Source organism: Streptomyces sp. WMMC940 (assembly GCF_027460265.1).
Taxonomy (GTDB): domain Bacteria; phylum Actinomycetota; class Actinomycetes; order Streptomycetales; family Streptomycetaceae; genus Streptomyces.
Window position 1 is genome coordinate 6,730,417 of the sequence record NZ_JAPZBC010000001.1, and the last position, 56,112, is coordinate 6,786,528.

Annotated in this window: 52 protein-coding genes and 1 pseudogene (2 of these 53 cut by a window edge); 26 read left to right on the top strand and 27 right to left on the bottom strand. The window is 73.1% G+C overall.

Annotated elements, in window-relative coordinates; all coding sequences use genetic code 11:
* A protein-coding gene (locus tag O7595_RS29740) for an LVIVD repeat-containing protein (RefSeq protein WP_269731655.1) crosses the window boundary here: on the top strand, positions 1-649 show its 3' end. 863 nt of this gene lie to the left of the window's left edge; 649 of the gene's 1,512 nt are visible here — the last part of the coding sequence; its start codon lies off the left edge, out of view; its stop codon occupies positions 647-649.
* 80 nt (positions 650-729) lie between these two features.
* On the opposite strand, the gene O7595_RS29745 is transcribed toward O7595_RS29740, so the two are convergent.
* The 6 genes from O7595_RS29745 to O7595_RS29770 form a co-directional block, all read right to left on the bottom strand.
* Positions 730-1,386, bottom strand: coding sequence for a TetR/AcrR family transcriptional regulator (locus O7595_RS29745; protein ID WP_269731656.1), 657 nt, complete (start codon positions 1,384-1,386; stop codon positions 730-732).
* Positions 1,387-1,638: 252 nt separating this feature from the next.
* A complete protein-coding gene (locus tag O7595_RS29750) occupies positions 1,639-2,337 on the bottom strand; it encodes an HAD family hydrolase (protein ID WP_269731657.1) in 699 nt (232 codons plus the stop codon).
* A gap of 18 nt (positions 2,338-2,355) precedes the next feature.
* Positions 2,356-3,057: a phosphatase PAP2 family protein gene (locus tag O7595_RS29755; RefSeq protein ID WP_269731658.1), complete on the bottom strand. Its 702-nt coding sequence runs from the start codon at positions 3,055-3,057 to the stop codon at positions 2,356-2,358.
* Positions 3,058-3,260: 203 nt separating this feature from the next.
* The gene (locus O7595_RS29760; RefSeq protein ID WP_269731659.1) at positions 3,261-4,196 is read right to left on the bottom strand and encodes a M56 family metallopeptidase; all 936 of its coding nucleotides are present in this window, start codon (positions 4,194-4,196) and stop codon (positions 3,261-3,263) included.
* Positions 4,197-4,279: 83 nt separating this feature from the next.
* Positions 4,280-4,849 (bottom strand): DUF5134 domain-containing protein, encoded by a 570-nt coding sequence (locus O7595_RS29765; protein WP_269731660.1) that lies wholly within the window; start codon positions 4,847-4,849, stop codon positions 4,280-4,282.
* 205 nt (positions 4,850-5,054) lie between these two features.
* Positions 5,055-5,441, bottom strand: coding sequence for a VOC family protein (locus tag O7595_RS29770; RefSeq protein WP_269731661.1), 387 nt, complete (start codon positions 5,439-5,441; stop codon positions 5,055-5,057).
* A 108-nt stretch (positions 5,442-5,549) separates the two neighbouring features.
* Between O7595_RS29770 and O7595_RS29775 the strand changes: the two genes are divergently transcribed.
* The gene (locus O7595_RS29775) at positions 5,550-6,104 is read left to right on the top strand and encodes a GNAT family N-acetyltransferase (RefSeq protein ID WP_269731662.1); all 555 of its coding nucleotides are present in this window, start codon (positions 5,550-5,552) and stop codon (positions 6,102-6,104) included.
* 74 nt (positions 6,105-6,178) lie between these two features.
* Here the strand turns inward: O7595_RS29775 and O7595_RS29780 are convergent, their stop codons facing one another.
* The gene (locus O7595_RS29780; protein ID WP_269731663.1) at positions 6,179-6,862 is read right to left on the bottom strand and encodes a glycerophosphodiester phosphodiesterase; all 684 of its coding nucleotides are present in this window, start codon (positions 6,860-6,862) and stop codon (positions 6,179-6,181) included.
* A 417-nt stretch (positions 6,863-7,279) separates the two neighbouring features.
* Between O7595_RS29780 and O7595_RS29785 the strand changes: the two genes are divergently transcribed.
* The 4 genes from O7595_RS29785 (at position 7,280) to O7595_RS29800 (ending at position 11,493) form a co-directional block, all read left to right on the top strand.
* Positions 7,280-8,674: a DUF6421 family protein gene (locus O7595_RS29785; RefSeq protein WP_269731664.1), complete on the top strand. Its 1,395-nt coding sequence runs from the start codon at positions 7,280-7,282 to the stop codon at positions 8,672-8,674.
* A 26-nt stretch (positions 8,675-8,700) separates the two neighbouring features.
* Positions 8,701-9,456, top strand: coding sequence for an SDR family NAD(P)-dependent oxidoreductase (locus tag O7595_RS29790; RefSeq protein WP_269731665.1), 756 nt, complete (start codon positions 8,701-8,703; stop codon positions 9,454-9,456).
* Positions 9,453-10,523: a threonine aldolase family protein gene (locus O7595_RS29795; RefSeq protein ID WP_443071762.1), complete on the top strand. Its 1,071-nt coding sequence runs from the start codon at positions 9,453-9,455 to the stop codon at positions 10,521-10,523. The genes O7595_RS29790 and O7595_RS29795 overlap by 4 nt, the downstream gene beginning before the upstream one ends.
* 277 nt (positions 10,524-10,800) lie before the next feature.
* Complete coding sequence (locus O7595_RS29800; RefSeq protein WP_269731667.1) at positions 10,801-11,493, top strand: B3/B4 domain-containing protein; 693 nt, start codon at positions 10,801-10,803, stop codon at positions 11,491-11,493.
* 96 nt (positions 11,494-11,589) lie between these two features.
* Here O7595_RS29800 and O7595_RS29805 read toward each other — a convergent pair whose 3' ends face one another.
* Positions 11,590-12,312: a lysophospholipid acyltransferase family protein gene (locus tag O7595_RS29805; protein ID WP_269731668.1), complete on the bottom strand. Its 723-nt coding sequence runs from the start codon at positions 12,310-12,312 to the stop codon at positions 11,590-11,592.
* Positions 12,313-12,683: 371 nt separating this feature from the next.
* Here O7595_RS29805 and O7595_RS29810 point away from each other — a divergent pair.
* The 5 genes and pseudogenes from O7595_RS29810 (at position 12,684) to O7595_RS29830 (ending at position 17,275) form a co-directional block, all read left to right on the top strand.
* Positions 12,684-13,080: pseudogene (locus tag O7595_RS29810) on the top strand (TlpA family protein disulfide reductase).
* A gap of 230 nt (positions 13,081-13,310) precedes the next feature.
* Positions 13,311-13,817 carry a flavin reductase family protein gene (locus O7595_RS29815; RefSeq protein WP_269731669.1) on the top strand — a complete coding sequence of 169 codons (507 nt, stop codon included), beginning with the start codon at positions 13,311-13,313 and terminating at the stop codon, positions 13,815-13,817.
* Between the two features lie 189 nt (positions 13,818-14,006).
* Positions 14,007-14,792, top strand: coding sequence for an electron transfer flavoprotein subunit beta/FixA family protein (locus tag O7595_RS29820; protein WP_269731670.1), 786 nt, complete (start codon positions 14,007-14,009; stop codon positions 14,790-14,792).
* Between the two features lie 58 nt (positions 14,793-14,850).
* Entirely contained in the window at positions 14,851-15,825 is a 975-nt protein-coding gene (locus tag O7595_RS29825) for an electron transfer flavoprotein subunit alpha/FixB family protein (protein ID WP_269731671.1), read from the top strand.
* Between the two features lie 160 nt (positions 15,826-15,985).
* The gene (locus tag O7595_RS29830; RefSeq protein WP_269731672.1) at positions 15,986-17,275 is read left to right on the top strand and encodes a DUF6986 family protein; all 1,290 of its coding nucleotides are present in this window, start codon (positions 15,986-15,988) and stop codon (positions 17,273-17,275) included.
* 116 nt (positions 17,276-17,391) lie between these two features.
* On the opposite strand, the gene O7595_RS29835 is transcribed toward O7595_RS29830, so the two are convergent.
* Positions 17,392-18,375, bottom strand: a complete 984-nt coding sequence (locus O7595_RS29835; RefSeq protein ID WP_269732680.1) for a LacI family DNA-binding transcriptional regulator — start codon at positions 18,373-18,375, stop codon at positions 17,392-17,394.
* 230 nt (positions 18,376-18,605) lie between these two features.
* Here O7595_RS29835 and O7595_RS29840 point away from each other — a divergent pair, with 230 nt between their 5' ends.
* Positions 18,606-19,565, top strand: coding sequence for an ROK family protein (locus tag O7595_RS29840; protein WP_269731673.1), 960 nt, complete (start codon positions 18,606-18,608; stop codon positions 19,563-19,565).
* Between the two features lie 379 nt (positions 19,566-19,944).
* On the opposite strand, the gene O7595_RS29845 is transcribed toward O7595_RS29840, so the two are convergent.
* Positions 19,945-20,826: a DUF4394 domain-containing protein gene (locus tag O7595_RS29845; protein ID WP_269731674.1), complete on the bottom strand. Its 882-nt coding sequence runs from the start codon at positions 20,824-20,826 to the stop codon at positions 19,945-19,947.
* Between the two features lie 552 nt (positions 20,827-21,378).
* Here O7595_RS29845 and O7595_RS29850 point away from each other — a divergent pair.
* Complete coding sequence (locus tag O7595_RS29850; protein WP_269731675.1) at positions 21,379-22,308, top strand: peptidoglycan recognition protein family protein; 930 nt, start codon at positions 21,379-21,381, stop codon at positions 22,306-22,308.
* A gap of 15 nt (positions 22,309-22,323) precedes the next feature.
* Here O7595_RS29850 and O7595_RS29855 read toward each other — a convergent pair whose 3' ends face one another.
* Complete coding sequence (locus tag O7595_RS29855; protein WP_269731676.1) at positions 22,324-22,497, bottom strand: hypothetical protein; 174 nt, start codon at positions 22,495-22,497, stop codon at positions 22,324-22,326.
* A 153-nt stretch (positions 22,498-22,650) separates the two neighbouring features.
* Between O7595_RS29855 and O7595_RS29860 the strand changes: the two genes are divergently transcribed.
* Entirely contained in the window at positions 22,651-23,682 is a 1,032-nt protein-coding gene (locus tag O7595_RS29860; RefSeq protein ID WP_269731677.1) for an NUDIX hydrolase, read from the top strand.
* Between the two features lie 148 nt (positions 23,683-23,830).
* Here the strand turns inward: O7595_RS29860 and O7595_RS29865 are convergent, their stop codons facing one another.
* Complete coding sequence (locus O7595_RS29865) at positions 23,831-24,520, bottom strand: MBL fold metallo-hydrolase (RefSeq protein WP_269731678.1); 690 nt, start codon at positions 24,518-24,520, stop codon at positions 23,831-23,833.
* A 97-nt stretch (positions 24,521-24,617) separates the two neighbouring features.
* Entirely contained in the window at positions 24,618-25,982 is a 1,365-nt protein-coding gene (locus O7595_RS29870; RefSeq protein WP_269731679.1) for a dipeptidase, read from the bottom strand.
* Positions 25,983-26,121: 139 nt separating this feature from the next.
* On the opposite strand from O7595_RS29870, the gene O7595_RS29875 reads away from it, so the two are divergent.
* On the top strand, positions 26,122-27,420 hold the full coding sequence (locus O7595_RS29875) for a geranylgeranyl reductase family protein (RefSeq protein WP_269731681.1): 1,299 nt from the start codon (positions 26,122-26,124) through the stop codon (positions 27,418-27,420).
* 272 nt (positions 27,421-27,692) lie between these two features.
* Here O7595_RS29875 and O7595_RS29885 read toward each other — a convergent pair whose 3' ends face one another.
* From O7595_RS29885 to O7595_RS29900, 4 genes are all read right to left on the bottom strand, one after another.
* On the bottom strand, positions 27,693-28,010 hold the full coding sequence (locus tag O7595_RS29885) for a DUF6332 family protein (protein WP_269731682.1): 318 nt from the start codon (positions 28,008-28,010) through the stop codon (positions 27,693-27,695).
* A 415-nt stretch (positions 28,011-28,425) separates the two neighbouring features.
* Positions 28,426-29,166 carry a maleylpyruvate isomerase family mycothiol-dependent enzyme gene (locus O7595_RS29890; protein ID WP_269731683.1) on the bottom strand — a complete coding sequence of 247 codons (741 nt, stop codon included), beginning with the start codon at positions 29,164-29,166 and terminating at the stop codon, positions 28,426-28,428.
* Between the two features lie 92 nt (positions 29,167-29,258).
* On the bottom strand, positions 29,259-29,396 hold the full coding sequence (locus O7595_RS29895; protein WP_269731684.1) for a hypothetical protein: 138 nt from the start codon (positions 29,394-29,396) through the stop codon (positions 29,259-29,261).
* Complete coding sequence (locus O7595_RS29900) at positions 29,375-30,664, bottom strand: MFS transporter (RefSeq protein ID WP_269731685.1); 1,290 nt, start codon at positions 30,662-30,664, stop codon at positions 29,375-29,377. Before O7595_RS29900 ends, O7595_RS29895 begins: the two co-directional genes overlap by 22 nt.
* 246 nt (positions 30,665-30,910) lie before the next feature.
* On the opposite strand from O7595_RS29900, the gene O7595_RS29905 reads away from it, so the two are divergent.
* On the top strand, positions 30,911-32,137 hold the full coding sequence (locus O7595_RS29905; protein WP_269731686.1) for an ROK family protein: 1,227 nt from the start codon (positions 30,911-30,913) through the stop codon (positions 32,135-32,137).
* 319 nt (positions 32,138-32,456) lie between these two features.
* The gene (locus O7595_RS29910; RefSeq protein ID WP_269731687.1) at positions 32,457-33,275 is read left to right on the top strand and encodes an SAM-dependent methyltransferase; all 819 of its coding nucleotides are present in this window, start codon (positions 32,457-32,459) and stop codon (positions 33,273-33,275) included.
* Positions 33,276-33,545: 270 nt separating this feature from the next.
* Here the strand turns inward: O7595_RS29910 and O7595_RS29915 are convergent, their stop codons facing one another.
* Together O7595_RS29915 and O7595_RS29920 are read right to left on the bottom strand one after the other, a co-directional pair.
* Positions 33,546-34,067 (bottom strand): ATP-binding protein, encoded by a 522-nt coding sequence (locus O7595_RS29915; protein ID WP_269731688.1) that lies wholly within the window; start codon positions 34,065-34,067, stop codon positions 33,546-33,548.
* Positions 34,068-34,267: 200 nt separating this feature from the next.
* Positions 34,268-34,615, bottom strand: coding sequence for a hypothetical protein (locus tag O7595_RS29920; protein WP_269731689.1), 348 nt, complete (start codon positions 34,613-34,615; stop codon positions 34,268-34,270).
* 182 nt (positions 34,616-34,797) lie between these two features.
* Between O7595_RS29920 and O7595_RS29925 the strand changes: the two genes are divergently transcribed.
* The gene (locus tag O7595_RS29925) at positions 34,798-35,913 is read left to right on the top strand and encodes a PLP-dependent cysteine synthase family protein (protein WP_269731690.1); all 1,116 of its coding nucleotides are present in this window, start codon (positions 34,798-34,800) and stop codon (positions 35,911-35,913) included.
* 203 nt (positions 35,914-36,116) lie between these two features.
* Here O7595_RS29925 and O7595_RS29930 read toward each other — a convergent pair whose 3' ends face one another.
* The 3 genes from O7595_RS29930 to O7595_RS29940 all read right to left on the bottom strand — a co-directional run bounded on the left by O7595_RS29930 (position 36,117) and on the right by O7595_RS29940 (position 38,195).
* Entirely contained in the window at positions 36,117-36,596 is a 480-nt protein-coding gene (locus O7595_RS29930) for an SRPBCC family protein (RefSeq protein ID WP_269731691.1), read from the bottom strand.
* A gap of 283 nt (positions 36,597-36,879) precedes the next feature.
* The gene (locus tag O7595_RS29935; RefSeq protein ID WP_269731692.1) at positions 36,880-37,335 is read right to left on the bottom strand and encodes an SRPBCC family protein; all 456 of its coding nucleotides are present in this window, start codon (positions 37,333-37,335) and stop codon (positions 36,880-36,882) included.
* A complete protein-coding gene (locus O7595_RS29940) occupies positions 37,332-38,195 on the bottom strand; it encodes a DeoR/GlpR family DNA-binding transcription regulator (protein WP_269731693.1) in 864 nt (287 codons plus the stop codon). Before O7595_RS29940 ends, O7595_RS29935 begins: the two co-directional genes overlap by 4 nt.
* Before the next feature lie 222 nt (positions 38,196-38,417).
* Between O7595_RS29940 and O7595_RS29945 the strand changes: the two genes are divergently transcribed.
* Positions 38,418-40,919, top strand: coding sequence for a hypothetical protein (locus tag O7595_RS29945; RefSeq protein ID WP_269731694.1), 2,502 nt, complete (start codon positions 38,418-38,420; stop codon positions 40,917-40,919).
* On the opposite strand, the gene O7595_RS29950 is transcribed toward O7595_RS29945, so the two are convergent.
* From O7595_RS29950 to O7595_RS29960, 3 genes are all read right to left on the bottom strand, one after another.
* The gene (locus O7595_RS29950) at positions 40,889-43,309 is read right to left on the bottom strand and encodes a right-handed parallel beta-helix repeat-containing protein (protein WP_269731695.1); all 2,421 of its coding nucleotides are present in this window, start codon (positions 43,307-43,309) and stop codon (positions 40,889-40,891) included. The genes O7595_RS29945 and O7595_RS29950 overlap by 31 nt on opposite strands.
* A gap of 500 nt (positions 43,310-43,809) precedes the next feature.
* Positions 43,810-44,634, bottom strand: coding sequence for an MOSC domain-containing protein (locus tag O7595_RS29955; RefSeq protein WP_269731696.1), 825 nt, complete (start codon positions 44,632-44,634; stop codon positions 43,810-43,812).
* Between the two features lie 57 nt (positions 44,635-44,691).
* Positions 44,692-45,144: a DUF6643 family protein gene (locus O7595_RS29960; protein WP_269731697.1), complete on the bottom strand. Its 453-nt coding sequence runs from the start codon at positions 45,142-45,144 to the stop codon at positions 44,692-44,694.
* A 238-nt stretch (positions 45,145-45,382) separates the two neighbouring features.
* Between O7595_RS29960 and O7595_RS29965 the strand changes: the two genes are divergently transcribed.
* The gene (locus O7595_RS29965; RefSeq protein WP_269731698.1) at positions 45,383-46,645 is read left to right on the top strand and encodes a TerD family protein; all 1,263 of its coding nucleotides are present in this window, start codon (positions 45,383-45,385) and stop codon (positions 46,643-46,645) included.
* 13 nt (positions 46,646-46,658) lie between these two features.
* Here O7595_RS29965 and O7595_RS29970 read toward each other — a convergent pair whose 3' ends face one another.
* Entirely contained in the window at positions 46,659-47,840 is a 1,182-nt protein-coding gene (locus O7595_RS29970) for a glycosyltransferase (RefSeq protein ID WP_269731699.1), read from the bottom strand.
* A gap of 58 nt (positions 47,841-47,898) precedes the next feature.
* Between O7595_RS29970 and O7595_RS29975 the strand changes: the two genes are divergently transcribed.
* The 6 genes from O7595_RS29975 (at position 47,899) to O7595_RS30000 (ending at position 54,683) form a co-directional block, all read left to right on the top strand.
* Positions 47,899-48,702 carry a glutamate racemase gene (locus O7595_RS29975; RefSeq protein ID WP_269731700.1) on the top strand — a complete coding sequence of 268 codons (804 nt, stop codon included), beginning with the start codon at positions 47,899-47,901 and terminating at the stop codon, positions 48,700-48,702.
* 135 nt (positions 48,703-48,837) lie between these two features.
* On the top strand, positions 48,838-49,401 hold the full coding sequence (locus tag O7595_RS29980) for a hypothetical protein (protein WP_269731701.1): 564 nt from the start codon (positions 48,838-48,840) through the stop codon (positions 49,399-49,401).
* Positions 49,402-49,701: 300 nt separating this feature from the next.
* Positions 49,702-51,306 (top strand): apolipoprotein N-acyltransferase, encoded by a 1,605-nt coding sequence (lnt, locus tag O7595_RS29985; RefSeq protein WP_269731702.1) that lies wholly within the window; start codon positions 49,702-49,704, stop codon positions 51,304-51,306.
* 9 nt (positions 51,307-51,315) lie between these two features.
* Positions 51,316-51,798 carry an NUDIX hydrolase gene (locus tag O7595_RS29990; RefSeq protein ID WP_269731703.1) on the top strand — a complete coding sequence of 161 codons (483 nt, stop codon included), beginning with the start codon at positions 51,316-51,318 and terminating at the stop codon, positions 51,796-51,798.
* 55 nt (positions 51,799-51,853) lie between these two features.
* On the top strand, positions 51,854-52,681 hold the full coding sequence (locus O7595_RS29995; protein WP_269731704.1) for a 3-hydroxybutyrate dehydrogenase: 828 nt from the start codon (positions 51,854-51,856) through the stop codon (positions 52,679-52,681).
* A gap of 109 nt (positions 52,682-52,790) precedes the next feature.
* The gene (locus O7595_RS30000) at positions 52,791-54,683 is read left to right on the top strand and encodes a helix-turn-helix domain-containing protein (protein WP_269731705.1); all 1,893 of its coding nucleotides are present in this window, start codon (positions 52,791-52,793) and stop codon (positions 54,681-54,683) included.
* Positions 54,684-55,030: 347 nt separating this feature from the next.
* Here O7595_RS30000 and O7595_RS30005 read toward each other — a convergent pair whose 3' ends face one another.
* Positions 55,031-56,112 carry the 3' portion of an MFS transporter gene (locus O7595_RS30005; RefSeq protein ID WP_269731706.1) on the bottom strand. The gene runs 313 nt beyond the window's last position, so 1,082 of the gene's 1,395 nt are visible here — the last part of the coding sequence; its start codon lies beyond the right edge, outside the window; it ends in the stop codon at positions 55,031-55,033.

Sequence of the window (56,112 nt, forward strand, 5' to 3'; positions counted from 1 at the left end):
CGCGGCCGGCGCCTGCATGGGTGACGGCATCCTGTTCGACATCCGCGACCCCGAGCGCCCGAAGGTCATCGACCGGGTCCAGGACAACGTCAACTTCGCGTTCTGGCACTCGGCGACGTTCAACCAGGACGCCGACAAGGTGGTCTTCACCGACGAGCTCGGCGGCGGCGTGGGCGCGACCTGCAACGCGGAGATCGGCCCGAACCGCGGTGCCGACGGCATCTACGACATCGTCGGCAGGGGCGACAAGCGCAAACTGGTCTTCCGCAGCTACTTCAAGATCGACCGGCACCAGGCCGCCACCGAGAACTGCGTGGCGCACAACGGCTCGCTGATCCCGGTGAAGGGCCGCGACATCATGGTCCAGGCCTGGTACCAGGGCGGCGTGTCGGTGTGGGAGTTCACGAACTCCGCCAAGCCGCGGGAGATCGCCTACTTCGAGCGGGGCCCGCTCTCCACCGACACCGTCACCACGGGCGGCTCCTGGTCGGCGTACTACTACAACGGCCACATCTACTCGAACGACATCGCCAAGGGCTTCGACGTGCTGAAGCTCGAGGACCGTCGTACCGACGCGGCCAAGCGTGTCCGGATGCACGAGCTCAACGTGCAGACCCAGCCGGACTACTTCGACCGCCACGACCACTGATCCGCGCCGTCGCGGTGCCGCCCCGGCGGGCGGCACCGCGCCTCCCCGGTGCGGGCTCGCCGGTCCTCCGGGGCCGGTCCTTACCGGGCCGCCCCGTCGGAGGCCCGGTCCGCACCCTCGCGTGCCGCCCCGGCGGGCGGCTCCCCGCCCGGCGGGAAACCGAGCTCCCAGTCCAGCCCGTACCGCTGGAACAGCTCCGCGCGCAGCCGTGCGCGCGGCATCGGCGCGCCGGGCAGCGCCACCGCGAAGACCGCGCCCATCAGCAGTGCGCGCAGCAGCGGGTAGTCGGCGTCCACGTCCGGGGACCCGTACCGCTCCACCGTGTCGCGCAGCAGCAGGGCCAGGCGCTGCTGTTCGGGGCACTGGACGAACCCGTCGGCCTGCAGGATGCCGGCCATGTGCGCGCGCATCAGCACCGGCCGGTCCACGGCGAGGCCCAGGACCGCGTCGATCGCCCGGGCCAGCCGCTCCCGCCCGTCGGAGGCGCGGGGCTCGCGCTCCAGCGCCTCCTCCAGCGTGAGATGCATCAGCCGGTGCACGGCCGACTGGAACAGCTGGCGCTTGCCGGCGAAGTAGTACGAGACCAGTCCGCGGGCCGAACCGGCCCGGTCGGCGATGTCCCCGAGCGTCGTCGCCTCGTACCCGCGCTCCCCGACGAGGTCCACGGTCGCCTGGAGCAGGCGCTCCCGGGAACGCCGACGGAGCTCTTCATTGACCGATGCGCTCCGCGGGGACATGCTTAACTCCTGCGTTGACTGGCTCTGAGCCAATATACTGAGCGCGAACCGTGGCGAGGCGCTCGTGTGCCTGGTCAGCGGGGGTGACCGGACGGACCGGGCGACGCGGGGGATCGCCCGGTCCGATCCGTTCCGTCGTGGATCCGCGCGGATCCGGGGGAGCCGCTGACTGCGGCTTCTGCCTCTATTGTCCGATCCCGGGGTCTCGATTCCCACGGTCGTCCACCGGTGCTTCGCCGACGGCGTTCCGGTTCACGCGCCCACGAGTCCGAGTACCGGACGCAGGCCCTCGGGCCGCTCCTCGACCGGCAGATGGTCCACGAAGTGCACCGCGCAGCCCAGCCGTGCCGCCCCGCCGTCCGCGCGCCGGTCGTCGCCGACCATCAGGACGTCGCGGGGGTCCTGCCCGAGCGCCTCGCAGCCCGCCCGGAACAGCCGGGCGTCCGGCTTCTGCACCCCGTGGCGGTACGACAGCACGTACGCGTCCACGTAGCCGTCCAGCCCGTGCGCCTGGAACACCGGCCGCGGGTCCCAGCCGATGTTGCTGACCACCGCGACGCCCGTGCCCAGACGTCGCAGCTCGCCGAGCACCTCCTCCGCGTCCGGGTACGGGCGCCACGCGGACGGGGTCTTGTGCCGCTCGTAGAGCGCGTCGTACAGCCGGGGGTCGGGGAGCTCCACGCGGCGGGCGAGGCCCACGTAGGCGTCCCTGTGCCGCTGGGCGTCCCGGTCGCGCGTCCACCACAGGTCGGCCAGCGCCTCGGGGACCAGTTCGGGGGTGGAACCTCCGGGCAGCGCCCCGGCCGCGTCGAGCTCGCGTGCGTACCGTTCGAACGCGTCCTCGCCGACGGAGATCCCCGTCTCGTCGAGGGCGGCCCGCAGCCAGGAGGTGACGGATTCGATCCGGAAGAGCGTTCCTGAGAAATCGAAGAGCACGCCTTTGATCGCCATGGGGTGATCCTCCCGGCGTCAGGGCTCCCGGTTCAAGGCCAGCCGCTCGTACGAGCCGACCGCCACGGCGACCACACAGATCCCGAGCAGCCAGCCGGCCAGGACGTCCGTGAGCCAGTGCACCCCCAGATAGAGCCTGGTGAAGCCCACGCCCAGCACCGAGACCGCCGCGAGCAGGGCCGCCGTCCGCCGCAGCCCCGGCCCGGCCCCCGTCCGCGCCAGCAGCCAGAGGAGCAGCCCGCAGGTGACGGTCGCCGTCATCGCGTGGCCGGACGGGAAGGCGGCGTAGTGGGCGGAGTCCACGGGTTCCGTCCAGACCGGGCGCTGCCGCCCCACCAGGACCTTGAGGATCTGCTGCACCGCCGCGCCCAGCAGGCTCGCCGCCGCGACCCACAGGGCCGGCAGGCGCTCGCCGCGCCACAGCAGGCCGAGGACCACGGCGACCACCAGGGCGCGCATCGTCCACGGGTCCCACACCCAGTCGCTGAGGAGCCGGTTCGCACGGGTGAAGCCCGGCTCCGCCAGCGCGGACTCGTGGAGCTCGACGGCGACCGTACGGTCGGCCGACACCAACGGCTCCCAGCCCACGGCCACCGTCACCAGGAGCAGCACGGTGGTCACGGCGGTCAGCGAGGCGGTGCGTGCCCCGGGGACCGGAGCGCCCGGCTCCGGGGTGGGGGTGCGCGGGAGGGGGGTGGAGGTGGGGGTGGGGGGACGCATGGGAGGAATCCTGCCCCCGATCCGCCCTGCTAGTGCCGCGTCGGGCAAGGTTCACCGGGGCGCGACGCCCGGCACGGCGCTTCGCTGCGTCAACCGCATCACCCGAGTGCGTCCGGTACGAGGGCGACCCTCCGCCGTGCGGCGCACCGCGCCGCACCGGACGCGGCGACCTTCCCGGCGAATCCCTCAGGTGACGTCGCTGGTCATGTCAGAGCGCTCAGACCCGGCACGAATGCCACCAGCAGCGGGACGACGGGCACCAGGACCGCGGCGGCGGTGAGCCGCAGCCGCCTGCCCGCGGTGAGCCGGGGCACCGGGGCCAGCAGGCGGTTCACCCGCTGGTGCAACTGGGTGTCGGGAGCCGGGCAGGGGCCGAAGACTCCGCGGTGTTCGTTCAGTTCGACCAGCGCGAGGGCGATCGTCAGCCGCCCGAATCGTCGCGAGGCCACGTCGTCCGCGGCCAGCTCGACCAGACGGTGCATCTCGTCACGGAACGCGGCGAACACCGGGACCTGGGGAAAGCCGTTGGCGAGTGCCGCCGAGCAGTGCAGCAGCCAGTCGTGGCGCGCCCTGGCGTGCCCCTGCTCGTGAGCCAGCACCGCGTCGAGTTGACGGCCTTTCAGCCGCCGCAGGGCGGCCGTGGTGATGACCAGCTGGGGCGCGGCGCCGGGCAGCCACCACACGTCGGGGCGCTCGCCCTCCAGCACCACCAGCGGATCGTCCCCCGGGTCCTCTCCGGGCAACAGGGGGGCGCGCACGAGGAGTTCGGCCCTGCGCCGCTTGCGTCGCGTGTGCGCCCGGTGGATCTCCCGGGTGAGCATCGCGCCGGTCCACAGACCTCCGCACGCCAGCACGACGGCCAGAACCGCCGACCACGGTCCGCCCGCGCCCAGGGCGTACGCCTCGACGACCGCGCTCGGCGCGGGCGCGAAGACCGGCCCCCGCACCGCCTGCCAGGCGGCGGCCGCGCTGATGGTCATGGAGAGTCCGAAGCTCAGCAGCACCGCCGCGACCACGCACTGCCACACCCACAACGCCACCACCGGCTCGCGCTCCGGCCAGTCGGCCCGCGACATCAGCCGCGGCGCGACGACGGCGGCCAGTGCGCCGAGCGACAGCAGCGCGAGGGAGACCATCATGGGTACCAGACTATGAGCGGCGTGCTACTCACAGGTATGGCTTCACACGGCAAGTGATGTACGCCACGGCCCGCCCCGCGCGCTCAGACGGTGAGGAGCATGGCGACCATGGCGACGCCCATGGAGACCCGGCACGCCAGAGCCAGCTCGGGGCGGGCCCCCCAGGCCGGGGGCGGGCCGCCCGCCGGCGCCGCGACGGGCACCAGCCGGGCGCCCGTGCGCAGGACGAACACCGTGAAGTAGACGAGCAACGCCCCCGTCACCAGCGGCACTCCGCCGGCCCCGGGCGGGCCGCCGTGCTCCCCGTGGCCGCCCGCCGCGAACGGGGACATGGCCACCGCCATGTACACCATGGCCAGCGAGCCGACCAGATGGTGCAGATGGTGCGCGCCGGCGCGGGAGACCCGAGTGGCCCACAGTGCTCGCAGGCCCACCGCCCCGAACAGGGCCGCGAACAGCAGCCAGCGCCACGCCGGTGCCGGCGCCACGGCAGCCGGCACGGCCATCGAGGCCATCCCGAACCCCATCAGCGCCTCGTCCGTCGCCGCGCTGCGCGCCGGGCCCGCACAGCAGCGCATCCGCACGAGGCAGTAGGCGCCGGACACCGCGCACAGTGCCACGAGCAGCCAGCCCGGCATCGCCGGTCCGTGCACCGCACACCTCCCCGCTCGACGTGTCGGGCAGGGCATGCCCCGCCGGGGTCCGGCGCATACGAGCGCACGGGTGCATTGCGGGCGCTCGCGGGGTCCGCGAGGCCGCGCGCACCGCCCGGCGACCCTCCCTCGCACGGCGACCCTCCCTCGCCCGGCGTCCGGGACGGCTCCGCCCCCGCCCCGCGGGCGGAGCCGTCCCGGACGCTCAGGGCCGGTGGCGCAGCGGATGGTCCTCGGGCACCTCGACCACGGCGATCCGCACACCGTCCGGATCGGTCAGCCACATCTCGACGAGCCCCCAGGGCTCCCGCCGCGGCGGCCGTTCGACCTCGGCCCCGTGCGACAGCACATGGCCGTAGGCCGCCTTGGCGTCCGACACCTGGAGCCACAGCGCGAGGCCCGGGCCGGGCGGGGTCGCGGAGCGGCCGGAGATCTCCAGGAACCCGCCCCCGAGGAAGTAGACGGTTCCGCGGTCCGGTCCGCTGCCGAACTCGCGGTAGATCTGCAGGCCCAGCACGTCCTCGTAGAACCGTCGGGACCGCTCGGGGTCGGTCGGCCGCAGCAGGATGCGACTGCTCAGCACGTGCATCATGGTCTCCACGGTAGACCGCCGGTGCGCCGCGCCGAGGTCGGGCGGACGCGCGTCCGCCCGACCTCGGCGCGGCGCACCGGCGGCAAGAGGAGAACGGAGAAGCGCCCCATGGAGACCGCCCCGCCCCAGCACCCTGCGCAGCTGTCCTTCCGCGACGCGACCGATGCCGACGTGCCCGCGCTGGTCGAGCTGATCGAGTCGGCCTACCGCGGGGACTCCAGCCGCGCGGGCTGGACCACCGAGGCGGACATCCTGGACGGACAGCGCACCGACCCGGAAGGCGTGCGCCAGGTGATCGGGGCCTCCGGCAGCAGGCTGCTCGTCGTGCGGCGCGACGACGAACTGGTGGCCTGCTGCCAGCTCGAACACCGCGGCGACGCGGCGTACTTCGGCATGTTCGCCGTGCGCCCGGGACTCCAGGGCGGCGGGCTCGGCCGGCTGGTCATCACCGAGGCCGAGCGTCTCGTGCGCGAGGTGTGGGGCGTCACCGAGATGCACATGACGGTGATCTCGGTGCGCGAGGAGCTCATCGCCTGGTACGAGCGGTGCGGGTACCGCCGTACGGGGCGGATGACCCCGTTCCCGTACGGCGACGAGCGATTCGGCGTTCCGCGCCGCGCCGACCTGCAGTTCGAACTGCTCGTGAAGAGCCTGGACGGCTGAGGCGCCTTCCGCGACACGTCTGCCGGACCGCGGCACCGGACCGGTGCCCGCGGTCCGGTCCGCCGCCGGGGCCGTCAGGCCGTGAAGCGGCCGGTGCGCCGGATCTCCGGGAAGTCGGTGGTCGCGCCGTCGAGTCCGAGGGCGCGCACCAGCCGCAGATGGTCCTGGGTGTTGACGACCCAGCCGATGACCCGCAGTCCCTCGTCGTGGGCGTGCTCCACCGTCTCCAGCGTGAGCCGGCGGATGTTCAGCGCCAGCGTCGGGGCGCCGACGGCCTGTGCGCGCTCCACGATGTCGCTGCCCCACCGGCTGGCGACGAGGGCGGTGCGCACGCCGGGCACCAGCGCGGCGATCTCCCTGACGGCGTCGTCCTGGAACGAGGCGACCTCGATCCGCTCCGCCAGATCGCGCTTGACCATCACGTCGGCGAGTACCCGTGCCGCGGCCGCGTCCTTGATCTCGACCTGGAGCGGCGCGCTCACCGCGTCCAGGACCTCCTCGAGGACCGGGACGCGCTCGCCCTGACCGGCGTCCAGTTCCCGCAGCTCGGCGAGGGTCCTCTCGGCGATCGGCCCCGTGCCGTCGGTCGTCCGGTCCACGTCGGCGTCGTGCATGACGACCAGTGCGCCGTCCTTGCTGAGATGGAGATCCAGTTCGATCGCGTCCATACCCGCGCGTTCCGCCCGGACGAAGGAACGCAGGGTGTTCTCCGGTTCGACACCCATGACCCCGCGATGACCGATGGTGAGGAAACTCAAGATCTTCTCGCTTCCGTCGATGTGTCGGGCTCGGGCCGTTCTTGTGTGTGGCTCCCACGCGGTGGCTCCGCCCCGCGCGGCTCGGCCGCAGCCTAGTGGCCTGCGCCTCAGCCGTACCCGGTCGTGCATGAGGCGCCGGGCTTGGGGGAACGCGCTCTTCCGGCGCCGCGCCCCGTGACGGGCTCACTCGCGCGTGGGCGAGTCCTCCGGGCCTTGACGGCGCGCGGGCCGCAGCCGGTCCGGTGGTGCCTCCTGCCCGACCGTTCCGAAGCCATCGCCCCGAATGGCCTAGGTCACAGAAAAATCTGCGGTGACCATGGGGGTGAGGCAGGATAATTTCCCAGGGTTCCCCTTGTAAGGGAGAACCGGGCATGGATACGGTGTCTTGACGCGAGGTTCTCCCGTGGAGGAAGTGACATGACGGAAATTCTTGTGCAGAACGCTGCGACGGACGCGGCGACGGCCACGGCGGTGGTCGAGCATCCCGCGTGGCAGATGCTCAAGGACGCCGTCGAGGAGATCAGGCCCTGGCAGTCCGAGGACGGTTCCATCGACTTCGCCGCCGAGGACGCCCCGGTGCGCGCCGCCGCCGAGTACGCGATCGAGCGTGTGACCGCCGCCGTGGAGGAGCTCTCCCCGCTGCTTCCGCACGACGCCGCGTACCACCGCGCGCTCGTCGCCGACCTGCGCAAATGGGCCGACAGCGCATTCGGCGTGCCGGACTTCCTGGACTCGCTGCTGGCCTTCCAGCCCGCCGCCGACCGCGTGGACGGACTCCAGCACCTGGTGGTCTTCCCCATGTACACGCAGAACGGCAACCCGGACCGCAACCTCGAGGCCGTCGTCCTGCGGATGGTGTGGCCGGAGTGGCTTGCCGAGCTGGAGGCGACCCGGTACGACAACCCGCTCTTCTGCGGGATCGCCTTCGAGGACTTCACCGCCGGCTACGACACCAACTCGGCCGTGCTGTTCCCCGAGACCATAGCCGTGCGCGAGGCCCCCGAGCGGTTCAGCTGGGGCGGCATCTTCTGCGACCGCGAGGCCGCCCGCTTCCGCCGGGTGACCGAGGCCGCCGTGGAGATCCTCTCCCTCGACCTCCCCGAGGACGTGGCCTCGATGGTCCACGACCAGGAGCGCTGCGAGAAGGCCTTCGTCCTGTGGGACATGATCCACGACCGCACCCACAGCCACGGCGACCTGCCGTTCGACCCCTTCATGATCAAGCAGCGCCAGCCGTTCTGGATGTACGGCCTGGAGGAGCTGCGCTGCGACCTCACCGCCTTCAAGGAGGCGGTGAAGCTGGAGGCCGAGGGCAATGCGCACGGCCGTGACGTCCAGTACGCCGTGCTGTTCGACCGGATGTTCCGCTTCCCCGTCACCGGCGACCGGGTGCGCAACTACGACGGCCTCGGCGGCCAGCTGCTCTTCGCGTACCTCCACAAGCACGACGTCGTGCGCTGGACGGACAACACGCTGAGGATCGACTGGGAGCGGGCCCCGCAGGTCACCAACCAGCTCTGCGCCGAGATCGAGACGCTGTACCGCGAAGGCATCGACCGCCCGAAGCTCGTCCACTGGTTCAAGGCGTACGAGCTGGTGTCCACCTATCTCGCTCCGCACCCGGGCTCCCGTTGGGCGAAGGGCCCCGACGCCCTGGACCTGAGCCAGCCGCCGCGCAAGCTCGTCGACGACGTGCTTCCGGACGAGTTTCCGCTCAGCATGTTCTTTGAGGCGCTCTCCAAGAAGCTGAAGGGCGTGATCGCCTCCACCAAGGGCATCACGGCCCGGTCCGCCGAGCGAGTCGCCGCGTGAGCTCTCGGACGGAGGAGACCAGCACCATGAATGCGAACGGCAACGGGGCCCTCGACGGTGCGGTGATCGCGGTCGCGGGCGCGGCGGGTCCGGCGGGCCGCGCCACCCTGCTCCGCCTCGCCGAGGCGGGCGCGATCGTCGTGGCGTCGGACGCGGACACCGAGCGGCTGGCGCAGGCGGTCGACGAGGCGCGGTACGCGCACGGCGGTGCGACCGTCACCGGCGACACCGTGGACCTGCTCGACCCGACCGCGACCCGGGAATGGGCCGCGCAGACCGAGAAGGAGTTCGGCCGCGTCGACGGCCTCGTCCATCTTGTCGGCGGCTGGCGCGGCAGCGCGACCTTCGGCGAGACCGACCTGAGCGACTGGCAGCTCCTCGAGAAGCTGCTGATCCGTACGGTCCAGAACACCTCGCTCGCGTTCCACGAGGCGCTCAAGCGCAGCGACAAGGGCCGCTTCGTACTGGTCAGCCAGTCCGGTGCGGCGAAGCCCACCGAGGGCAACGCCGCCTACGCCGCCGCCAAGGCCGCGGCGGAGGCCTGGACCCTGGCGCTCGCCGACTCGTTCCGGAAGGCCGGGGGCGAGGAGGGCCCGCGCGCGGCGGCTGCCATCCTGATCATCAAGGCACTCGTGCACGACGCGATGCGCGCCGAGCGCCCGAACGCCAAGTTCGCGGGCTTCACGGACGTCAAGGAACTGGCCGAGGCCGTTGCCGGAGTCTGGGACCGGCCCGCCCCGGAAGTGAATGGACAGCGCCTGTGGCTGACCCCCGAGCCGTGATCCCGACGAGAACCGACGCCCGCCGGCACCACGACCCCGACGTACGGGGATTCGCCAGCGACAACTACGCGGGCGCGCACCCGGAGGTGATGGCCGCCCTCGCCCTGGCCAACGGCGGCCACCAGGTCGCCTACGGCGAGGACGAGTACACCGAACACCTCCAGCGGATCATGCACAGCCACTTCGGCTCCGGCGCCGAGGCGTTCCCCGTCTTCAACGGCACCGGCGCCAACGTCACCGCGCTGCAGGCGCTCACCGACCGGTGGGGCGCCGTCGTGTGCGCCGAGAGCGCCCACATCAACGTGGACGAGGGCGGCGCTCCGGAGCGGATGGGCGGGCTGAAGCTGCTGACCGTGCCGACCCCGGACGGCAAGCTCACCCCCGAGCTCGTCGACCGGCAGGCCTGGGGCTGGGAGGACGAGCACCGCGCCATGCCGCAGGTCGTGTCGATCACCCAGAACACCGAGCTGGGCACCGTCTACACGGTGGACGAGATCCGCGCGATCGTCGACCACGCCCACGGGCTCGGCATGAAGGTCCACCTCGACGGGGCGCGGATAGCCAACGCCGCGGCGTCGCTGGACGTGCCGATGCGCGCGTTCACCAACGCGGTCGGCGTGGACGTCCTCTCGTACGGCGGCACCAAGAACGGCATGCTCTTCGGCGAGGCAGTCGTCGTCCTCAATCCCGACGCCGTCAGCCATATGAAGCATCTGCGCAAGATGTCGATGCAGCTCGCCTCGAAGATGCGGTTCGTGTCCGTGCAGTTGGAGGCCCTGCTCGCCAAGGACCTGTGGCTGCGCAACGCCCGACACTCCAACGCCATGGCGCAGCGGCTCGCCGAGGGCGTCCGGTCCGTGGACGGGGTGGAGATCCTCTACCCGGTGCAGGCGAACGCGGTCTTCGCGCGGCTGCCGCAGGACGTGAGCCGGCGGCTCCAGAAGCGCTTCCGCTTCTACTTCTGGGACGAGGCGGCCGGGGACGTCCGCTGGATGTGCTCGTTCGACACCCGCGAGGACGACGTGGACGCCTTCGTCCTCGCGCTGAAGGAAGAAATGGCGCGCTGACCCCTCGTCGGGGCACTGGCCCCTGACGGTGCATGGGTGTGCGATCGGCTGAGAGTCCATTGATCCTCGGCCGATCGCGTTCCCCGGGTGGCTCGCCTTCACTCCGCCCCCGAGTCCAATGAGATGGACTATCCGGTGCTGTATGCTGCACTGCATCCCAAGGTGCCGAGGGCCCTCCGGTCAGCGCGGGATTGGCGCTCCCTCGCGGAGCGTCTTCCCTCCGCGCTCTGAGGGTCACCCGAAGCACGCGCCGCAGCACTCCCAGGCAAGGACGCCCATGCCTCTCACGCTCACCGTGTCCGACGAGGTCCACGGCCTCGTCCCCGGATTCACCCCGCTTGTCGTCGAGGCCCAGGGCCTGGTCAACGGACCCAGCAGCGAGGCGAGTTCGGCGCTCCTCGACGACGCCGAGCGCCGGGTGGCGGAACGGCTCGGCGGCCGCGCTCCGCACGAGGACCCGCACATGGCGGCCTGGCGTGCCGCCTACAGCGCCTTCGGGGCCAAGCCGTCGCGTACCCGCAACTCCGCCGAGGCGCTGGCCAGACGAGCCCTTACCGGTGCCGGGCTGCCCCGGATCAATCTGCTCGTCGACGCCTACAACGCGCTCAGCGTGGCCCGTCTGATCCCGGTCGGCGGCGAGGACCTGGACCGCGTCCGGGGCGGGATGCGGCTCGTGCGCGCCACCGGTCAGGAGCCCTTCGTGACCGCCGCGGCGGGCGGGGAGACCGTCGAGCACCCCGAGCCGGGCGAGATCGTCTGGTGCGACGACGAAGGCGTCACCTGCCGCCGCTGGAACTGGCGCCAGGGCCCGCGCACCCGGCTCACGGAGGAGTCCGTCAACGCCGTCTTCCTGCTGGAGTCCCTGGCCCCGATGGCCGCCGCGGAACTCGAGGCCGCGGGCGCGGAACTCGCCGAGTCGCTGGAGAAGCTCAGCCCCGGGGCCCGGATCACGGTCCGTCCGGCCGGGTGACGCCCGTGTGCGCCCGTGACCCCTCCGGCGGGGATCCGGGCCGGCTCCCCGCGACCACGGAGAGGCCACCCGGAGGGAGGACCTGAGGGAATCCGCTCAGTGTGCCTCGCGGACCTCGGCCGGCGTCGGGGCCGTGCCTCCGAGGTGCGCGGGTACCCACCAGGTGTCGGAGGCGTCCTTGGGTCGCACCGGATAGGCGCGCTGCGCCGACTCCAGCAGTTCCTGCACCCGCTCCCGCAGCCGGCGGGTGATCGCCCCGGCGTACTGGTCCGTCGGCGCCTCCATGGCCTCGCCGACGCGGATGGTCACCGGGATGTGGCTGCGCCGGAGGTTCTTCGGCCTGCCCTTGGTCCACAGCCGCTGGGTGCCCCACAGGGCCATCGGGACGAGCGGTACGCCGGCTTCCTGGGCGAGCCGTGCCGCGCCGGACTTGAAGCCCTTCAGCGTGAACGACTGCGAGATCGTGGCCTCCGGGAAGACGCCGATCACCTCGCCCGCGCGCAGCGAGTCCAGCGCGTGGGCGTACGCGGCCTCGCCCTGGGTGCGGTCCACCGGGATGTGCTTCATCCCGCGCATCAGCGGACCCGAGGCCCGGTGCCGGAACACCGACTCCTTCGCCATGAAGCGCACCAGGCGCTTCTGCGGCAGCGCGGCCAGGCCGGAGAAGATGAAGTCCAGGTAGCTGATGTGGTTGCTCACCAGCACCGCGCCCCCTGAGCGCGGGATGTTCTCCGACCCCTGGCTGTCGATCTTCAGGTCGAGCGCCTTGAACATCGCGAGTGCGGCGCCGATGACCGGCCGGTAGACGAGCTCTGCCATGTCGGGAGAGGCCCTTCCTTCTGTGTCCCGGGGAGGGTTCTCCCAACGGAAGTTACGCAGCCGTAGGTTTTCGGCATTGGGCAGATCGTGCCCCATGTGCGGCGCTACGGCCAGTCCCCGGCGCGTCGTACGGCGAGATTCTCGTCACGTCGTGTCACCTGCACCGGCCACGCGCCCACGCCGAGGCGCGGTACCCACCGGTCGGGCAGCGCCCAGCCGGAGGGAAATGAGGTGGGGGCGCGTACGGGCGGCGCCGAACCGCCACCCCTGGCGTCGACCTGGTCCATGCCGCCCGGGACCCCTCCGGGGTGCGGGAGCGGGAATCATCGCGGTCGTGTGCATGCTGGACGAATGACGACGACCGACGTGCGGTGTGCGCGGCGGTCCTCGCGGTGGCGGGAGCGTAGGCTGCCGCACCGCCGGACGAACGGGAGGCCGAGGGTGAGCGGGAAGGACGGGGAACGCCGGCTCGGCGCGGCCGAACTGGGCGCGGAGCTGGGGGCGAGGGCGACTCTGGTGCAGTTCTCCAGTGCCTTCTGCCGGCCGTGCGGGGCGACGCGGCGCACGCTCGCGCAGGTCGCGGACATGGTCGACGGTGTCGCCCATGTGGAGATCGACGCGGAGGACCGCCTCTCGCTCGTGCGCGAACTGGACATCCTGCGCACACCCACCGTGCTGGTGCTCGACGCCGGGGGACGGATCGTGCGGAGGGCGTCCGGGCAGCCCCGGAAGGCGGATGTCATCGCGGCCCTCGGCGAGGCCGTCTGACGGCGCGGAACCGGCGACGGCCGGATGACGGCCCGTGACACAGCTCCCATCCGACCGGGCCCACTTGACTCCACGCACCGGCAATCGTCAGTCTGACGATGTGCCAACAGAACTCCTTCCCACCGGCCGGAAGCAGCAACAAAACGCCCCGGCCCACGACGCGAGCGCTCGCTGTCCGGGTGTCTGAGCAGCGACGACCCCGACCGAACCCCTCGCAGAAGGACCTCTCCATGGCGGCCACGCCCGGCCTCGGCACCCCTCGACTCGCCTCTCCCGATCTGCTGCGCTCCGTCTTCCGGCGCCATGCGGCCGGAGTCGCGGTCATCACCGCGCACGGGGACCGTCCCGTCGGATTCACCGCCACCTCGCTCAGCTCCGTGGCGGCCGAGCCCCCGCTGCTCTCGTTCGGCATCGGCACCACCTCCTCCAGCTGGCAGGTCGTCGCCGAGGCGGGGTACGTAGGGGTGCACATACTCTCCGAGGACCAGCGCGAGCTGGCCGCCACCTTCGCCCGCCGGGGCGCCGACAGGTTCGCCGCGCCCACCCGATGGCGTACCGGGCCCGAGGGCGTCCCGCTCCTGGACGGCGTGCTGGCGTGGCTGGTCTGCCGGGTCGTCGCCCGGGTGCCCGCGGGGGACCACCGGGTGGTGATCGCCGAGGCGGTCGCCGGCGACCCGGAGGGAGTCGGCCGTCCGTTGCTGTACCACCAAGGCCGCTTCAACGCGTTGAGGGACTGAGAGATCCCGGTTACGCAGCGTTGGCAAGGTCACAGTTCCAAGCGCTTGCTCACCGGGTACGCAGTGGATGTACTGGTGAGTAATATTTCGTTCGGAGCGCCGGTCGCCCCGACCGGAAACCCCGCCTTCAGGCGCCTATGCTGCCTGCACAAGGCAGCTCAGTAATGACGATGCAGTAGGAGAGCCGGCGTGAGCTTGAGGATCGTTGTCTGTGTGAAGTACGTGCCCGACGCCACCGGCGACCGGCACTTCGCCGATGACCTGACCGTCGACCGCGACGACGTCGACGGTCTGCTGTCGGAGCTCGACGAGTACGCGGTCGAGCAGGCGCTGCAGATCGCCGATGAGGCGGACGACGCCGAGATCACCGTGCTGACCGTCGGTCCGGAGGACGCCAAGGACGCGCTGCGCAAGGCGCTGTCCATGGGCGCCGACAAGGCCGTCCACGTCGAGGACGACGATCTGCACGGCACCGACGTGATGGGCACGTCCCTGGTCCTGGCCAAGGCGATCGAGAAGACCGGTTACGACCTGGTCGTCTGCGGCATGGCCTCCACGGACGGCACCATGGGCGTCCTCCCGGCGGTCCTGGCCGAGCGGCTCGGCGTTCCGCAGGTGACCCTGCTGTCGGAGGTATCCGTCGAGGACGGCACCGTCAAGGGCCGCCGTGACGGCGACACCGCTTCGGAGCAGCTGGAGGCGTCCCTCCCGGCGGTCGTGTCCGTGACGGACCAGTCGGGCGAGGCCCGCTACCCGTCCTTCAAGGGCATCATGGCCGCGAAGAAGAAGCCGGTGCAGTCGCTGGACCTGTCCGACCTCGACATCGAGGCGGAGGAGGTCGGCCTGGAGGGTGCCTGGACCGCGGTGGACTCCGCGGCCGAGCGTCCGGCCCGCACCGCGGGCACGATCGTCAAGGACGAGGGCGAGGGCGGCAAGCAGCTCGCGGAGTTCCTCGCGAGCCAGAAGTTCATCTGAGCTTCGGTCATCACCCCAACCGCCCCGCACACTTCGCAAGCAGGAGAGAAGAAGTCCCATGGCTGAAGTTCTCGTCTACGTCGACCACGTGGACGGCGCCGTCCGCAAGCCCACCCTGGAGCTGCTGACGCTGGCCCGCCGCATCGGCGAGCCCGTCGCCGTCGCGCTCGGCTCCGGTGCCGAGGCCACCGCCCCCGCCCTTGCCGAGCACGGCGCGGTGAAGGTCCTCACCGCCGACGCGCCCGAGTTCGCCGACTACCTGGTCGTGCCGAAGGTGGACGCGCTGCAGGCCGCGTACGAGGCGGTGTCCGCCGGCGGCTCCCTGGCCGCGGTGCTGGTGCCGTCCTCCGCCGAGGGCAAGGAGATCGCGGCCCGTCTCGCGGTCCGCATCGGCTCCGGCATCATCACCGACGCGGTCGACCTGGAGGCCGGCGACGAGGGTCCGGTCGCCACGCAGTCCGCGTTCGCCGCCGCCTTCACCACCAAGTCCCGCGTTTCCAAGGGCACCCCGGTCATCACGGTGAAGCCGAACTCGGCCCCCGTGGAGGCCGCCCCGGCCGCCGGCGCCGTCGAGGGGCTGAACGTCACCTTCGGTGACAAGGCGACCGGCACCAAGGTCGTCTCCCGTACCCCGCGCGAGTCGACCGGTCGCCCCGAGCTGACCGAGGCCGCGATCGTGGTCTCCGGCGGCCGCGGCGTCAACGGCGCCGAGAACTTCTCGGTGATCGAGGCGCTCGCCGACTCGCTCGGCGCGGCCGTCGGCGCCTCGCGCGCCGCCGTGGACGCCGGCTGGTACCCGCACTCCAACCAGGTCGGCCAGACCGGCAAGAGCGTCTCCCCGCAGCTGTACATCGCCTCCGGAATCTCCGGCGCGATCCAGCACCGGGCCGGTATGCAGACCTCGAAGACGATCGTGGCGGTCAACAAGGACCCCGAGGCCCCGATCTTCGACCTGGTCGACTACGGCGTGGTCGGCGACCTGTTCGAGGTCGTCCCCCAGCTGACCGACGAGGTCAAGGCCCGCAAGGGCTGAGTCGGGACAGCACGCCCGTCCGGGGCCGCACGGTGAAGCCACCGCGCGGCCCCGCGGCGTTCCGGGAGACCATTGACGCAGGTCAGTCACCCCGATAGCTTCACCATACGGATTGCTGATTCCGTCAAGCGGAATGACGTGAGTGTGGGAGGGTGCCGAGATGGGCCAGCAGGAGAAGGTGTCGACGAGCCTCGCCGGCGCGGTCGGCGAGGAGATCAGCACCTCCCTCGCGCCGGTGGACGCCGAACTCGCCCGCCGGTACCCGGGAGACCCCGGCACCCGCCAGCCCGTCCACACCGTCTACGTACCCGGCGACGCCTACGACGCCGGGACCATTCGCTCCTGGGGCGACCAGGCGCTCGCCGCGCTGGACGAGCACGCGCCGGACGCCGTGACCCTCGCGCGGGTGCTCGGGCTCCCCGACGACCTCGCGGAGCCCGTGTACAACCGGGTACGGGCGAAGCTGGAGCGCGAGCCCGTGGAGGATCTGCGGGTCGACTTCGAGGACGGCTACCACGGACGCGACGAGGACGCCGACGCCGCCCGCGCCGCCCGGCTGGTCTCCGAGGCGTACGCCCGTGGTGCTTCGGCGCCGTACACGGGCATCCGCATGAAGTGCATGGAGGCCGCCGTACGCGACCGCGGGATCCGCACCACCGACGTGTTCCTGACCGGACTGATGGAGCACGGCGGGCTGCCCGGCGGACTCGTCCTCACCCTCCCGAAGGTGACCTACGCGGAGCAGGTCACGGCCTTCGTCCGGCTCCTCGAGGCCTTCGAGAAGGCCCACGGCCTCGACGCGGGCCGCATCGGGTTCGAGATCCAGATCGAGACCAGTCAGGCCATCCTCGCCGCCGACGGCACCGCGACCGTCGCCCGGATGATCGACGCCGCCGAGGGCCGAGCCACCGGGCTCCACTACGGCACGTTCGACTACAGCGCCTGTCTCGGCGTCAGCGCGGCCCACCAGGCGAGCGACCATCCCGCCGCCGACCACGCCAAGGCGATCATGCAGGTCGCCGCCGCCGGCACCGGCGTCCGGGTCTCGGACGGCTCCACCAACGTGCTGCCGGTCGGCGGCACCGACCACGTGCACGAGGCCTGGCGGCTCCACTACGGGCTGACGCGGCGCGCGCTGGCCCGCGCGTACTACCAGGGGTGGGACATGCACCCCGGCCACCTCCCGACCCGCTACGCCGCCGTGTTCGCGTTCTACCGCGAGGGCCTGGAGGCTGCGGCCGCACGCCTCGCCGCGTACGTCGCCCGGACCGAGGGCGACATCATGGACGAGCCCGCCACCGCCAAGGCGCTCAGCGGCCATCTGCTGCGGGGCCTGGACTGCGGTGCCCTCGACGACGCCGAGGTCGCGCGTCTCACCGGCCTCACCCGGTCCGAGCTCGACGCCTTCGCCCGGCCGCGCCGCGGCGATCTGACGGCCACCGCGCAGTAGCCGCCGCCGGAACGGCCACCGCCGCCCACCAGGACGTTCGGCCGCAGGAGTCCCGCCGCGCCGACCGCGACCGGCTCCCGCAAGGGTCGGCGGGGCCCCGTCGGACGGACGGGCCGTCAGGCGCCGGGCGGTGGCACCTCGCCCGAGCCCCGGGCCAGCAGCCGGGTCGTCAGCTGCACGCGCGCCGGTGCCTCCGAGACCCCGTCCAGCCGGCGGAACAGCCGCTCGGCGGCGGTACGGCCGAGCGCGGCGGCGTCCTGGGCGATCACCGTGATGCCCAGCAGGTCGGCGAGTTCGATGTCGTCGAACCCGACGAGGGCGACCGGGGCCCGGCGGCCCGCCAGCAGCCGCACCGCCGTCACCGTCACCCGGTTGTTGCCCGCGAACAGGGCGGTGACCGGCTCGGGACCGGAGAGCATCTCCTCCGTCGCCGCCGTCACCCGCGAGGGATCCGTCGAGCCGAGGGACACCCAGCGTTCGTCCACCGGCAGCCCGGCGTCCTCCATCGCCGCCCGGTAACCGCGCAGCCGTTCCACCGCGGTGTGGATGCGCGGCTGGTCGCCGATGAACCCGATCCTCCGGTGCCCGTGCGCGATCAGATGCGCGACGCCCTCGCGGGCGCCGCCGAAGCTGTCGGAGAGCACGACGTCCGCGTCGATCCGGCCGGCGGGCCGGTCCACGAACACCGTCGCCACGCCCGCCTTGATCTCGGGCTCCAGGTAGCGGTGGTCGTGGCCCGCGGGGATGACGATCAGTCCGTCCACCCGGCGGGCGCACAGCGCGAGCACCAACTCCTGTTCCCGGTCGGGGTCCTCCGCGCTGGAACCGTTGATCAGCAGGGCCCCGTGCGCCCGGGCCACCTCCTCCACGGCCCGGCTCAGCGGCCCGTAGAAGGGGTCGGCCAGATCCTCCAGCACCAGCCCGATCGAGGCGGTACGGCCCTTGCGCAGCACGCGCGCGCTGTCGTTGCGACGGAATCCCAGTGCCTCGATGGCCTCCTGCACCCGGCGTTCGGTGTCCGGGGTGACGCCCGGCTCGCCGTTCACCACGCGCGAGACCGTCTTCAGCCCGACTCCGGCACGCGCGGCCACGTCCTTCATGGTGGGCCGGTTGCCGTAACGGGTGTCGGTGCGGCGGGCGAACTCGGCCACGATGCGCTGTCCTGTCGTCGTCGGGAGTGCCCGTCCGGGCACCTGGCGGATACCGCGTGCGCCCGGTTCGGGGCTGTGCGAGGGTGTGGCGTCGAGCATAGGCCCTGGACAACGTTGTCAGGGGAATGGAGACTGGTCGGAGAAGCAGCTGGACCGTCCCCGGGGAGAATCGCACACCGATGCATAACGACCTCGTCGCCGCGCTCGACATCGGCGGTACCAAGATCGCCGGCGCACTGGTGGACGGCAGCGGCCGGATCCTCGTACGGGCGCAGCGGCCGACGCCGGCGCGCGAGGACGGCGAGACGGTGATGCGCGCGGTCGCGTCGGTACTCGGCGAGCTCTGTGCCTCGCCGTGCTGGCTGCACGTCACCGCGGTGGGCGTCGGCAGCGCGGGTCCGGTGAACACGTCAGCGGGCACGGTCAGTCCGGTCAACGTCCCCGGCTGGCGAGGGTTTCCACTGGTGGACCGGGTGCGGGCGGCCACCGGTGGGCTGCCGGTGGAACTGGTCGGGGACGGCGTCGCCATGACCGCGGCCGAGCACTGGCAGGGTGCGGCCCGCGGATACGACAACGCCCTGTGCATGGTGGTCTCCACCGGCGTCGGCGGCGGGCTCGTGCTCGGCGGCAGGCTGCACCCGGGGCCGACCGGGAACGCCGGTCACATCGGCCACATCAGCGTGGACCTCGACGGCGACCTCTGTCCGTGCGGGGCGCGCGGCTGTGTGGAGGGAATCGCGAGCGGCCCGAACATCGCCCGCCGGGCCCTTGAGGGCGGCTGGCGCCCCGGCCCTGACGGGGACTCCTCGGCGGCCGCCGTCGCCGTGGCCGCCGCCGCGGGCGATCCGGTCGCGATCGCCTCCTTCGAGCGCGCCGCACAGGCCCTGGCCGCCGGAATCGCCGCCACCGCCACACTCGTCGAGATCGGTATCGCCGTGGTCGGCGGGGGAGTGGCGGGCGCGGGAGAGATCCTCTTCACCCCCCTGCGCCGCGCGCTGCGCGACTACGCCACGCTCTCCTTCGTCCGGGACCTCGTCGTGGCGCCGGCCCTGACGGGCACCGACGCGGGTCTCCTCGGCGCTGCCGCCGCGGTCTCGCCCGGCCCGCGCGGCCAGGCGGCGGCGACGGCGGCGGGCTGAGGACCGGGCCCTGGGCGACGCCGACCCGGCGCGCCGACGGAGGCCGAGCGCCGGCGGGCGGACTCCGTCACGGCGCCGAACCGCGCTCCGCGGCCGGGGGTCGGGCGCCCCGCTCCTGAGGCACCGCGGCCCGGGCCCACCACGTTCCGGCGGCGGCGCACCACCACGGCCGGAAGCCACCACCGCCGGGTACGAACCACCGCCCAGCGACGGCGAGGTGGCGTCGGGAGCCGGTGGGGCCGCGGCGATGCGGCGGGGCGGTGCCCGGTGCCGGGCCTGCGTCATCCGGTGACCCGCCGGTCCGGCGGGCATGCCGCGGTGCTGTGCCGGAGGAACGCTCCGGCACAGCACCTGCGTCATGCGCCCGGGTCGCGCCGGATCAGTTGCCGTTGCCCGGCTTGCCGTTGTCGTCGTTGTCGTTGTCGTTGTCGTTGTCCTGGTTCTGGGTCAGGGGCACCGCGATGTCGACCACCTGCACCGGGAAGGCCTGGCCGACCCTCGTGGCCTCACCGGTCAGCAGGTTGACCCGGTAGAAGCCGGTGGTGCCGCCGTTGGTCTGGAGCGAGGCGAAGCCCTGGTTCGTGGCCTTGGTCGAGGAGTAGATGTCGAATCCGGCCGGAAGGCCGGCGTTCACCCCCAGATCACCGGTGGACTCGAGGACGCCGGTGTTCGGCGGGGACACGACGCCGACCTGGTCGCCGTTCGTGTCGATGACGAACAGTGTGGTGTCGGTGGCCGGAGCCATGTCGTTGTTGGTGTAAGCCGCGCCGGTCACCCCGAGGACCGTGAGGTCGGTGTCCTCCTCGGTGTTGCCGTCCTCGACGTTGTGACGGAGGTTCTGACCGGTGTTGCTGATGATCCGCAGCCGGTTGGCGGCAGCGCTGAAGTCCACGCCGAACTGTTCACCCTCCAGCAAGAACTCGAGCCGGTGGAGCAGGGTGGCCACTGCGGTCTGCGCATTGATGGTGTACACGCCGCCGGCGTTGCCGACGCCGTACAGCCGGCCGTCCTGCACCCGGTAGTCGATGCCGACCAGCGTCGTGTCCTCCTGCAGTCCGGTGACCGCGCCGATCTCCGTGACGTCCTGCGGACGGTTGGCACGGAACTGCACGAGCCTCTGGTCGCTGGTCAGACCGGTAACGGTCAGACTGTTGCCGCCGCCGCCGTTCTCGTTGCCTCCGTCGTCCATGTCGGCGGCGGTCGCCGGCGCGGCCGTGGCGATCGAGGCCGCGAGGGCAAGAGCGATTACTGCTGCACGCATAAGATCTCCGAGCTCTCTTCGGACGCCCCCATCCGATGAGGCGTCAACACGCCGACGATAAGCATGCAAATCACCGGATAGCTCCCTGAATAGACCCATAAGGCGTCGCCTGCTGCTCCGACCGAGGGAACGCGATCATCGGCGTGTCGGGCGCTCGCCGGGCGTGGCGAGGACGGGCATCGCGCAGGCCCGGGAGCGGCGTCCGCCGGCGGAGTGACCCGCCGGCCGGTGTTCGGCCGCCCTCCGGGGGAAGGCCGGTCGGCGGCCGGAGCCGCGCGTCCGCCGACGCCCTGGCCGGCGGAGCGGCGATCACCGTGCCGGCGTCCTTCGGCGTTTCGTGCGGATGTGAAGGTGACGCATCGTGACGTGCCTCCCGCGCTCACGCGTGGGCGTGGACGGGGGACGCACGGTCGCCGCGGTACGTGGTGGAGCAGCGGGCGCCGCCAAAGCGCGGATTCCGCCTCAGCGCCGCGCCGAAATGCCCGCGCGGGAGTTTCCCGGACCCCGACCTGCGGCATCAGGGTCATGGGCACGACAGAAGGGGGTGCGCACATGGCCTGGTACCCAGGTGCCACCAAGTACGAGCTACAGCCCGAGTCGGACGGTCAGCCGGCCATCCGGCCCACCCAGTTCATCCTGCACAGCATCGCCGCGCCGTGGACCGCTCAACGGCTCTACGAGTACTGGAAGTCCACCAACCTCGAGTCCCATTTCGGTCTCGGATACGAGGGTGACCTGGGCCAGTACATCGGCACCGAGACCCGCGCCGACGCCAACGCCGGCGCGAACCGGCGCCCTGACGGAACCGGCGCCGTCAGCATCGAGACCGCGTCGAACACCAAGTCGTCGGACCCGTGGACCGATGCCCAGGTCGAGCAGCTGGTCCGGCTCGGGGTGTGGCTGCACCAGCGGCACGGCATCCCGCTGCGCACCTGCCGCAGCCACGACGACCCCGGTTACGGCTACCACCGTCTGCACTCCGCCTGGGCGGTGTCCGGCACCGCCTGCCCGGGGGACGCCCGGGTGCGCCAGTTCAAGAACGTCGTCTTCCCCGGAATCGTCGCCCGCGCGACCGGACAGAGCCCGCCCCAGGAGGACCCCGACATGCCGTCCATGCTGAATGAGTCCAATGCCGTGGACGTCACGCTCCGTTCCGGTGTCTGGACGGGCCTGGCCTTCACGGACGCGGTCCTGCACGCGGGGCCCCGGCGTCACTCGACCCTGGTCCACCTGCTGTTCGCCGACAACACCCACAAGGAGGCGCGGATAGAGGGCCGTTTCTATCTGACCGACACGGCGGGCCGAAACCCGTCCCCGTACCTCGCCGTCACCGGAAAGGGGCCCGGCGGCCACCAGTTCCAGTGCACCGCGGACGTGCCCAGGGATCGTCATCTGCGGTTCGAGGTCCGGGCGACCACGCCGGACGGATCGTCGGTACGGCTGCTCCACCGTGTCGTCTCGGGGCCGTACTGGGCCCTGTGATCGGGGGCGACGGGCTCAGCGGGACTCGGCCCCCTGCTGCGGGATCACGACGAGGAACGCGTCCGTGTCCAGGTCCATCACCACCTCCGCCGGGACGCCCTCGTCCCGCCGCGCCCGCGCGAACTCCTCTGCAGGCCGGCTCCCTCGCGGGCCACCGGCGGGAAACGTCTCCAGCACCGTTCGGCGCATCCCGCACCCCCTTGCTCGTCCGTGATCCACAACGAAGCTCCGTCCGGATGTGTTACGGCCCGGGCCCGCGCGGCCGGCGCGACGCATCCGAGTGACGTTTCCGTGGCAGGGTGTTGCGGGCAGTCCACAGGGGGCTACGGAGGAGGGGGAACCGTGATCGTCTGGATCAACGGTGCGCTCAGCGCGGGCAAGACGACCACTGCTCGCGAGCTGATCGATCTGATCCCGAACAGCACGTTGTACGACCCCGAGGTGATCGGCGGGGCGATGCGGGCACTGCTGCCGCAGAAACGACTCGCCGAAGTGACGGACCACCAGGACCTGCCCATCTGGCGCCGGCTGGTCGTGGACACCGCGGCCGCGCTGCTCGCCGAGGTCGGCGGGGTGCTGGTGGTTCCGATGACCCTGCTGCGCCAGGAGTACCGCGACGAGATCTTCGGCGGCCTCGCCGCGCGCCGGATCCCGGTCCGGCATGTGCTCCTCTGCCCGGACGAAACGATCCTGCTCTCGCGGATCGCCGACCGCGAGGAGCCGTGCGCCCCGGGGGAACGCCCGGGGGAGGACCACGCGTACGACCACATCGAGCGCTACCGCACCGCCCTCGGCTGGCTGAGCGCCGACGCCCACGCCGTCGACAACTCGCGCCTCACGCCGAGGGAGACCGCGGAGACGGTCGCCGAGGCCGTACGCTCCGGCGCGGCCGGGATCAGCGACATCGTGCAGACGGCGGAACCCACGGCCGAGACCCTCGCCGCCGGAGTCCTGCTCTTCGACGAACAGGACCGGGTGCTCCTCGTCGACCCCACCTACAAACCCGGCTGGGAGTTCCCCGGCGGTGTCGTCGAGGCGGGCGAGGCCCCGGCACGCGCGGGGATCCGGGAGGTCGCCGAGGAGATAGGGATCGAGCTCGGCGCCGTGCCGCGTCTGCTCGTCGTCGACTGGGAGCCGCCCCGGCCACCCGGGTACGGCGGGCTCCGGCTGCTCTTCGACGGAGGGCGGCTCACCGGCGACGACGCGGCCGAGCGGGTGAGCCTGCCCGGGGCCGAACTGAGGGACTGGCGCTTCGCGTCGGAGGAGGAGGCCGCGGGGATGCTGCCCCCGGTCCGCTACGAACGGCTGCGCTGGGCCCTGCGCGCCCGGGAACGCGGGACGGTGCTGAACCTGGAGGCCGGCGTGCCCGTCTGACGAGTACGGGGCGCGAGCGTCCGGTGCCGTCCGGTGCGTCGAGTCGGCCGGGCGGTCACCCGGCGCACGTCCGCCGGGCGGCCCGGCTCGTGACACGCGCGCGGGCTCGCGCCCGGCACCGAGCCGTGCCGGCCGGTACCGTCCCGCGTCACGTCGCGCCCTCGGCCGCGTGGCTCAGGACGGCGGCCGCGTCCTCCGTGAGCGGGTCGCCGTGCCCGAAGCACACCGTGGACGGAGCCAGGGACGCCAGGCGCCGCACCGACTCCACCGCCCGTTCACGGTCCACGTTGAAGACGCCCGGCATGACCCGCCCGACCCCCGCGACCGCGTCCCCGGTGAACAGGACGCCGTGGCGCGGCAGATGGACCGCCACCGAGCCGTCGGTGTGGCCCGGGACGTGCACCACCCGGGCCCCGCCGCCGAAGTCCAGCTCGTCGCCGTCCTCCAGCTCCCGGTCCACCCGCACCGGCGGCGCCACCGGGACCGTGAGGGCGTGCTCGTACAGCGGGCGTTCCCAGTCCAGCAGCACCGGTTCGGGCACCGGCACGGTGCCGCGGATCACCGGAGCGTCCAGCCGATGGGCCAGCACCTCGGCTCCGAACCGGTCGGCGAGTTCCCCCGCGGTGCCGATGTGGTCCCGATGGCAGTGCGTCAGCACGATCCGGCGCAGCTCCACCGGGCCGTCACCGAGCGAGCGCACCGCCCGCTCGACGGCCGGCGCGGCGGTCACGTCCCCGGCGTCGATCAGGGTGAGTTCGTCGCCGTCGCGCCACAGGTAGGCCTGGCCGACGCGGAAGCGGAACATGTGCAGCCGCGGCAGCACCTCGATGACGTCCATGCGGCGAAGGTACGCGGCCGACGCCGTCGGCCGCCCGGGTCCACGCTCTCGGCGAGCTTCGCCGAGAGCGTGGACCGCGGGCCGTTGGTGGTTCGCGTCAAGCCTGCCGGGAGCGCGCGTAGTTCACCAGGAAGTGCGCCTCGGCCACGGACAGGCGCTCCAGCTCCTCCGGTGAGACGCTCTCGTTGACGGCGTGGATCCGGGCGTCCGGCTCGCTCAGCCCGATCAGCAGGATCTCCGCCGCCGGGTAGAGCTCCGCGAGCGTGTTGCACAGCGGGATCGAACCACCCATGCCTGCGGCCTGCATCTCCTGGCCGGGGTAGGCGATCCGCATGGCGTCGGCCATCGCCGTGTACGCCGGGCTGTGCACATCGGCGAGGAACGGCTGGCCCTGGCCGACCTGCTCGATGCTCACCCGAGCGTTCCACGGCGTGTGCTTCTCGATGTGGGCGAACAGCAGCTTCGTCGCCTCGGCGGCGTCCTGGCCGGGCGGCACCCGCAGGCTGATCTGCGCACGGGCGCTCGCCGGTACCGACGGGGTGGCTCCCGCGACGGGGGAGCAGTCGATGCCGATCACCGTGACGGCCGGGCGCGCCCAGATCCGGTCGGCCACCGTGCCGTTGCCGATCAGGTCCACACCGTCGAGGACGTTGGCGTCCGCGCGGAAGTCGGCCTCCGGGTACTGGAGTCCTTCCCAGGCGGTGTCGGCGTCGAGCCCTTCGACCACCGTCGATCCGTCCTCGGCGCGGAGCGAGTCCAGGACGCGGATCAGCGCCGCCAGGGCGTCGGGGGCGGCGCCGCCGAACTGCCCGGAGTGCAGATTGCCCGCCAGGGTGTCGATCGTGACCCGGATCATCGTCATACCGCGCAGCGTCGCGGTGACGGTGGGCAGTCCCACCCGGAAGTTTCCGGCGTCGCCGATGACGATCGTGTCGGCGGCGAGCAGGTCCGGATGCGCCTCGGCGTACCGTTCGAGGCCGCCGGTGCCCTGCTCCTCGGAGCCCTCGACGATCACCTTGACGGAGACGGGCACCCCGCCGTTCGCCTTCAGGGCGCGCAGCGCGAGCAGGTGCATGATGAAGCCGCCCTTGCAGTCGGCGGCGCCGCGTCCGTACCAGCGGCCGTCGCGCTCCGTCAGCTCGAACGGGGGCGACACCCACGCCGACTCGTCGAGCTTCGGCTGCACGTCGTAGTGCGCGTACAGCAGGACGGTGGGAGCGCCCTCGGGGCCGGGCAGGAAGCCGTACACGGACTGCGAGCCGTCGGGGGTGTCGAGCAGCGCCACGTCCTGGAAGCCCTCGGCGCGCAGCGCGTCCGCGACCCAGTTCGCGGCGGCCTCGCACTCGCTCCTGGGGGCCACCGCCGGGTCCGCCACCGATTCGAACGCGACCAGTTCCGCGAGCTCCGCCTTCGCGCGGGCCATCAGGGACGCGACGGTCTCGGCGATCGGATTCGCGGTCATGGGCACGCTCCTTGTGGGTGCGACGTTGTGTGTAGTGCGAAGGTACGGCGATCCTCCCACAGCGGGACGGGCGGGGGCCGCGCCGTAGGATGCCGTGGAGACCTTGGGCCGAGCGTCGGATCGGGAGCAGAAGCACATCGTGAGCAGCGAGAACGCAGATGCCGTCAACGGGCGGGACGAGCCGGTGTGGGACGTCGTCGTGGTCGGCGCGGGTCCCGCGGGAGCTTCGGCGGCCTACGCGGCCGCGGTGGCCGGCAGACGGGTGCTCCTCCTGGAGAAGGCCGAGCTGCCTCGCTACAAGACCTGCGGCGGCGGGATCATCGGTCCCTCGCGGGACGCACTGCCGCCCGGTTTCGAACTTCCCCTGAAGGACCGGGTGCACGCGGTCACGTTCTCGATGAACGGCAGGCTGGCCCGTACCCGGCGTTCGCGGCGGATGCTGTTCGGGCTCATCAACCGCCCGGAGTTCGACGCGGCTCTGGTGCAGCACGCGGAGAAGGCCGGCGCCGTCCTGCGCACCGGTGCGACCGTGTCCCGGGTGGAGCAGCACGGACCGGCCGTGCCCGACCGCCGCACCGTCGCGGTCGTGCTCGCCGACGGGGAGACCGTCCTCGCCCGCGCCGTGGTCGGGGCGGACGGCAGCGCCAGCCGCATAGGAGCCCACGTCGGGGTGAGGACGGACCAGGTGGATCTGGGGCTGGAGGCCGAGATCCCCGTGCCCGCCACGGTCGCGGAGGACTGGGCGGGCCGGGTGCTCATCGACTGGGGCCCGATGCCCGGGAGTTACGGCTGGGTGTTCCCGAAGGGCGACGTGCTGACGGTCGGGGTGATCTCGGCCCGCGGCGAGGGTGCCGCCACCAAGCGCTATCTCGAGGACTTCATCGCCCGGCTGGGCCTGGCCGGGTTCGAGCCGGCCGTCTCCTCCGGTCATCTGACCCGCTGCCGCAGCGACGACTCGCCGCTGTCGCGCGGGCGGGTGCTGGTCTGCGGTGACGCGGCAGGACTGCTGGAGCCGTGGACCCGGGAGGGGATCTCCTTCGCGTTGCGCTCGGGCCGGCTGGCCGGGGAGTGGGCGGTGCGGGTCGCGGAGGCGAACGACGCCGTCGACGCCCGCCGCCAGGCGCTCAACTACGCGTTCGCCATCAAGGCGGGGCTGGGTGTGGAGATGGGCGTCGGCCGGCGGATGCTCGCGGTGTTCGAACGGCGCCCGGGAATCCTGCACGCGGCGATCACGGGTTTCCGTCCGGCCTGGAAGGCGTTCTCGGACATCGCACGAGGGGCCACGACGCTGGCCGGCATCGTGCGGACGCACGGGATCGCCCGGCGTGCCCTGGAGGCCATGGACCGCTCCCGCCCCGTGCCGTCGGCCCCGCGGGACGGGACGACGGACGCCGCGAGTGGGGACGACGGGACGGACGGGGCGCGGGTCACGCCCTGATCACCGGCCGTGCGGTGATCACCGTGCGCCGTGCGACCCGGGCGTGGCGGCCCGTGGCCGGGGGGTCACCGCTCCGTGGGGGGGGCTCGCCCGCACGGGGACGCCGCTCCACGGGGATCAAGGGCCCGTGTGCCTCGTGGTCAGCCCGCTCGTGGTCAGGACGCACGTCAGCCGGACGACGGTGAAGCCGGCGCCCGGGACCGCGCCCCGACTCGTCGTCCTCGCCCATGAGTCGGGGCCGGTCCGGCTGGGCTGATCGCCGCCTGGGCAGCTCAGCGGTCACCGGCCGATTCGGTCCGATCGGACCGAATCGGTCGACCGGGCCGGCCGGTCCGGTCAGGCGAGTCGCGTCGGCCCGCCTCTCGGGAGAACCGCCGCAGAACCGTCACCACCCGCAGCGGGAAGACCAGCGCCGCCGCTGCCACGGCGGCGAGGAGCAGCCCGCGCTCGACTGCGTACGGCATGGCGAAGATCAGCTTCGGTCCCGCGATCGCCCCGAACACCGCCGCCGCCGCGAAGGCCGCGCTGAACAGCGCGTACCCGATCTCGACGGTCATCTCGTCCCGCTGTGCCTGTGTACGTTCCCCCATGCGGGGAGTGTCCCAGGGCGGCGGCGAGTCAGCCAGGGCGCCGTTGTCCCGGCTTAACGGTCGGCTTGATGAGGACGGCCTGGTGCCCCGGGGCATGTGCAGCGAGCACCGGCGCAGGGTGCGGGTGGTGCTCATGGACGAGGGACGCGGGTGCCACGCGCCGGTGCAGCCGCTGGGCGGGCGGAGCTGCCCCGGATGCCGGCGGGCCGGACGGCCCGCCGGCATCCGGGCGTTCGCTCGGCCTCGCCCGCGGAGGGCCCCAGGGGCGCGGTTTCCGCCGGTGCGACGGGCGCGGAAGGTGTCCAGGCAGCCGGGCGCGGGGCCGCTCGGGCGCGCTGTGCCAGGGCGGGCACGCGGGGCGGTGGTCCCCGGTGGCCGGTATCGGCCGGCCCAGGGGCGCGAGCCCAGGCGACGCTCAGGCCCAGGTGATCGCCGAGTTCTCCCGCCACAGCCGGGCGAGCTCCTCGTCGCCGACCAGCGTCACGTCCGTGACCGGAAGCCGGTTCCACAGGACGAGGTGGAGCCGTTCTGCGGGACCGCTCAGCTCGCAGTCCGCGGGCCCTTCCGAGGAGCGGTCGGTGCGCGGTGGTTCGGCCGACAGCCGTACGGTCCACACGTCGCCGGTGTCCGTGGCCCGCACCCGTAGGACTTTCGGTGCGTCGCTCCTCACCCGGCTCCGCCGGCGGCCGTGGAACGCGCACAGCAGTTCGTCGATGCCGTCGGCGGCCAGCCGCTCGGGTACGGGGCCGGGTTCACCGAGCGCGGCCTCGGCGTCCACACGGTGGACGGCCGTCTCATGGGCCTGGCGGCGCGCCCAGAAGGCCAGCGGGGAGGGCGCCGGCAGGAAGGTCCAGCAGTCGAGGTCGGCCGGGGCCCCGGACAGCGCCTCCACGAGCAGACCGTGTCCCTCCCCGAACCACTCCAGCAGCGCGGTCCCGTCCAGATCGGGCTCGCCCGCGTCCGGGCGGTACTCCGCGTACCGCTCGGTCACGAACGCCGTCGCCCAGCGGTGCACCGTGCCGGTGTGCCGCAGCAGGTCCCTGACGTGCCACCCCGGGCAGGTCGGCACCGCCGCGTCCGGCCCCGCTGCCTCGGCGGCTCCGGCCAGCAACCGGCCCTCCGTGCCCAGGTGCTCGATCAGTTCGGCCGTCTCCATGGCGGGCATTCTGCCGGCGGTGCGTCGACAGTGGGACACCGCCCGGGAGTTCGGTCCGGAGCAGGTGGGCCGGGAGACGGCGGGAGTGTCCGTCAGGCACCGTGCGGCCGCGGCGAGAGCGGTCGCTCCGCCCGCAGCAGCCGTACGGACAGGCCGAGCGCGACCGCCTGGACGAGTACCGGGGCCTCCGCGTCGGCGTCCCTCCGCGTCAGGGCGACTCGCTCCGGCACGGCTCCGCTCCGGCGGGCGACGCGGCGGCGAGCGCCCGCCGGTCCCCGGCCCGCTCCTCCGCGGCAGTTCCGGCCGGAACCCGGCGGACGGCGTAACCGATCACCGAGGCCGTGGCGGCGAGCGCGGCCACCGTGGTCAGTGCCACCGGCAGCGAGGACCAGTCGGCGATGAAGCCGATCGCCGGAGGCCCCAGCAGCATGCCGCCGTAGCCCAGGGTGGAGGCGGTGGCCACACCGCCGGGCCCGGCGAGCGTGCCCGCCCGCGCCACCGCGACGGGAAAGATGTTCGCCAGTCCGAGTCCGGTCACGGCGAAGCCCAGCAGGGCCGGCCAGACCGTCGGCGCCAGAGAGCCGAGCAGCATGCCGGCGGCCGCGGTCGCGCCGCCCGCGACCAGTGTCCGGGTCTGGCCGAGCCGCTCCAGCAGCGTCGTGCCGGAGAGCCGTCCCGCCGTCATCGCCAGGGCGAACACCGAGTATCCGGCAGCCGCCACCCCCGGGTGTGCCCCGAGATCCTGCTCCAGGTGGAGCGCTCCCCAGTCGGCCAGCGCTCCTTCGCCGTACGCGGTGCACAGGGCGATGACGCCGAAGACCACGACGAGCCGTCGCGCGCGGCGGGAGGGCCGGACCGGGTCGTCTCCGTGCTCGCCGGGGGACGCGGTCCGGCCGGTGCCCTCGTGGACGGCGGGAGAGGGGTGGCGCAGCAGCACCGGTCCGGCCGCGGCCGTGACGGCGAGCCCGGTGACGGTGAGGAGGAGCAGGTGCGAGGACGCCGAGAGGCCCGCGGCCACCAGTCCGCCGAGGCCGGCGCCGATCATGCCGCCCAGGCTGAAGGCGGCGTGGAAGCCGGGCATGACGGGCCTTCGCAGCGCCGCGACCAGGTCCACCGCGGCGCTGTTCATGGCCACGTTGATCCCGCCGTAGGCGGCGCCGAACACCAGCAGCACCAGGCCCAGGTCGAGCGCGGAGTGCGTCTGTGCGGGCAGCGCGATGCCGAGCGAGAGCAGGACCGCGGCCGCGACGGTCAGTGGATGGCTTCCGAAGCGCCGGCACAGGCGCCCGGTGAGCGTCATCGTCACCACGGCCCCGGCGGACACGCCGAGGAGGGCGAGGCCGAGGTCGCTCGCCGAGGCGCCGGTCTGTTCCTTGATGGCGGGGATGCGGACGACCCAGCCCGCGAAGAGGAAGCCGTCGAGGGCGAAGAAGACGGTGAGCGCGATCCGGAGCCGGGTGAGAGAGCGGGACGAGGAGGGTTTGTTTAGTGGCGGCACAAAATCAGGATAGGGGCCACCGCCGCCCCCGCACGAACGCGCCGACCGACCCGGGCCCGCGCCCGCACGAACGCGCCGACCGACCCGGGCCCGCGCCCGCGGAACCCGCGTACTCCGGGCCGGGCCGCGCGGGGGCCCGGGGGACGGAGGCCGCGTCCGGGACCGCCCGGGGAGCCGCTCTCCGCCTGCACGGTGATGCCCCGACGGAACGTCCCCCGGTCTGCGGGATCATGGGAGACTTCGCCCATGAACGGCAAGGCGACGAGCACCCGGACGCGGCTGGATCGAGGCCGCAGCGCCCTCGGCCCCGCACTGGAACTGGTCCACACGGGCCGCGCGCCCACCCGGGCCGTGCTGACCGCCGAGCTGGGCGTCACCAGGGCCACGGCCGGTGCGGTCGCCGCGGAACTGGAGGCGCTCGGTCTCATCCGGGTGGACTCCCGGCCCGGAGCGGCCGCCGGCTCCCAGGGCCGTCCCTCCCACCGTCTCGCCGTGGACGAGAACGGCCCCGTCGCCCTCGCCGCCCAGGTGCACGCCGACGGGTTCCGGGCCGCGCTGGTCGGACTCGGCGGCACGATCGTCGCGACCGCGCCCGGCTGCGTCACGGTCTCCGCCGATCCCGCGCAGGTGCTCGGCGAGGTCGTCGAGGCGGGCGCGGAACTGCTGGAGGAGACCGGCCGGCGCTGCGTGGGCGCCGGGCTCGCCGTGCCCTCCGCCGTCGCCGAGCCCGAGGGCACCGCCCTCAATCCGCTGCATCTCGCCTGGCCGGCAGGCGCTCCGGTCCGTGACATCTTCGCCGACCGCGTGCAGACGGCCGGCATCACGGGACCCGCCTTCACCGGCAACGACGTCAACCTCGCCGCCCTCGCCGAACACCGGCACGGTGCCGGCCGCGGAGCCCAGCACCTCCTCTGCGTCGCCACCGGGCACCGCGGCGTCGGCGGAGCGCTCGTCCTCGACGGCAGACTGCACACCGGCAGCTCGGGCCTGGCCCTGGAAGTGGGCCACCTCACGGTCAACCCCGAGGGGCGCGCCTGCCACTGCGGCAGCCGAGGCTGCCTCGACGTGGAGGCCGACCCGCTCGCGTTCCTCACGGCGGCCGGCCGCGACCCCGGCCCCGAGGTCTCCCTGCTCCAGCAGGCCAGGGACCTGCTGCGCACGGAGTACGACGATCCGACGGTGCGGGCGGCGGCCGAGGAGATCGTCGACCGGCTGGGCCTCGGGCTCGCGGGGCTCGTCAACATCCTCAACCCCGACCGCATCATCCTCGGCGGCCTGCACCGCGAACTGCTCGACGCCGATCCGGAACGCCTGCGGGCCGTGGTCGCCGACCGCAGTCTGTGGGGCCGGAGCGGCGGTGTGCCCATCCTGCCGTGCACCCTCGACCACAACAGCCTGGTGGGCGCGGCGGAACTGGCCTGGCAGCCGGTGCTCGACGATCCGCTGAGCGCGGCGGCGCAGCGCGTTTCGTGAGCGCCCGCGAACCGTGAGGCCGGTGTGCGGTGCGGCGCCCGGCAACTCCGGGCGTGGCCGGGAGTCGGTTCCGATCGCCTGCCGAGGGTCGCGTCTGCGCCGGGTGTGGCGTCCGGGACGTTCGAGCCGTCGGAGACCGGCCCCAGGAGGGTCCGCGGCCCAGTGGCAATCAACGGTGCCCGGGACCAGGGGTGTCGGGACCTCCGTGCCGACGGCTGTTCCGCTCCGGCACCAGGCCCTCGACACGGGCCGACCGCCGTAGCGCCGCCGCCGGGCGCCCCGGCCAGGGCCGACACGCCTGAGGCCCAAGGGAATTCGGATGCGACCACGGGACGGTCGCCGTACGGTCCACGGCATGGCCGACGAAGATCTTCCGCCCCGCCTGACCCGCCTCACCTTCCACGGACCGCTGTCCGAGGAGCGTGCCGACCGGCTCGTCGCGCGACTCGCCCGCCGGGAGCCGGCCGGCGTGCTCGACATCGGCTGCGGCTGGGGCGAGTTGATGCTGCGGCTTCTGGAGGCGGCGCCCGGAGCCAGGGGCGTGGGGATCGACCTGAACGGGGACGACCTGGCCCGCGGACGCCGCAGCGCCGAGGAGCGCGGGCTCCTCGGGCGGGCCCGGTTCCTCGAGGAGTCCGCCACCAACACCCCGCACGGACCCGCCGACGTCGTGCTGTGCGTGGGCTCCGGCCAGGCGCTGCTCGGTCCGGACGGTGCCGGTGCCTCCGGGGCGCTCCCGGCGACCACCGCCGCGCTCCGCGCGCTGCGTTCACTGGTGGTCCCGGGCGGGCGCGTGCTCTTCGGCGAGGGCTTCTGGCAGCGCGTTCCCGCGCCGGAGGAACTGGCCGCGATGTGGCCGGACGCCCGGGCCGACGACCACCTCCTGCTGGCCGATGTCGCCGAGGCCGCCACCGCGGCCGGATTCCGTGTCGAGGCGATCGAGACAGCGGGCGAATCGGAGTGGGAGGACTTCGAGTCGGGCTATCTGGCCGACGTGGAGGAGTGGCTCGCCCGCAACCAGGGACACCCGCTCGCCTGCAGCACCCGCGAGCGGGTGGACCGTCACCGGGCGAGCTGGCTGCGTGGTTACCGGAACGTGCTGGGCCTCGCCTACCTCACGCTGATCCCGGTCGCTTGACCCCGGCGTACCCGTACTCCCCGGGCCGTACGCACACCGCCGCCGGCCGCCCGACGACCGGAACGTCCCTCCGGCGTGACTCGCGTGACGTACGGGGCGCGCGGGACGAGCGGTTCGTGACGTACGGGCCGCGCGGGACGAGCGGTTCGGGCCGCATGTGAAGGGTGGCCCCGTCTGACGCCCGCGCCCCGACCGGCCGTCCCGGACTCCGGGACGGCCGGTCGGGGCATGGCCTGGTCGTTGCACCGCGGGCCGGCCCGCGGTGTCGGTTCAGGTCGCCACGGCCGCCCGCACCGGGGCACGCTCCCGCGGCTCGGCCTCGACGACGGGGAAGGGGGTGGTGGCAGCACCGAACACCGCGGTGACCGCGTACGGCGCCGGTGCCGACGGGGCCGGGAGTGCCGTGGGGAGCGTGAACCAGACGACTTTGCCCGCGTCGCCCTTGGGCAGCACTCCCCAGCTCTCGCTCACGGCCTCGATCAGCGCGAGTCCACGGCCGGTGGTCTCGAGCGGTCCCGCGGACCCGAGCATCGGTATCCGGGGGTCGTGGTCGTGCACCGATACGGTGAGCCGGTCGAAGAGCAGCTCCATCTCCACGGTGCACAGTTTGTCGGGCTGTGCGTGCCGGTGGACGTTGGTCAGGAGCTCGGTGACGCCGAGAGCCGCCTGGTCGATCAAGCGATCGAGCTGCCAGTAGCGCAATTGCGCCGACACGATTCTGCGGACCTGACCGATCCGCGACGGAAGAGCCTGAAGCTCCACCGTGCAATGCCTGCTTGCCTCGCTGATCACGGCTGCGACTCCCCGAATGAGGTCCGGAAGAAGACGAAGGATCGGATCCAGCAGTTGGCTGCTGTCTGCTGTCTGTGCCGGCGGGACTGGATCGCAGTGTCACCGCCGGTGAACCCTGAGTGATGAATCAAGAGTGAACCCGGCGTGACGCCTCCGCAACTCCGCGCACACGCGGCGCAGGTGGGGGACGGTTCGGCGGCTCAGCCGGGTCCGCTCCCGGCCTTGCGGAGCACCTCCAGGAGGCGGCCGGTCAGCGCCTCGTCGCCGAGTCCCCGCTGGGCGCCGCTCAGCGTCAGCCGGTAGCGGGTGCCGTTGACCGTGGCGACCGCGCTGTCGCCGCTTCCCGCGAACCAGGGCCTGCCCACCCTGACCGCCTGCACGGGCGCGCTGTCGATGACCCGTCCGTAACTCGTCAGCAGGGCGAGTGTGCCGCCCTCGACCAGGACCTGACCGGCCGTCGTGAGCGACCGCGGCCAGCGCTCGATCCGCACACCCGTGGCGCTGAACTCCGGCTCCGACATGGCTGCCGTGAACTCCGCATCCGACATGGCCGCCCCCTTCGCGCCCGTTCCTGCACCTCAGTCTGCACAGGCACCCGGACAGGCACCAGAGCGCCTCCACGCCGCTTCCACAAGCAACCCCTATGGAACCCCAAAGGCAACGTTTGTGCAGGTGAGGGGCTTATCGTGGACAGTGGGAAGCGTCGGTCTGAGAGTGAGGAGCGGGGCGCATGACCACTTACGAGGCAATGGCCACCGTCGATGTGGACCGCAGCGATCCCGAGTACCGGGCCTGGCTCAAAGAAGCCGTACGGAAGGTGCAGGCCGATGCCAACCGCTCGGCCGACACCCATCTGCTGCGCTTCCCGCTGCCCGAGTCGTGGGGCATCGATCTCTACCTCAAGGACGAGTCCACCCACCCGACGGGGAGCCTCAAGCACCGGCTGGCGCGATCGCTCTTCCTGTACGGGCTGTGCAACGGCTGGATCCGGCCGGGCAAGCCGGTCATCGAGGCGTCGAGCGGTTCGACCGCCGTCTCCGAGGCGTACTTCGCCAAGCTGATCGGCGTGCCCTTCATCGCCGTGATGCCTCGCACCACCAGTGCGGAGAAGTGCCGTCTCATCGAATTCCACGGAGGCCGGTGCCACTTCGTGGACGACTCGCGCAAGATGTACGAGGAGTCCGCGACCCTCGCCGCCCGTACCGGCGGGCACTACATGGACCAGTTCACCTACGCCGAGCGGGCGACCGACTGGCGCGGCAACAACAACATCGCCGAATCGATCTACCAGCAGCTGAAGTTGGAGCGCTACCCGGAGCCCGCGTGGATCGTGGCCACCGCCGGTACCGGCGGCACCTCGGCGACCATCGCCCGCTACGTCCACTACATGCAGTACGACACCCGGGTCTGCGTCCCCGACCCGGAGAACTCCTGCTTCTTCGACGGCTGGACCCGGGGCGACGCGCTGGCCACGAGTGACTGCGGATCACGTATCGAGGGCATCGGACGGCCCCGCATGGAGCCGAGCTTCGTGCCCGGAGCCGTCGACCGGATGATGAAGGTGCCCGACGCGGCGACCGTCGCCGCCGTGCGGGCACTGGAGAAGGCCATCGGCCGCAAGGCCGGCGGCTCCACCGGCACGGGACTGTGGAGCGCGCTGAAGATCGTCGCGGAGATGGTGGCGGCGGGTGAGCAGGGGAGTGTCGTGACCCTGATCTGCGACCCCGGCGACCGCTACCTGGACAAGTACTACTCCGACGACTGGCTGGCCGGGCAGGGTCTCGACATCGCCCCGTACACCGCCGCCATCGAGGAGTTCCTGGACTCCGGCGTCTGGCCCGGCTGACCCCTGAGGCGTCTCACCCGGAGGCGGCTGCCCGGGAGACGACCGGCTGCGGCCCGGCTGATGGGGCTCGGCCGAGTGGGGCCCTTCGCCGGACGGCGGTCCGTCAGCTCCGCGGAGCACCGGCGCGGCGGCGCGGACGCCGGCTCCGCGGCCCGGCGGCACGGACGGGCCTCCGCGCCGCGCGGTCTCCCGGCGTCAGCCGGTCACGCCGCGGGCGAGGTGAGCCGCCGGTCCAGGTTGCGCACCGCATCACGGAAGGCGCGGCCCACGGCCGGTTTTGCGAGCCCCGTCAGGAGACGCAGCGGAGCGGTGCCGTCGACCGCCATCGTCCACCGCACCCGGGTTCCGGAGCCGGCGGGAGCGAGCCGCCACTCCTCGAGCATCGCCCGCATGCCCGGGGCGTTGGTCTCGTCGATGCGGTACGCGTAGCGCTCACCGGGCTCCCTGCTCATGATCGTCTCGCGGAAGCGCGTACCGCCGCGCAGCCGGACCTCCCGGCCCCGTCCGCCCTGGGTCGGCCGGGCGGATGTGACGGCCCTGAACCAGCCTGGCCAGCCCTCGACGTCCTCCGCGAGCGCGCGGTACACGGCCTGGGGGTCGGCCCGCACCTCCCCCGTGAAGACCAGCCGGACGGGTGCGGACTCGGCGAAGTCCAGTTCCACGGGCCTGAGTCGGTGAACCATGAACGGTACCTCCGGGGACAGCAGCGCAGGAGTGGTCGAAGGGGACGAGGGCGAGGCGACCGGGCATCCAGGGAGACCGGAAGCGGGCGAACGACGGACGGGAAGAGCGGTGGACGGCAGAGGGGCAAGCGGGCGAACGACGGACGGGAAGAGCGGTGGACGGCAGAGGGGCAAGCGGGCGAACGACGGACGGGAAGAACGGTGGACAGCGGACGGGGGAACGGGGAACGGGGCGGGGCGGCCTGGCGGGCCCGCACACGACGACCGGCGACCCGTCAGACGGTCACCGTTCCGGCGGATCCGGGCCACGGTCCAGCAGACCGCCCACCGCGCGGCCGAAGACCCGCTGCCCCGCCCGGGCCAGTAGCGGGCCCGCCGCAGCCGGCAGGCCCCGTACCCGCAGCTCCTCCGTCCAGGTCACCACCGACCCGGCCGGGGACTCCCGGACCTCGATCTCCGCCCAGCCCAGTACGACCCGGCCGCGCTTCTCCAGCCGGCAGTGCCCGGGCCGTCCGGCCGCCGGCGGCTCCCAGCGCACGATTTCCATCGGATCGTCGAAGTGCGCCCGGCCCACGCCCGTACGGGCCACGAACAGGGTGCCCTCGCCGCTCGGGCCTTCCGTCACCACGGAGATCCGCGTCAGGGGCACCTGCGCGGCATGTGCGGGCCAGTCGGTGAGCCGCCGCCATGCCTCCCCGGCCGGCAGTGGCGTGGCACGCACCACCCGGAAGACCGTCATTCCGGCTGCCCCTGCCGCTCCGGCTGCTTCCACGGCTCGTCGGGTCCACCGGCGACCACCAGTTTCGGCAGGTGCTCGGCGATCTCCTCGCGTGCCCTCTCCGGCAGCCCCGAGTCCGTGACCAGCGTGTCCACCTCGTCCAGCCGGGCGAACGAACTCAGTCCGACCGTGCCCCACTTGGTGTGGTCCGCGACGACCACCACCCGGCGGGCCGAGCGGACCAGCCGACGGTTGGTCTCGGCCTCCGCCAGATTGGGCGTCGACAGCCCGGCCTCCACCGAGATGCCGTGGACCCCCAGGAACAGCACGTCGAAGTGGAGGGAGCGGATCGCCTGATCGGCGACCGGACCCACCAGCGAGTCCGAAGGGGTGCGCACTCCTCCCGTGAGGACCACCGTGGGGGCGCCCGGAGGCGGCCCGGAGGTCCCGCCCGACCGCTGGGCCGTGTGGAACACATCGGCCACCCGCACCGAATTGGTCACGACCGTCAGACGGGCGACGTCGAGGAGGTGGTGGGCCAGCGCGTATGTCGTCGTGCCGCCCGAGAGGGCGACGGCGCTCCCCGGGACGACCATCTCCGCCGCGGCGCGGGCGATGTCCTCCTTGGCTCGGAGCTCCAAGGACGACTTGGCCTCGAAACCGGGTTCGTGCGCGCTCGCCTGGGCGACCGGCACCGCACCCCCGTGCACCTTCTCCAGGACGCCTTGCCGGGCGAGGGCGTCCAGGTCGCGGCGCACGGTCATGTCGGAGACGTTCAGCCGGTGGGTGAGTTCGTTGACCCGCACACCGCCGCGCCGCCGCACCTCGTCGAGGATCACAGCACGACGCTGCTCCGCCAGGAGGTTCTGATTGTCGCTCACCGCCGGGGCCGGTCCTTCCGTTTCACGGTCGGGTTCGCTGCCGAGCCCGCTTTCGCCGGGTCCGCCGTTCACCGAGGATCCTCATCCTCCCACGGTGGCTTCGCCCCGGAGGCGGGAAGAATCGGTGGAGGGCACGCGGCGCTGCTCCGTGTTCCGGGATCCTGGTCGCGCCGCAGATCCTCCCACCGCCGTGATCCCGCCGGCAGAGAGCGAGCCGCAGAAGTGTCCCCTGCCACCCCGGACCCCGCGCCGCAGCCCGGCGGAGCCGCACTGGAACTGCTGGTCCACGGCGTCGGTGGAGCCACCCCGCAGGACATGCTCGGCGATCCCCGCACGGTCCGGGTCACCGGCGACGCCACGGCCGCCGTGTACCGTCGTACCGACGACTCCGACGCCGAGCACCGCCCCGACCGCGATCGCGACGGGCCGATCCCCGAGGCGTACTGCTGGTCCAATCTCACCTCCGGCAACGGGGCCAGGGCCCTGTGGCTGCTCCTCCTGCCGTTCATGGTCGTCAACCTGGCCCACTGGATGCGGCCCGCCACCACGGGCGCGGCCCGGACCTTACGGTTGTACGGGATGCTCGTCCGGCTCGTCGCGCTCAGCCTGACGGTGCTGTTCACCGCGGCGGCCTGCGAGGTCGCCCTCGACCTGACGGCGTGGCAGTGCGCCGGCTCCGCCCGTTGCTCCCGGGACGGTTCCTGGATCGGTTTCCTCTCCGCCTCCAACGACGGCTGGTGGTCCCAGCCCGGCCGCCGGCTCTCCCTCGCCGCCCTGCTGCCGGTCGCCCTGGTGGGCCTGCTGTGGTACCTGTCCAACCGCACCTGGAGCGCCTACGAGGCCCAGCGTCCGCCGAACCCCACCGCCACGCCACTGCCCACCGCTGCCTCCGCTCGCCCACAGGGCGAGGACTCCGGGGCCACGGCGAGCGGTCACGACGCCTCCGGCCCCGAGGCCGGCCGGCTCCGCCCGCGCCCGGAGGCCGGCGGCGGCTCTCCCGGGACCGGGAACGGCGAGGGCCCCGCCCTCACCGCGCGGACCGTCCGGCCCGCGCTCGGCCGGCCGGGGTTCTGGTACGGCCGCCGGCTGGTCGCCCGGCTGCGCGCGGCGCACACCGCCGCCGGGTTCCTGGTCATCGCGGCAGCCGTGACCGGCGCCGCCGCGCGCCACGACCGGAGCGCGGGCGTCCGCGCCCTGGAGGTATCCGGCTCGGTCCTCGAGGCGGTACTGGTCCTCGCCGGCGTCTTCGTCGTCGCCGTCGTCATCCGCCGCGGACGCAGTGAGGAGGTCGTCGACGACCGGATCGACCGCGCCGTCGTCCGCTGGCTGCCCTGCGCCTCCCTCGTCCTGCTCGCCGTCGCGATGGTGTACGGGTCCTGGTCACGCCCCGGCTGGGCGTCCCACGGAACGCTCCCCGGTGAGGTCGCCTTCCGCGTCATCGCCCTCGCCCAGGGGGCGCTCGTCGTCGTACTCGCCGTCGCCGCGCATCTACTGCACCGCCGCGCCCGCCACGGCCGCGCCGCCCTGCGGGGTCTGGGCGGTCCCGCGGTCGCCCTGCTCGCCTGCGCGCTCGGGGGCGTGATGACCGGCGGCGTCGCCCAGCGGGTCGCCGACTGGCTCGACGGGTCGGGCACCCCCGGGGAGGGGGAGGGGGCGATCCCGGGGCCGCCGGTGCTGCTGAGCTGGCAGGCGTCCGTCATCCCCGTCCTGCTGCTCCTGCTGCTGGTGCCGCTCTGCGTCCTCGGCATGCGGACCTGGCGGACGGCGCGGGCCCTCGAGGACCGCGTCGAACAGGACTATCCGGACGAGCGGCCCGACCATGTGCGCACCCGCCGGATCGCGGGCACCCGCGCCCGGGCGGGTCTCACCGACGCCGCGCCCGCCGTCCTCGGCATCGTGTGCGTCGCGACGCTGCTGCTCGGTGCGAGCGCCGTCGCCGGGGCGTGGGTCAGCGCGGAGGTCCCGGGCGAAGCCTTCGACCGGGCCCACCCGGTCGTCGAGGCGGCGGCCGACGTCGCGCAGGCCCTCGGCTCCTGGTTGATCGGACTGCTCTTCATCCTCTTCGTCACCTGGGGCAGGCGTGCCTACCGGGACGCCTCCGCCCGCCGCACCATCGGCATCCTCTGGGACGTCGGCACGTTCTGGCCGCGCGCCGCCCACCCCTTCGCACCGCCCTGCTACGCCGAGCGGGCCGTTCCCGACCTCACCTGGCGCATGGCGTCGTGGACGTCGGCCACCGGGGGACGGCTGGTGATCTCCGGCCATTCGCAGGGCAGCGTGCTGGCCGCCGCCGCGGTCTGGCAGCTCACCCCGGCCACCCGCCGGCGCGTCGCCCTGCTCACCTACGGCTCACCGCTGGAACGGCTCTACGGCCGCTGGTTCCCCGCCTACTTCGGTGCGGTGCAGCTGCGCGGGCTCCACCGGGAACTGCACTGCTGGCGCAACCTGTGGCGGCACACCGACCCGATCGGCGGCCCGGTCCTGCTCCCCGCCGAGGACGGCAAGCCCGAGGTCGACCGGGAGGCACTCAGGGACCCCGTGGTGTACGGGCGCACGGACACCCATCCCCTGCCGGAACCCGTTCTCGGCCACTCCGACTACCAGGCCGACCCGGCGTTCGCCGAGGAACGCCGGGCACTGCTGGAACGGCTGCCGCCCGCGCTGCCCCGTCAGCGCGACGGGGCGGCGCGGGCTCAGGGCAGTTCGGGCAGGTCCTCGGGGTAGAGCAGCGTCAGGTCGTCCGTGCTCGGCTCGGTGAGCTCGGCGACCCGGCCCGCGTGCCGTTCGACCATCGACTCGAAGGTCTGGCGCGCGGTCCGTCCGTTGCCGAACGCCGGGCCCTTCGGCAGTGCCCTGAAGTACTTCCGCAGGGCCTCGGCCGTGCCCTCGGCCAGCCGGTACTCGTGCTCCTCGGCCTGCTGCTCCACGATGCGCAGCAGTTCGACGGGGAGGTAGTCGCTGAAGGTGATGGTCCGTGAGAAGCGGGACGCCACACCGGGGTTGACCGAGAGGAACCGCTCCATCTCGGCGGTGTACCCGGCGACGATCACGACCACGGCGTCCCGGTGGTCCTCCATCAGCTTCACCAGCGTGTCGATGGCCTCCCGGCCGAAGTCCCGGCCGGAGTCCTCCGGGGAGAGGGCATACGCCTCGTCGATGAACAGCACCCCGCCGCGGGCCCGTTCGAAGGCCTCCTGGGTGCGGATGGCGGTGGATCCGATGTGCTCGCCCACCAGGTCGACCCGGGACACCTCGACGAGATGGCCGCGCTCCAGCACCCCGAGGGACGCCAGGATCTCGCCGTACAGCCGCGCCACGGTCGTCTTGCCGGTGCCGGGGGAGCCGGTGAACACCAGATGGCGGCGGACCGACGCGGCCTTGAGGCCCGCCTCCTGGCGGCGCCGGCCCACCTCGATCATGTTCGTGAGCGTCCGTACCTCGCGCTTGACGCTCTCCAGGCCGACCAGGGCGTCCAGTTCCCCCAGCACGGCGTCGGACGACCTGGCCGCCGTCGGGGTCGCGGGCGCGGTCGCCGGGGCGGCGGGCTCGGGTTCGGCGGTCCGCTGGCCGGGGATCACGGGCAGCAGCCCGGGGGTCCGGGCGACGGTGGCCACTGCCGGGGCCGTCACGGGCGGAGCCGAGCGCACACCGCTCTCGTCGCTGGTGCAGTCCTCCACGGCCGTCCCGTCCTCGGGGTACTCGTATCCGCCGCGGGCGCACCGCTCCGTGCGGCAGCGCGTCAGGGTCGTACGGCAGCCGTCCATCACGTGGAAGCCGTAGCCTCCGCTGCCCGAGACCCGGCAGCCGTCGAAGGTGCCGCGACCCTCGGCGGAGACGTAGAACCCGGCCTCGGCCGGCGAGGTGACCGTGCACCGTTCGATCGACGGGTCCGCGCCCTTGGTGACGATGACGCCCGTCTGGGCGCCGTCGATGGTGCAGTTGCTGAGCGTGCCGCCGCTGCCGTGGTCGCGGAACCAGGCCCCGGTGGAGGCCTCCCGGACACGGCAGTCGTCGAGCTGGGCGGTGGCCCCGTCGCTGACGGACACGGCCGTGTTCCGCACCTGCGTCAGATCGCTGTCGACCACGTCGGCACGCGAACCCCGATCCAGGACGAACAGGGCGTCCGGGACGTCGTGCACGCGGCAGGACTCGAGCACCGCGGTCGCGCCGTCGCTGACCCACACCGCCGGGTAGTCGCCCGTGCTGTCGTGGATCTCGCACTGGTTGGCGTCGACGCGGGTCCCCGGGTCCCACACCGAGAGGCCGTTGCGGCCGAACCGCCGCACCGTGGAGCGGGTGAGCGTGAGCACCGAACGCGACCTGAGGTCCACCGCGTTCTCCGGTACGTCATGGATGTCGCAGTCGGCGAGGGTGAGCACCGCGTCGGTGTCGAGCGTGATGCCGTCGGAGGAGGTGCGGTGCACCCGCGAGTCCGTCAGATGGGCCGTCGCCCGCGACGTGACCTGCATGCCCGCGCCCTTGACCTCGTAGACCTCGCAGCCGACCGCCTCCAGCGAGCTGCCCTCGCCGGTGACGCTCAGCCCGGTGCCGGAGGCGTGGTGCACCCGGCAACGCTCCAGCCGCGGGTGCGCGCCGCCACGTACCGACACCCCGGACTGCCCGGCGGCGACGACCTCGCACTCCTCGAACACCCCGCCCGCGCCGTCCAGTACGCCGATCCCGACGCCGGCCGGATTGTCCACCGTGCACCTCCGGACCGTCGGCCGGGCCGCCCCGCGGACCTCGATGCCCGCCGCCGAGCGCGTCACGATCCGCAGATCCGCAAGCTCGGGGGCCCCGTCCTCGACGAGCAGCGCGGGCGCCGTGGCGTCCTGCCCCTCGACGTGCAGGTCCTGTACGGTCGCCGACGCGCGCACCGTCAGCGGCACCCCGTCGGAGGGCGCGATGCGCACCGAGCCCGCCGATCCGTCCGTCCCGCGCAGGGTCACGGCACGCCGCAGTACGAGGTTCTCCCGGTACGTGCCGGGAGAGACGGTGAGGATGTCGCCGTCGGCCGCCGCCTCCAGGGCCGCGGCGAGGGAGGCGTACTCACCCGTGCGGCGCCGCCACCGCGATGTGCCGGTGTGCGTCACCTGGACCGTGCCCTGTGCCATGGTGCTGCTCTGCCCCCACCTCGTGCGTCGGTCGCGCCCGTGCCGCGCGTCGCACCACCGTAGCGTGCGCGGGAACCAGGGGTTGACCGGTCAGCTGCCCGCGCCCGTGCGGCCCGGGTCGGGACCGTCTCTCGCCCACTCGCGGTCGAGCGCCGCCTACCGCCGCTGCACCAGTCGCCGTACGACCGGCCGCGGGGCGGCCTCCACGAGTCCCGCCGCCGCGGTGGCCGCACCGATGCCCGGCCCGCACGGAGCGGTCCCGCGCGGTGTCCGCGTCCGCCGGGCGGGTCACGGGTCGCCCCGCCGGTCCGTCCGAGTCCGGATGGTGTCGCCGGGACCGGTCGTCGGGACGGCTGTGGTCACCCTGCCGCTGCGCCCGGTACCGTCCGGCGCCGTCAACTCGGCGACCACCGGCCCGCGTATGCGGTGGTCCACCGCCGAGTCCGGTTCCGCCGCGGTGCGCCCTGGCGAGGGCGTGTACGCGGGTTCGGCCGGGCGGATCAGGCGAGGACGCGCACCGGGTCGCCTACGTGGACGGTGCCGGTGTGCTCGGGCACCAGGTTCTGGCCGAAGACCAGCCGGTCCCCGAAGCGGCGGTGCCGGGCGAGGGTGCGCAGCGGTTCCTTGCCGCGCTCGGCCGTGGCCTGGTCGGTGGTCGTCACGACACAGCGACCGCACGTCTTGGCCACCCGGAAGGACACTTCGCCGACCGCGATCCGCCGCCAGTGGTCCTCGGCCCACGGGGCCGTGCCGTCCACGACGAGATTGGGACGGAAGCGGTTCACGGGCAACGGGCCCTCGTCCGCGTGGTCGCCCTGGGCGATCAGCGAGTTGAGCGCGTCGAGCGAGGCGACGGAGACGAGGAGCAGCGGGAAGCCGTCGGCGAAGGACACCGTCTCGCCGGGCAGCGCGTAGTCCGGGTCGATCGGGCGGCGGTACGCGGGGTCGTCGAGATGCACCAGCCGGACCGGTGCGCCCAGGTACGAGCTGAACCACCGGTCGGAGGCGGCACCCGCGGGCACCGCCTCCACCTTCTCCCCGAACATCTCCACGGCGGCGGTGCCGGACGGCTCGGGCACCGCCACGGTCAGCGGTGCGGCACCCGGTGCGGTCAGCCGGACGGCGCCGTCCGCGAGGGGCGCGGCGGCGGCCAACGCCAGACGCGGCTGCTGGCGTTGGGTGACCGCCCGGCCCACCGCGTCGACCAGCATCCACCGCCGGTCGCCCGCGAGTCCCCAGGGCTCCACGGCGGCCTCGGCCGGCGCGTACCCGGCGACGGACTTGACCGGATGGACGTGGAGGGAGCGGAGCACGGGTGTCGCCATACGGCCATCCTGCCAGGTGCTCCGCACCTTCCGCCGGTCACGACGGTCGGACCGGTGTCAGTAGCCGCCGCCCTGGTACGGCCGGTTGTACGGATCGTCGTACGGTGCGGGCGTGGGTATCGGCCTCGGCGCCGCTGCCGGCCGCATCGCCTCGTAGCCGCCCGCCATCGGGCGGACCATCGGCTGCGGCTGGCCTCCCGGGTAGCCGCGCGGACCGGCGGGCTGTTGGGGGATGTACGGGGCCGCCGCCTGCTGCAGCGGGACCGGCTGCGGCATGGGCTGGGGGTAGCCGTAGGCCGGACCGGGCTGGGAAGGGGCCGCCGGGAGGGCGGGGAGGGCCGCGGGCAGCGCCGGCAGGTAGCTGTTGCCGGTGTCGTACGCGGAAGGCACTCGGATCGGTGCGATCTGAGGCGTGCCCCGCTCAGCGACCAGGGAGTCGTAGATCGGGGTGTCGGGGAACGACGGCGCGGAGTAGTAACCGCCACCGTAGGTGGAGCGGGGGGAGGTCATGGCACATAAGTTAAGCCCACGATGTGCTGGTTGGGGAGCCCGATAAGAGGGTTGTTTGACGTGTTACTTGTGACTGGGATTCCCTAATCCGAGCGAATCTGGGAAAAACGGTCGTCCGGCGGCGACTAGATCGTGTAAAGGGCAAGCTGGGAAGGGGTTACCCACGGGTCGCGGGGGGTGCACGGACGGCACCGCGGCTACCTTGTCCGCACACACTTCTCCGGGCACGAGGACCGCGATGGGGGCGAGGATGTCCATGCTCAAAGGAGCGAATGTTCCGGTACCCGCACTGAACGTTCGGGTCGAGTTGGGCTGGAGTTCGGGAACGGGGGTCCCGGACGTGGACGCGTCGGCACTGCTGCTCGACTCCGGATCGGGAAAGGTCCGCTCCGACGCGGACTTCGTCTTCTACAACCAGCCGACCCACGCCTCGGGCGCGGTGCGCCACGAGGGCAAGCACGCCTCCGGCGGTGCCACGACCGACCGGCTCACGGTCGACCTGGGGCGCGTCGAGCCCTCCGTGGAGCGGATCGTGCTCGCCGCCTCCGCCGACGGAGGCGGCTTCGGGCAGGTGCCGGGGCTGTACGTACGGATCGTGGACGCCGCGGCGGGCACCGAGATCGCGCGCTACGAGAGCCAGGACGCGACGGTCGAGACGGCCTTCATCCTCGGCGAGCTCTACCGGCGCCAGGGCGCCTGGAAGTTCCGGGCCGTGGGGCAGGGGTACGACAGCGGACTGGAGGGCCTCGCCACCGACTTCGGCATCACCGTCGACGAACCCCGGCAGGCGGCGCCCGTGGCGCCTCCCACGCCGGTGGCACCGGCGCACACCCCGGCACCCGTCACCGCGCCGCCCGCGCCCGTACGCCTCACCAAGGTCACCCTGACCAAGGAGTCTCCGACCGTCTCGCTCGGCAAGCAGGGCGGCACGTCCGGTGTCATGCGGGTCAACCTCAACTGGGAGGTGCGCAAGCAGTTCACGGGCTGGGGCGCCAAGCTCGGCCGGGCCGTGGCCATGCACGCCGATCTCGATCTCGACCTGTGCGCGCTCTTCGAACTCACCGACGGCCGCAAGGGAGTCGTCCAGGCCCTCGGGAACGCCTTCGGCGCCCTCCACCAGCCCCCTTACATCCACCTCGACGGCGACGACCGCACCGGCGCGGTGGCCGCCGGCGAGAACCTCACCATCAACCTCGACCACCGGGACAAGCTCCGCCGCGTGGTCATCTTCGTCACCGTCTACGAGGGCGCGCGCAGCTTCGCCGATCTGCACGCCACCGTCACCCTCCAGCCGCAGCACGGCGCCCCCGTCGACTTCTCGCTCGACGAGTGCACCGTGCCGTCCACCGTCTGCGCCCTCGCCCTGATCACCAACCAGGGCGGCGACCTCGTCGTCCAGCGGGAGGCCCGCTACCTGGTGCCGGAACGCGGAGTGAGCCCCCAGCGCACCATCGACTACGCCTACGGCTGGGGCATGAACTGGACACCGGGCAGGAAGTGACCCACGCCGGGCGTCAACGGTCGGGTGCGGCCTCGGGGCGGGAGTACGTACGTCCCTTCCAGGCCGCGCCCCGCCCCCGGTGGTGCTGCACGGCCGAGTCCACCGTCATCAGCAGATAGAGCAGAGCGGTGAAGGGCAGCGTCGGGGCGAGCCACAGCGTCTGTCGGTAGTAGCGGAGCACCGGGACGTACGTCGCCGCCATCACCGCCCACGCCACGAGTCCCGCCCAGCCGGCCACGGCGGACCCCGGTACCCCCGGGAGCGCCGCGGCGCACACCGCGACGGGCGGCGCCAGATAGACGACCGCGAGTCCCGTGACCGTGCCCGCGAGCAGCAGCGGACTGTGGCGCAGCTGGGCGTAGGCGCTCCGGGACACCATCCGCCACAGATCCGCGAGCCGTGGATAGGGGCGGACGCTGTCCACCCGCTCGGCGAGCCCCAGCCAGATCCGTCCGCCGGCCCGGCGCACCGCCCGTGCCACGGCGACGTCGTCGATCACCGCCTGTCGCACCGACTCCGGGATCCCCGCGCGCTCGGCGGTCTCCGTGCGCAGCAGCACACATCCGCCCGCCGCGGCCGTGGCACGGGCGGGCTCACGGTTGATCCAGCTGAAGGGGTAGAGCTGGGCGAAGAAATACACGAAGGCCGGCACGACCAGGCGTTCCCAGCCGGTCGCCACCCGCAGGCGGGCCATCTGCGACACCATGTCCAGGCCGTTCGCGTTCGCGGCCGCGACCAGTTCGCTCAGACTGTCCGGCTCGTGCGCGATGTCCGCGTCGGTGAGCAGCAGGTAGTCGGGCCGGAGGGTGCGGGCCAGGGCGACGCCGTGCCGCAGTGCCCACAGCTTGCCCGTCCACCCCGGCTCCGGGTCGCCCGGAGAGGTCACCGTCAGCGGCAACCCGTCGTACTGCTCGCCCAGCTTGCGGGCCAGCTCGCCCGTGCCGTCCGTACTGCCGTCGTCGACGAGCACCACCGCCGCCCTGCCCGGGTAGGTCTGCCGCAGCAGCGACGGCAGGCTCTCCGGCAGCACACCGGCCTCGTCCCTGGCCGGCACGACGATCACCACCGAGGGCCAACGCGCCGGCGCCGTCCGCCGGGGCAGCCGCTGGTCCGTACGCCAGAAGAAGCCCTGCCCCAGCAGCAGCCACAGCCACGCGGCCAGGGAAGTCAGGGCGATCCACGCAAGGGGGCTCATTCGCCGCAGTGTGCACCACATCGCGGGGACCGCAAGGCCCGTCGGCTAGGGTGACCGGGTGAAGATCGCGCTCATGGACTCGGGAATCGGCCTCCTCGCGGCGGCCGCCGCGGTGCGCCGGCTGCGGCCCGACGCCGATCTCGTCCTCTCTTCCGACCCCGACGGCATGCCGTGGGGTCCGCGCACCCCGGAGGACGTCACCGAGCGCGCCCTCACCGTCGCCGGGGCAGCGGCCGCGCACCGCCCGGACGCGCTGATCGTCGCCTGCAACACCGCGTCCGTCCACGCCCTGCCGGCGCTGCGCGCCGCGCTGGAGCCCGGCCTGCCGGTCATCGGCACCGTGCCCGCGATCAAGCCCGCGGCCGCCGGCGGCGGCCGGGTCGCCATCTGGGCCACCCCGGCCACCACGGGCAGCCCCTACCAGCGCGGGCTCATTGCGGACTTCGCCGACGGAGCCCGGGTCACCGAAGTGCCCTGCCCCGGTCTCGCCGACGCCGTCCAGTGGGCGGACGAGGCGGCCGTGGCCCGCGCGGTGGCCGCCGCGGCAGCACTCACCCCTTCGGACGTACGCGCCGTGGTCCTCGGCTGCACCCACTACGAGCTCGTCGCCGAGCAGATCCGCGCCGCCGTGGCGGAGGGCCGCCCGGAGGGGCTCCCGCCGGTCGTCCTGCACGGCTCCGCCGGGGCCGTCGCCGCCCAGGCGCTGCGGCGCGTCGGTGCACGTCCCGCGCCCGCGGCCGCGCCCGACGGCGGTCTGGCGGTGCTGCTCAGCGGCCGTGTCTCGGAGCTTCCCGGAGCGGCCCGGGCGTACGCCGAGGGCAGGATGCTCGAAGCGGTGAAACCGGTCACGCCCGCACACTGAGCGGCAGGGCTCCGACGGATCCGGTTCGCCCGGGACGACCTGGGCAGAAGCGGAGCAGAAGAGCAGTTCCCACGGCTCCGAGGACCTACCCACGAGGCAGTGCTCCCGAGCCGGAAGGTGAGTACTGTGCGAAGCATGACGGACCACCCCCGTGACAAGGGGCAGGCCGGAGAGCCGCCGCCCGCACTCTGGACCGGTCGCGCGACCAACCGCCTCCAGTGGGTCCTGGCCGCCGCAGGAGCGGCCTGCATGGCCCTCGGAATCGAACTCGCCGTCGACGCGCCGTGGACGTCGGGCGTCGTCGCCCTGCTGATGTCGGTCATCGGCTGCGTCGCCGCCGGGCTTCTGATGCTCTTCGGGACGCTCGCCTTCGTCCATGTGGCGGTGAAGGTCGACAAGGACGCCATGGAGGTGCGCTGCGGCCACATGGGAGTGCCTCGGCGCAGGATTCCGCTCGCACAGGTCGTCGGTGCCGAATTCGTCCCCAAGGTGACGCCCTGCCACTGGGGCGGCTGGGGCTGCCGCTGGCGTCCGGAGCAGGGCACCGCAGTCATCGTCCGACGGGGCGAGGGCATCGCGCTGACCCTCGGTGACGGCCGCACCTTCACGGTCACCGTGGACGATGCCGAGACGGCGGTCCGAGTGATACGCGACCACCTCCGGCCAGGAGCCTCCACGGGGACGACGACGGCCGCCTGACCGCCGGCGGAACCCGTCCTCGCGGCTGCGGAACCCCCTCTCCCGGCTGCGCGGAAGGACGCCTCTTCCACTGCCGGGACGGGCGCCGGCAGGATGCCGGGAAGGTCAGCGGGCCCGTGCTCCGCCGTCGTCCTCCGCACCGGCGGCGCGTGGTGCACGGTGGTCCTCCGCACCGGGGGCGCGTGGTGCACGGTGGTCCTCCGCACCGGGGGGCGCGTGGTGCACGGTCGTCCCCGGTGCCGGTGCCGGTGCCGGTGCCGCGCCGACGTCGGTGGGCCGCGCCGCCGTAGACTCCGGCACGTGAGCGCCACCATCACTCCCCCCGGTACCCGGCAGCCCGTGCCCGCCCCCTCCGAGCGGGCCGGCAGGCTCCTGCGGCGGCTCGCCGGGCCCGCCGCGTCCGTGCTGTCCGGCGGCATGCTGTTCCTGAGCTTTCCGCCGCGCCCGCTGTGGTGGCTGGCGCTCCCCGGCTTCGCGCTGCTCGGCTGGTGCCTCCACGGGCGGCGGGCGCGGGCCGCGTTCGGGCTCGGCCACCTCGCCGGGCTGGGCTTCCTGCTGCCGCTGCTCGTCTGGACGGGAGAGGAGGTCGGCGCCGTTCCGTGGCTGGCCCTGGCCGCGGTCGAGGCGCTGTTCGTCGCCGTGACCGGCGTCGGTGTCGCCGTCGTGTCCCGGCTGCCGCTCTGGCCGGTGTGGGGAGCCGCCGTGTGGATCCTGGGTGAGGGTCTGCGCGCGCGGGTCCCCTTCGGTGGATTCCCCTGGGGCAAGATCGCCTTCGGCCAGGCGGACGGTCTCTTCCTGCCGCTCGCCGCGGTGGGCGGCACCCCCGTGCTGGGCTTCGCGGTCGCGCTGTGCGGCTTCGGACTGTACGAGACGGCCCGCCGCCTCCGTGAGTACCGGAGGACGGGCGAGCTCCCGCGGGGGCCGCTCGCCGGCGCCGCGCTCACCGTCCTCGTCCCCGTCACCGCCGCCGTCGCCGCGCTGCCCCTGGTGGACGACTCGGCCGAGGACGGCACGGCGACCGTCGCGGCCGTGCAGGGCAACGTGCCGCGGCTCGGCCTCGACTTCAACGCACAGCGCCGGGCCGTCCTCGACAACCACGCGAACCGCACCGAGCAGCTCGCCGAGGACGTCGCCGCGGGCAGGGTGCCCGAGCCGGACTTCGTGCTGTGGCCGGAGAACTCCTCGGACCTCGACCCGTACCGCAACGGCGACGCGCGGACGGTGATCGACCGGGCCGTCAGGGCCATCGGGGCGCCGACCGTGATCGGGGCCGTCCTGACCCCCGACACCGGGCCGCTGCGCAACACCCTGATCACCTGGGACCCCGAGAAGGGGCCGGTGGCCACCTACGACAAACGGCATGTGCAGCCTTTCGGCGAGTACATCCCCATGAGGCCCTTCGTCCGCCTCTTCAGCTCCGACGTGGACCGGGTCCGCCGCGACTTCGGCCCCGGCGACGAGGTGGGCGTCTTCGATCTGGCGGGCACCAAGGTGGGCCTCGCCACCTGCTACGAGGCGGCCTTCGACTGGGCGGTGCGGGACACCGTCACGCACGGCGCCCGGCTGATCTCCGTACCCAGCAACAACGCCACCTTCGGCCGCAGCGAGATGACCTACCAGCAACTGGCGATGTCCCGGGTGCGTGCGGTCGAGCACAGCAGGGCCGTCGTGGTGCCCGTCACCAGCGGTGTCAGCGCCATCATCCGGCCGGACGGGACGATCGTGCAGCAGACCCGGATGTTCACCCCGGACGCCCTGGTCGCCGAGGTGCCGCTGCGTTCCTCCCTGACCCCCGCGACCCGCATGGGCACCTTCCCCGAGGGCGTCCTCGCGGCGCTCGCGCTCGGCGCCATGGGCGGGGTGGTGCGCACCCGCGCGAAGGAGCGTCGGGACGCGGCCCGTTAGGGTCGGTTCATGGGCATCCCCGATTTCATCCGTGAGATCCGGACCTCCGCCGGTCACCAGCTGCTCTTCCTGCCGGGGGTCAGCGCCGTGGTCTTCGACGACGACGGACGGGTGCTCCTGGGAAAACGCGCCGACACCGGCAAGTGGTCGATCATCGGCGGGATCCCCGAGCCGGGTGAGCAGCCGGCCACGGCAGCGGTTCGGGAGGTGTACGAGGAGACCGCCGTACGCTGCGTCCCCGAGCGCATCGTGCTCGTCCAGACGTTCGCGCGGCCGGTGACCTACCCCAACGGCGACCGGTGCCAGTTCATGGACGTGTGCCTGCGCTGCCGGGCGGTCGGCGGTGAGGCACGCGTCAACGACGAGGAGTCGCTGGAGGTGGGGTGGTTCCCCGTCGACGCGCTGCCCGAGCTCGAGGAGTTCGCCCTCTTCCGGATCAAGCAGGCGCTCACCGACGGCCCGACGTGGTTCGACTCCACGTTGGCCATTTGAACTATGGGCGTTGACCACATCGGTCGGCGTCCTCGCTGTCCCTAGGGTGCGGACCATGACCATGAACCAGGGTCCCGTCCCCCACCCCGTTCCCTCCGCCGGAAAGCCGTCCGTGTCCCTCGACCTCGGCGGCCGTACCGCCCTGGTCACCGGCGCCGCGGGCGGTATCGGACGTGCCTGCGCCCTGCGGCTCGCGGCGGCCGGAGCCGAGGTCAGGGCCGTCGACCGGGACGCGACGGGCCTCGACGCGCTGGTCGGACGGGCCCAGGAGCTCGGTCTCGCGGGCGGCGTGGAACCCCTTGCGCTGGACCTGACCGACCTGGACGCCGCGGAGGAGGCCGCCGCCGGTACCGACGTGCTCGTGAACAACGCGGGCCTGCAGCTCGTCCGCCCCATCGAGGAGTTCCCGCCGGACGTCTTCCGCACCGTGCTCACCGTGATGCTGGAGGCCCCTTTCCGGCTGATCAGAGGAGCGCTCCCACAGATGTACGCCAAGGGATGGGGGCGCATCGTCAACCTTTCCTCCGTGCACGGGCTCCGTGCCTCGGCCTACAAGTCCGCCTATGTGGCCGCCAAACATGGTTTGGAAGGACTGTCCAAGACCGCCGCCCTGGAGGGCGCCGCCCATGGAGTCACCTCCAACTGTGTGAACCCGGGCTATGTGCGTACCCCCCTCGTCGAGAAGCAGATCGCGGACCAGGCCGCCGCCCACGGCATCCCGGAGGAGCGGGTGCTCACGGAGGTCCTGCTGAAGGACTCGGCCCTGAAGCGGCTCGTCGAACCGGAGGAGGTCGCGGAGGCGGTCGCGTACCTCTGCACCCCGCAGTCGTCCTTCGTCACCGGTACGTCGCTCGTCCTGGACGGCGGCTGGACCGCGCACTGAAGGGACCGGGGCGACAAATCCGCGAGCAGCGGGTGACGGAGTCGTCCACACGGGCCCGGTCGTCCACAGGGCTGGCGGGACCCCCGACCCGGCAGGTATCCCTGTGACCATGTCCCATGAACAGGCCTCCTACCTGGAGCTGCTCGCACGCGACGCGCCCGCCGAGGCGTACGACCGGCCCGCGCTGCTCGCCCGTGCGGAAGGCGCCGGTCCCGAGACGCTCTCCGGTCTGGAGCGCGCCAAGCAGCTCGCCCTGCGCGTGCGCGCCGAGCTCGAAGGCAGACGCCGCCGCGAGGCGGAGCTGTCCGCGCTGTTCGAGACCGCGCACGATCTGGCGGGGCTGCGCGACCTCGACGCGGTGCTGCGGGCCATCGTGCAGCGCGCCCGGTCGCTCCTCGGCACGGAGGTCGCCTATCTCAGCCTCAACGACCCGGCGGCCGGCGACACCTACATGCGGGTCACCGAGGGCTCGGTGTCGGCCCGCTTCCAGCAGCTCCGGCTCGGCATGGGGGAGGGCCTCGGCGGGCTGGTCGCCCAGACCGCCCGGCCGTACGTGACCGACAGCTACTTCGACGACGAGCGCTTCCAGCACACCCGCGCCATCGACTCGGGCGTCCGCGACGAAGGACTCGTCGCGATCCTCGGCGTTCCGCTGACGCTGGGCAGCCAGGTGATCGGCGTGCTCTTCGCCGCCGACCGCCGCGCCCGGGTCTTCGAGCGGGAGCAGGTGGCGCTGCTCGCCTCCTTCGCCGCCCACGCCGCGGTCGCCATCGACACCGCCAATCTGCTGGCCGAGACGCGGAGCGCGCTGGCCGAGCTGGAGCGGGCGAACGCCATCATCCGCGACCACAGCGCCGTCATCGAGCGGGCCTCGGACGTCCACGACCGTCTCACGGAGCTGGTCCTGCACGGCGGCGGGGTCCACGACGTCGCCGGAGCCGTGTCCGAAGTGCTCGACGGGACGGTGGAATTCGCCGAACCGGACGCGCCCTCGCCGGCCGGCGTGGAGTTCACCGGCGCCGACGGCCACGCCGTGCGGCACGGGGACGACTGGGTCGCCGCCGTGTCCGCAGGCGGGGAACTCCTCGGCGCGCTCGTGCTGCACGGCCATCCCGCCCTGGACCCCGTCGACCGGCGCACTCTCGAGCGGGCCGCGATGGTCACGTCCCTGCTGCTACTGGCCCGCCGATCCGCCGGCGAGGTCGAGCAGCGGGTGCGGGGGGAACTGCTGGACGACCTGCTGGACGCACCCGGACGCGACCCCCGCCTGCTGCGCGAGCGCGCCGCCCGTCTGCGGGCCGATCTGGACGCCCCGCACGTCGTGCTCGCCGCGCGGATCGACGCCCCGCCGACCGGAGGGGGCGGCGACCGGGCCACCGCCGACCGTCAGCGCCTGCGGTCCGCGGCCTCGCATCTGGCGGCCACCCGCCACGGGCTGGCGGCGACCCGCGACGGCGGTACGGTGCTCCTGCTTCCGATGGGCCCCGGTGACAGCGCGTCCGAGCTGGCACGCCAGACCGCGAAACATCTCGGCGGCACCCTCCGCGAGCCCGTCACCGTCGGCGCCTCGGCGCCGGTCGAGGCACCCGCCACTCCCGGCTCGGTCCACGCGGCCTACGCGGAGGCGCGGCGCTGTGTGGAGGCCCTGCGGCTGCTGGGCCGTTCCGGGGAAGGAGCCGCGGCACCGGACCTGGGGTTCCTCGGCCTGCTGCTCGCCGACACCGGCGACATCGAGGGCTTCGTCCACCGAACCATCGGCCCGGTCGCCGATTACGACGAGCGCCGCGGTACCGACCTGGTGCGCACCCTCGACGCCTACTTCGCCGGCGGTATGAGTCCGGCCCGGACCAAGGACGAACTGCACGTCCATGTGAACACGGTCGCCCAGCGGCTGGAACGCATCGGCAGACTCCTCGGCGAGGACTGGCAGTCGCCGCCCCGCGCCCTGGAGATCCAGCTGGCGCTGCGGCTGCACGCGATATCGGGGGCGGTCGCGCGCTGACGAGGGCCGTCGTCGAGGGCCGTGCGGCGTCGGCCGTCCCGGGCGGAGGCCCTGGGACCCGGCGGTACGTGCCCGCTCCCGTCTCCCGGATGTGCCCGCGCCCGCGGACATCCCGCGCCCACCCTCCGACGACGACGCCCCTCCGACGACGACGCCCCTCCGACGACGACGCCCCTCCGACGACGACGCCCCTCCGACGACGTCCCCTGACCACGCCCCGCTCACCGCGTGCCAAGGGCCGTCTCTCCCACGACCGGGCAGACGGCGCGAGTGCAGTCACCACCTCGCACGCGAGGAGCCGCGTGGACCGTTGTGCGCGGTCCACGCGGCTCCGGAGGGGGGAGGGTTCAGGCGGAGGCCGGAGCGTCCGCTTTCGACCCCCGGGCGCCCTGGGCGGCGTCGCCGTGGACGCCCGCCTCGACGGAGGCCAGGTCGCGGTCACGCGTCTCACGGGCGCACGCCACGGCCACGACCGTGAGCAGCGCGGCCGCGATGACGTACAGCGCGATCGGCGTGGAGGTGCCGTGGTCGGCGAGCAGCGCGGTGGCGATCAGCGGCGCGGGAGCCCCGGCGGCCACCGAGGAGAACTGGGCACCGATGGAGGCGCCCGAGTACCGCATGCGCGTCGCGAACATCTCCGAGAAGAAGGCCGCCTGCGGTGCGTACATCGCGCCGTGCAGCACCAGTCCGACGGTGACGGCGAGCAGCAGGCTGCCGAACGACTCGGCGTCGATGAGCGCGAAGAACGGGAACATCCACGCTCCCACGCCGACCGCGCCGATCAGGTACACCGGCCGGCGGCCGATCCGGTCGGACAGCGCGCCCCAGAGCGGGATCACCGCGAAGTGCACGGCCGAGGCGATCAGTACGGCGTTGAGCGCGGTCTGCTTGCTCAGGCCCGCCGAGGTGGTGGCGTAGACGAGGATGAAGGCGGTGATCACGTAGTAGCTGATGTTCTCCGCCATCCGGGCCCCCATCGCGATCAGGACGTCCCTCCAGTGGTGGCGCAGCACCGCGACGAGCGGCATCCTCTCGACCTGGCCGGCCGTGGCCCTGCGCTCCTCGGCCTGCGCCAGCGCGGCCTTGAACACCGGCGACTCGTCCACCGAGAGCCGGATCCAGAGCCCGACGATGACCAGTACACCGGACAGCAGGAACGGTACGCGCCAGCCCCATGAGGTGAAGGCGGCCTCCGACAGCAGTGCCGTCAGCGCCGACAGCACACCCGTGGCCAGCAACTGCCCCGCCGGCGCCCCGGTCTGCGGCCACGAGGCCCAGAAGCCGCGCCGGCGCGCATCGCCGTGCTCCGACACCAGCAGGACGGCTCCGCCCCACTCACCACCGAGCGCGAAGCCCTGGATCAGCCGCAGTACCGTCAACAGCACGGGGGCGGCGCTGCCGATGGTGGCGTGCGTCGGCAGCAGACCGA

What these genes read in the sequence shown, in the direction of transcription:
- O7595_RS29745 (WP_269731656.1), bottom strand. Translation starts at nt 1,386, where the DNA reads ATGTCCCCGCGGAGCGCATCGGTCAATGAAGAGCTCCGTCGGCGTTCC.
- O7595_RS29750 (WP_269731657.1), bottom strand. Translation starts at nt 2,337, where the DNA reads ATGGCGATCAAAGGCGTGCTCTTCGATTTCTCAGGAACGCTCTTCCGG.
- O7595_RS29755 (WP_269731658.1), bottom strand. Translation starts at nt 3,057, where the DNA reads ATGCGTCCCCCCACCCCCACCTCCACCCCCCTCCCGCGCACCCCCACC.
- O7595_RS29760 (WP_269731659.1), bottom strand. Translation starts at nt 4,196, where the DNA reads ATGATGGTCTCCCTCGCGCTGCTGTCGCTCGGCGCACTGGCCGCCGTC.
- O7595_RS29770 (WP_269731661.1), bottom strand. Translation starts at nt 5,441, where the DNA reads ATGATGCACGTGCTGAGCAGTCGCATCCTGCTGCGGCCGACCGACCCC.
- O7595_RS29775 (WP_269731662.1), top strand. Translation starts at nt 5,550, where the DNA reads ATGGAGACCGCCCCGCCCCAGCACCCTGCGCAGCTGTCCTTCCGCGAC.
- O7595_RS29785 (WP_269731664.1), top strand. Translation starts at nt 7,280, where the DNA reads ATGACGGAAATTCTTGTGCAGAACGCTGCGACGGACGCGGCGACGGCC.
- O7595_RS29790 (WP_269731665.1), top strand. Translation starts at nt 8,701, where the DNA reads ATGAATGCGAACGGCAACGGGGCCCTCGACGGTGCGGTGATCGCGGTC.
- O7595_RS29800 (WP_269731667.1), top strand. Translation starts at nt 10,801, where the DNA reads ATGCCTCTCACGCTCACCGTGTCCGACGAGGTCCACGGCCTCGTCCCC.
- O7595_RS29805 (WP_269731668.1), bottom strand. Translation starts at nt 12,312, where the DNA reads ATGGCAGAGCTCGTCTACCGGCCGGTCATCGGCGCCGCACTCGCGATG.
- O7595_RS29815 (WP_269731669.1), top strand. Translation starts at nt 13,311, where the DNA reads ATGGCGGCCACGCCCGGCCTCGGCACCCCTCGACTCGCCTCTCCCGAT.
- O7595_RS29825 (WP_269731671.1), top strand. Translation starts at nt 14,851, where the DNA reads ATGGCTGAAGTTCTCGTCTACGTCGACCACGTGGACGGCGCCGTCCGC.
- O7595_RS29830 (WP_269731672.1), top strand. Translation starts at nt 15,986, where the DNA reads ATGGGCCAGCAGGAGAAGGTGTCGACGAGCCTCGCCGGCGCGGTCGGC.
- O7595_RS29835 (WP_269732680.1), bottom strand. Translation starts at nt 18,375, where the DNA reads ATGAAGGACGTGGCCGCGCGTGCCGGAGTCGGGCTGAAGACGGTCTCG.
- O7595_RS29840 (WP_269731673.1), top strand. Translation starts at nt 18,606, where the DNA reads ATGCATAACGACCTCGTCGCCGCGCTCGACATCGGCGGTACCAAGATC.
- O7595_RS29845 (WP_269731674.1), bottom strand. Translation starts at nt 20,826, where the DNA reads ATGCGTGCAGCAGTAATCGCTCTTGCCCTCGCGGCCTCGATCGCCACG.
- O7595_RS29850 (WP_269731675.1), top strand. Translation starts at nt 21,379, where the DNA reads ATGGCCTGGTACCCAGGTGCCACCAAGTACGAGCTACAGCCCGAGTCG.
- O7595_RS29855 (WP_269731676.1), bottom strand. Translation starts at nt 22,497, where the DNA reads ATGCGCCGAACGGTGCTGGAGACGTTTCCCGCCGGTGGCCCGCGAGGG.
- O7595_RS29865 (WP_269731678.1), bottom strand. Translation starts at nt 24,520, where the DNA reads ATGGACGTCATCGAGGTGCTGCCGCGGCTGCACATGTTCCGCTTCCGC.
- O7595_RS29870 (WP_269731679.1), bottom strand. Translation starts at nt 25,982, where the DNA reads ATGACCGCGAATCCGATCGCCGAGACCGTCGCGTCCCTGATGGCCCGC.
- O7595_RS29885 (WP_269731682.1), bottom strand. Translation starts at nt 28,010, where the DNA reads ATGGGGGAACGTACACAGGCACAGCGGGACGAGATGACCGTCGAGATC.
- O7595_RS29890 (WP_269731683.1), bottom strand. Translation starts at nt 29,166, where the DNA reads ATGGAGACGGCCGAACTGATCGAGCACCTGGGCACGGAGGGCCGGTTG.
- O7595_RS29905 (WP_269731686.1), top strand. Translation starts at nt 30,911, where the DNA reads ATGAACGGCAAGGCGACGAGCACCCGGACGCGGCTGGATCGAGGCCGC.
- O7595_RS29910 (WP_269731687.1), top strand. Translation starts at nt 32,457, where the DNA reads ATGCGACCACGGGACGGTCGCCGTACGGTCCACGGCATGGCCGACGAA.
- O7595_RS29920 (WP_269731689.1), bottom strand. Translation starts at nt 34,615, where the DNA reads ATGTCGGATGCGGAGTTCACGGCAGCCATGTCGGAGCCGGAGTTCAGC.
- O7595_RS29925 (WP_269731690.1), top strand. Translation starts at nt 34,798, where the DNA reads ATGACCACTTACGAGGCAATGGCCACCGTCGATGTGGACCGCAGCGAT.
- O7595_RS29930 (WP_269731691.1), bottom strand. Translation starts at nt 36,596, where the DNA reads ATGGTTCACCGACTCAGGCCCGTGGAACTGGACTTCGCCGAGTCCGCA.
- O7595_RS29935 (WP_269731692.1), bottom strand. Translation starts at nt 37,335, where the DNA reads ATGACGGTCTTCCGGGTGGTGCGTGCCACGCCACTGCCGGCCGGGGAG.
- O7595_RS29950 (WP_269731695.1), bottom strand. Translation starts at nt 43,309, where the DNA reads ATGGCACAGGGCACGGTCCAGGTGACGCACACCGGCACATCGCGGTGG.
- O7595_RS29955 (WP_269731696.1), bottom strand. Translation starts at nt 44,634, where the DNA reads ATGGCGACACCCGTGCTCCGCTCCCTCCACGTCCATCCGGTCAAGTCC.
- O7595_RS29960 (WP_269731697.1), bottom strand. Translation starts at nt 45,144, where the DNA reads ATGACCTCCCCCCGCTCCACCTACGGTGGCGGTTACTACTCCGCGCCG.
- O7595_RS29965 (WP_269731698.1), top strand. Translation starts at nt 45,383, where the DNA reads ATGGGGGCGAGGATGTCCATGCTCAAAGGAGCGAATGTTCCGGTACCC.
- O7595_RS29970 (WP_269731699.1), bottom strand. Translation starts at nt 47,840, where the DNA reads ATGAGCCCCCTTGCGTGGATCGCCCTGACTTCCCTGGCCGCGTGGCTG.
- O7595_RS29980 (WP_269731701.1), top strand. Translation starts at nt 48,838, where the DNA reads ATGACGGACCACCCCCGTGACAAGGGGCAGGCCGGAGAGCCGCCGCCC.
- O7595_RS29990 (WP_269731703.1), top strand. Translation starts at nt 51,316, where the DNA reads ATGGGCATCCCCGATTTCATCCGTGAGATCCGGACCTCCGCCGGTCAC.
- O7595_RS29995 (WP_269731704.1), top strand. Translation starts at nt 51,854, where the DNA reads ATGACCATGAACCAGGGTCCCGTCCCCCACCCCGTTCCCTCCGCCGGA.
- O7595_RS30000 (WP_269731705.1), top strand. Translation starts at nt 52,791, where the DNA reads ATGTCCCATGAACAGGCCTCCTACCTGGAGCTGCTCGCACGCGACGCG.